The sequence below is a fragment of the Burkholderia sp. Bp9012 genome, from assembly GCF_003853825.1.
Lineage (GTDB): Bacteria > Pseudomonadota > Gammaproteobacteria > Burkholderiales > Burkholderiaceae > Burkholderia > Burkholderia diffusa.
Window position 1 is genome coordinate 1 of sequence record NZ_QTQA01000023.1, and the last position, 57671, is coordinate 57671.

The following is a 57671-nucleotide window of genomic DNA, read 5'->3' on the forward strand; positions in this document are numbered from 1 at the left end:
CGCCGCGCGGATGCAATCCGCGCGGCGCTCCCGTATTCCATTTTCGCCATCGCGAACCATTTTATTATCCCGATTCGTCTTCAATATACGTTCCGTACGCTCGATCAATTCCGCAATACTGCCAAACGTTTGCGAATCCGAGTAAATTGCCGACTCGTATGACGGAAATACGCCGTTACACATCACATCAAAAGTTTCGATTTTCATGTAACGACATTCTCGCCAAAAACGTCATACCAGCCCTTTCGATTTACCTGACCGTACGTTCCATGATTCATCGTGATGCCTCGATGGCAGAGGCAAGTCTTCCTTTTATCAGTCGTTATTTTTCGGCACAAACTTCGATACCACTTACGTCTTAAATTTGCGAAATGGTCATTGCGACCGGTGAGCAAATTTCATGTCCGGCAATATCGACTTTGTTCAGTCTCAATTCATTTTGTCGAATTATAACAAATCCTATTTAAATAGGACATTTAAAGCATGTCCCATTCGGGCCACACGCGGTTGTTTGTTCAAAATCCATCGTGTATCAATACCATGTCGCGAAAAGAACGTCGCCAATTTCAAATCGGAATAAATGCGTTGTCAGCGATTTCGGATGGAGGTTGCAATGTCTTCCTCGTTTGAACAGCATGCTCGCCCGCTCTTCGGCATCGCCGTATCCGCACTCTGCATCAATGCCGTGGCACAGACCCAGGCCCCGGCACCCGCGTCCGACCCCGGCTCCGGCCGATACGTGATTTCGTATATCTGCGGCGACGCGCGAATCGACGGTACGGCGCCGCTTCCCCCCGACGGCCGTCCTTACAACCTCGGTGTTTCGTTCGTATCGGGCGCCAGCGGGCAACCGCTGTCGAACGTGCAGGTGCGGCTGCGACGGCATGGACGCGTGCTCGTCGAATTCAAGGCAACGGGGCCACGCTGCCTGTTCAGCGTGCCCGATGCCAGTTATCGGGTCGAAGGGACTTATCAGGGCGCCACCCAGTTCGCGGTCGTCGAAACGGGCGCACTCACCACGCAGTTGCGGTGGTGAACGTCAGTCGAATCCGCGTGGCGCTGGCACGTGCTCGCTTCGTGCATTGCAATCCGTCGAATCGAGGAGGATTGAATGACTCGTGCAGAACGACCGGACGGCTCGCCCAACCGTCAGCCGAAACCTGCCTGGGGCCCCGGAAAGAATGCGGCGCTCAGCATCATTGCGTTTGCCGCGATCTTCGGTGGCTTTGCGTACGTCCAGCGCGACGCGGGAGTCGGCCATGCAACCATGACGCACGACATCGCCGGCATGATCGGCACCGCCGTCGGAAAGTATCGCGAGGCCATCGCGACCGCCACGGCCAACGCCTCCGACACGGCGTCGACCACCGCGCAGGCCGAGCCGGTTACACCTGCCGTGCCGGGTACGCGGTATGCGTCGGCAACGCCTGCCGTGTCGGCCGCGGCAGCACCGGCCGTGCCGCCACGAACGATCGCCCGCGCCGCCGCGAAACACCCGCACCCCGCGCACGTGCCGTCCACGACGCTCGCGGCCAGCGGCCGCGCGGCCCGCCCCGGCGACACGCACCGGACGTCGCGTTCGCAGACGCTGGCGCGCACTGAAAAACACACCGACCGCACGCCGCGACGGCAGCCGCAATCGTATATCGCCGATTCGGCGCACATGGAGGCCACCAGCATCACGCACGACGAACTGGAAGGCGCACGCGCACTGGCTCGGGCGCGCTGGTGCGCACGGGTCGACGAATGGAATTGCGTGGAGCAGAACGCGAGCCGCGCGCTCGCCATCGACCCGACGAACAGCGAATCGCGCGCGCTGCTCGGACAAGCGATCCGCAATCGCCTGTAAACCGGGCGTCGCCGGGCGTGCAACCGATGTGATCGTTTCAGAGTGAGGAGACATCGTGGCCAACAATCGTAGACAACAATGCACCATCGCCGCTCCGACCAACCGGCGGATCCTCCTGCACGCGCCGTTGCTGTTGCTGCTCGTTGCGTCCGGCTCCTGCCTTGCCGCCGAAGGCGACGCGGAACCGGGCGGCGCGAGCGAAATCGCCGGCGCCCGCGGCGCGCCGGATGCGCTGTCGCCCGACATGCAACCGACGGCGGCGTCGCTGCAGGTCGCCCAGGGTCGGAGCGCCCTGCCCCCGCAAGCGCCGACGCCCATCGCGCAGGCATCGGATGCGTCGATGCAGATCGCGCAGGCGTCGGATGCGCAACCGCAGACGATGCCGACCACGGTCGTCGTGGACCCGGACGTCGCGCAGCCGAGCGAACCGGCGCCGGGCGCGCAGCCGTCGAGCGTGCCGATCCAGATCGCCCAGGCGACCGATACCACGCCGTCGAGCAGGCCGCCACCGGCCGAACCGATGCCGAGTGCCCCGATGCAGTCGACCCAGGCATCCGACACCACGCCGTCAAACACGCCGGCACCCGTCGCGCATGCATCGGACGCGCCGATCGGGATCGCTCAGGCCGCGAACCCGCAGCCGCCCGAAACACCCGTGCAAACTACGGCGGCAACGTCCGGCACTCCTGCGTCCAGTTCATCCGTCCCGGTCGCGCACTCGCCGGAGCCGCCGCAACCTGCGCAGGCCGCAACCACCGCGCCGCCGAATGCGCCGACGCAAACCGCGCAGGCCTCCGGCACCCCGATGCCGGGCTCGCCTGCGCCCGTTACCCAGACACCGGGCTCGCCGCCCCCGTCGTCCCAGGCGCCGAATTCACAGACGCCCGGCGTCCAGCTGCCCGGCGAACCGACGCAACGATCGCAAGGCCCCGACGTCGAAACGCCGAATGCGCAGGCGCCGAACCTGCGTACCGCCGACGTCGCGACCGTGCGCAACGACGTGTTCGGCCTCGCGGCGGGCGGCGGCGCGATCAAGGCGCTCGAAGAAGCGAAGGCACGGCCCGATGCGTTCTCCGCCGTCGACGTCGCACAACTGGAAGAACTGGCGATTCGCCAGCAGGTGCGCGGCGGACGTGACAAATCCCGCTCGATGACGAGTTCCGACCGCTTCGACGGCCTCGACAGCGCGCTGCGCGCGGCGGACGACCTCGACAAGCGGATGCCGGCCACGCCCGATTATTCGCCGGTCAGGACGGCGCTCGCGGGCGACCGCACCGTCGCCCTTGCAGCGCGCGGCGACATGAAGACGGCCGTCGCGACGTTCGAGACGATTCCGCCCGACGCGGAGATCTCGATCGACGCGCTGGCGGCCGTCGGCGACGCCTACCTCTACCTGAGCGAACCGGCCAAGGCGAACGCCGTGTACCAGCGCGCGCTGAAGCAGGCAACCGCGGCGCCGACCGACCGCGCGACCCGCGGCTTCCAGTACGGCGCACGCACGCGTCCGATCGAACTGCGCGAAGGGCTGTTCTGGTCGTACGTCGACCAGGGACGCGCGGCGGACGCGCAGCAGGTGCTCGACGACATCGGCAAGTCGCTGCCGCCGGCCAAGGAGGTGCGCAACTACGGTCCGGAAGAAAGCGACTTTCTGCGCTACTACCGGCTGCGCGCGCAATACCTGATTTACACGGGCCGCGTCGACGAAGGGATCGCCGCGCTCGAGCAGCTCGAGCAGCAGGTGCCGTTCAACGCGGAGGTCCGTGCCGCGCATGCCGACGCGGTGTCGGGCCAGGCGCATCCGCGCCAGGCGATCGCGATGTATCGCGCTTCACTGACCGACCACCCGGACAGCGTCGAAATGCTGGCGGGCCTCGGCCGCGCGGCGCTCACGGCGGACGACTACGCGACCGCGAAGTACGTCGACCAGACGCTGGACGACGTATTTCCGGACAGCGGCGCCGTGCGCGGTTTCAAGCGCGACTACAAGGCATACCGCAGCCCCGTGTTCACGACCGACCTGAGTTACGAGCACGGCAACAGCGCGCTGGCCGACAACAGCTTCACGTCGGACAGCTATGTGTACTCGCAACCGTTCGGCGACAACTGGCGCGTCTTCTCGCACACGTTCTTCGGCTACGCGCAGACCGACTCCGGCAACGTCAGCCGCACGCGCACGGGTGTCGGCGGCGACTACCGGCACGGGCCGCTCACCGTGCAGGGCGAAGTCACGCGCTCGTTCGGCTCGGACGGCCGAACCGGCGGCCGCGGGTCGATCGCGTACGCGCTGAACGACTACTGGACGGTCAGCGCCGGGCTCGACACCAACGACAACTCGCTGCCGTGGAAGGCGTATGCCGCGCACATCTGGGGCCGCTCCGCGAACGTCTCGGTCGTGTACAGGCAGAACGACCGTCGCGAGGTCAAGCTCAGCTACGGCGTGAGCCGCTACAGCGATTCGAACCTGCACCAGGAGATCTCGGCGACCGCCACGCAGCGCGTGTATACCACCGCCAACCAGCTCGTCAACGTATCGCTGGACCTCGGCACCGACAGCAACACGCGCCACGACGCGCCCTACTTCAGCCCGGGCCGCGACTATGCGGCCGCGGCGACCGTCATGCACCAGCTGATGCTGTGGAAGAAGGGCGACATGGCGCTGCAGCAGCGCGTATCGGTGTCGGGCGGCGTGTACAACGAGCGCGGCTTCGGCACCAGCCCGCTGTGGAGCGCGCGCCTCGAGCACGCGTGGACGTTCAAGCACGACATCACGCTGAGCTATGGCGTCGAGGTCAGCAGCCACGCATACGACGGCCAGCGCGAGCGCTCCGAAACCGGCTTCATGTCGGTCAACCTGCCGTTCTAGCAAGGAGATCGCGAATGCAAACCAGACGGACCTTCATGTGCGGATGCCTCGGCACGTTCGCCGCCTGTTCGCTGTTCCCGGGCGTGTCGAACGCCCGGATGATCGACCTGCTGCCGCCGTCCGACCCGGCCGACGGCAAGACGTTTCGCGTGATCTGCATGCATGACGTGCGCGACAACCTGATGGCGTCGTTTTCCTCCGCGTCGGCGATGGTCGACCCGTTCGCGGTCGACACCGGCACGCTGACCGCGATCTTTTCATGGCTGCAGACCAACAACTACCACACCATCACGGTCAGGCAGATCGAGGAATCGCGGCACGGCGGCAAGCCGCTGCCGCCGCGCGCGGTGCTCCTCACGTTCGACGACGGCTACCGCAGCCACTACACGAAAGTGCTGCCGCTGCTCGAACGCTTCAAGTATCCGGCCGTGATGGGCATCGTCACGGCGTGGATCGATGCGCCGCTGGATGCACCGATCCGCATCAGCGACAAGATCCAGGTGCCGCGCGACTACTTCATGTCGTGGGACGAGGTGCAGAAGGTCGGCCAGTCGCACCTCGTCGAGCTCGGCTGCCACACCCACAACCTCCATCACGGCGCGGTCGCGAATCCGCAAGGCAACGAGTTGCCGGCGACCACGTCCCACCTCTACCTGCAGAACGAGAAGCGCTATGAAACCGACGCCGAATTCGAAGCACGCGTGCACGACGACCTGCAGACATGCGTGCGGCAGATCCGCGAACGCACCGGCATCGTTGCACGCTCGATGGTGTGGCCATACGGCGCGGAAAACCAGCCCGTGCGCAAGATATCGACGTCGCTCGGCATGGACATCCAGTTCAGCCTCGATGCCGGCCCGAATACGCCGGACGTGCCACTGGACCGGCTGAGGCGGATCCTGATGATGTACGACGTCGACATCGGCGGGTTCGAGCGCTCGATGCGCGAGCCGGCGTCCAACCGCGGCGACGTCGACGTGCCCGAGCGCATCGTGCAGGTCGATCTCGACCAGGTCTACGATCCCGATCCCGCGCGGCAGGAGGCGAATCTCGGCAAGCTGGTCGAGCGCATCTACCGGATGCAGCCGAAATCGGTGTACCTGCAGGCCTGTGCCGACCCGAAAGGCACGGGCGTGGCCGAAGCGGTGTATTTCCCGAATCGGCACCTGCCGATGCGCGCCGACCTGTTCTCGCGCGCCGCGTGGCAGCTGAACACGCGCTCCAACGTTCAGGTGTACGCGTGGATGCCGGTGCTCGCGTTCCGGCCGCCGCCGGGCAAGCATCAGGGGCTCGAGGCCGTCAGCGCATACGGCGGCGCGCCGGCCCGCGAGAACGGCACGCGCGTGTTCCGGCTGAGCCCGTTCGATCCGGAGGCGCGGCTGATGATCCAGCAGATCTACGAGGATCTCAGCAAGCACGCGTCGTTCAGCGGCATCCTGTTCAGCGACGACGCCGTGCTCGACGACTACGAGGATGCGGGCCGGCATGCGCTGCAGACCTATTCGCAATGGGGGCTGCCGGCCGACGTCGGCAAGATCCGCGAGAACCCCGACCTGATGAAACGCTGGACGCGCCAGAAGTCGCGTTATCTGATCGACCTGACACACCAGCTCGAACAGATCGTGCTGGCGCACCAGAACGTGGGCGACGTGCTGAGCGCGCGCAACATCTTCGCGATGCCGGTGCTCAAGCCCGAGTCGGAAGCGTGGTACGCGCAGAACTACGACGATTTCCTCGCCAACTACGACTACGTCGCGCTGATGGCGATGCCGTACATGGAGCAGGCGAAGGATCCCGAGGGCTGGCTGGACCAGCTCGTGCGTGCCGTCCGTGCGAAGCAGCGCGGCCTGCAGCGCACCGTGTTCGAGCTGCAGTCGTACGACTGGCACGCGCACAAGGACGTGCCGGCCCGCACGCTGCTCGCACAGATGCGGCGGCTGCGCAGCGAGGGCGCGGTGAATTTCGGCTACTACCCGGACAACTTCCTGAACGGCCAGCCGGAGCTCGACGCGATGCGCGACGTGATGTCGCTGAAGTCGCGCCTCGATCCGACCTCGATCAACGCGTTGATGCAGATGCAGCATGCGCAGGGAACCAAAACGCCATGACCACCCACAACATCATTCAGCGCCTGCAGGATTTCGTCTTCTACTACCCGTTCTTCATGTCGTACCTGTGGATGATCGGCGGCGTCGTTCACTACTTCCTGCTCGAGGAAGGCCGCGAGCTGTCGACGCGCACGATCGCGGCGAGCGGCATCCCGAAGATCTCGATCGTCGTGCCGTGCTTCAACGAGGCGGCGAACGCGCGCAGCGTGATCCGCCACCTGAACGCGATGGACTACCCGAACTACGACATCATCGCAGTCAACGACGGCAGCAAGGACCGCACGGGCGAGATCCTCAACGAGCTGGCCGTCGAGATCCCGCGGCTGCTCGTGATCCATCACGCGTGCAACGAAGGCAAGGCTGTCGGGCTCACCACCGCGGCGGCGGTATCGAATGCGGAATACCTGCTCTGCATCGACGGCGACGCGCTGCTCGCGCATGACGCGATCGGCTGGATGCTCGAGCATTTCCTGACGGATCCGGGCGTCGGCGCGGTCACCGGCAACCCGCGCATCCGCACGCGCACGTCGCTGCTGGGGCGCATGCAGGTCGGCGAATTCTCGTCGATCGTCGGGCTGATCAAGCGCACGCAGCAGGTGTACGGCCGCATCTTCACGGTGTCGGGCGTGATCACGATGTTCCGCAAGACCGCGCTCGCCGATGTCGGCTACTGGAGCTCGGACATGCTGACCGAGGACATCGACATCAGCTGGAAACTGCAGTGCCGCGACTGGCGCGTCGTGTACGAGCCGCACGCGCTCAGCTGGATCCTGATGCCCGAGACGCTGAAGGGGCTCTACCGGCAGCGGCTGCGCTGGGCGAAGGGCGGCATCCAGGTGCTGCTCAAGTACGCAGGCACGCTCGCGCGGCCGACGCAGATGATGATGTGGCCGCTGTTCGTCGAGTATCTGATCGGCATCGCGTGGGCCTATTCGATGTCGTTCATCCTGCTGCTCGCGCTGGTCGACGTCGTCTACCCGCTTCCGAAGGACTGGCATGTGTCGGTGGTGCCGCACTGGCACGGGATGCTGCTGGTCGCGACCTGCATCCTGCAGCTGATCATCGGCAGCATGATCGATCGTCGCTACGACGAAAAACTCCTGATGTATTTCCTTGACACCGTCTGGTACCCCGTCGCGTTCTGGCTGATCAGCATGGTCACCACCGTCGTCGCCCTGCCCGCCGTCGTATTGCGGGGCCGCGGCAAGCGCGCCGTTTGGGTCAGTCCCGACCGAGGCATTCAACATGAAGAACGCACCGATTATTGACCTTTCCCTGCGCGCCCCGAGCGAACTGATCGCCGAACACGGCGGCGTCGTCGGGCCCGTGCTCGTCGCGTGGTTCCGCCTCGTGCGGCCCGCGCTGGTCGGGGGGGGTGTGGGCGTCGATCTGCATCTACACGTACCGCTACCTGCTGCCGTTCAACCAGGCCGAGATGCCGATCGAGCAGATCGTGTTCTACGTGACGAGCATCGCGCTGATCGCCGGCACGATCGTCACGTGGCTGATCGCGGGACGCGTCGTGCATCCGCTCGCGTACCGGTTGCGCGCATCGAAGATGCTGCGGCGCTCGGCCAGCGTGAAGATGCGCTCGGTGCCGCCGACCGCGCTCGCGGGCGCCCGCCGGCGCGGCGCGCGGCGCACGACACGCATTCTCGTCGCGTCGCACGACGCGAACGGCTCGATCTCCGGCATCGAATGGGTAGCCCACGCGGGGCCGCAGCCCCGCGAATAAGTCAGCGGAGACGCGCCGGACGCGATGCATGCCGCACGACGCGACACCGCTCCCGAATTCGCGCCGTCGCGTGTCCCGCGTCGGCCGGCAACTTCCTTTAGACGAGGTGAATCATGTGCGGAATCGTCGGAGCAAGCGGCCTGCACAATCAGGTGCCGCAACTGGTCAATGCACTGAGCCGACTCGAGTATCGCGGCTACGATTCGTGCGGCATCGCCGTGCAGGACGAAGGCCGCCTGCGCAGCGAACGCACGCTGCGGCGCGTGGCGGACCTGCAGGACCGCGTGCTGACGCTGGGCCTCGAAGCGCAGACGTGCATCGCGCACACGCGCTGGGCGACGCACGGCGCGCCGTCGGAAATGAACGCGCATCCGATCATGTCGGGCGACACGATCGCGGTCGTACACAACGGGATCATCGAAAACCACGATGCGTTGCGCGCCGAACTGAAGGAGCGCGGCTACACGTTTCGCGGCGAGACCGACACCGAGGTGATCGCGCACCTGATCCACAGCCTCTATCGCGACGACCTGTTCGATTCGGTCAGGCATGCCGTCAAGCGGCTGCACGGCGCGTATGCGATCGCGGTGCTGAGCGCGCGCGAGCCCCAGCGCCTCGTCGCCGCGCGCGCCGGCTCGCCGCTCGTGATCGGCATCGGCGCCGAACAGAACTACCTCGCGTCGGACTGCGCGGCGCTCGGCGACCTGACCGACCGCTTCGTCTACCTGGAAGACGGCGACGTCGCGCTGATCACGCCGGACCGCATCGACGTGGTCGACGCGATCGGGAGCGCGGTACAGCGTCCGCTGTGCCTGGTCAAGGCGCGCGATAACGACGCCGCGCTCGGCCCGTATCAGCACTTCATGCAGAAGGAGATCTTCGAACAGCCGAAGGCGATCGCCGCCACGATCGATGGCATCGACGCGATCTCGCCCGCGCTGTTCGGCGGCAGCGACAGCGCGCGTGCGCTGCTGTCGAAGACCCGGAGCGTGCTGCTACTCGGCTGCGGCACCAGCTACTACGCGGGCCTGACGGCGAAATACTGGCTCGAGGGCATCGCGGGCATTCCGGCGCAGGTCGAGATCGCGAGCGAATACCGCTACCGCGACACCGTGCCCGATCCGCGCACGCTGGTCGTCGGTATTTCGCAGTCCGGCGAAACCGCCGACACCATCGGCGCGATCGAGCGCGCGCGCGCGATGGGCCAGGATCTGTCGATGGCGATCTGCAACGTGGCGACCAGCTCGATCGCGCGCGGCGCGCCACTCAGCTTCCTGACACGCGCCGGCATCGAGCTCGGCGTCGCATCGACCAAGGCGTTCACGACGCAGCTCGTCGCGCTGTTCGTGCTGACGCTGACGCTCGCGCAGCAACGCGGCCGGCTCGATGCGGCGCATGTCGCGATGCACCTGAAGAAACTGCACGAACTGCCAGCGCGCATCGGTCACGCACTCGCCTTGGAAACGCAGATCATGGGCTGGGCCGCGAAGTTCGCGCGCACCGAGAACGCGCTGTTCCTCGGGCGCGGCATTCACTATCCGATCGCGCTGGAAGGTGCACTGAAGCTCAAGGAAGTGTCGTACATCCATGCGGAAGGCTATCCGGCCGGCGAACTGAAGCATGGCCCACTCGCACTCGTCACGAGCGCGATGCCGGTCGTCACGATCGCGCCGGACGACCGCCTTTTCCAGAAACTGAAGTCCAACATGGCCGAGGTGCGCGCACGCGGCGGACGGCTGTACGTGCTCGCGGGCCATCATCTCGAGATCGACGCCGACCGCGACACGCACCTGATCCGCGTGCGCGAATCGGGCGACGCGCTGTCGCCGATCGTCAACGTGATCCCGTTGCAGCTGCTCGCGTATCACGTCGGGTGCGCGCGCGGCGCCGACGTCGACAAGCCGCGCAACCTCGCGAAATCGGTCACCGTCGAATGATGCAACGGCCGGTCACGACGCAGGTCGCCACCGTGCGCTCGCATGCGGGCGGGCGCGCCGCCGCGTGGCGTGTCGCGACCGTACTCTGCGGTGCGTGTTGTGTCGTCGCAGCACCGACATGCGCGTATGCCGGCACGCCGGCCGTGCACACCGTCACCGTGCAGGCGCCCGCATCGCCGCAGGACAGCGGCGACCCGCGGCGCTTCATGCACGGAATCGGCGTGGCCGACGCAGGCGACGGCCGGCGCTGGGTGTTCTTCAGCAGCTCCGGCATCGTGCCGCGCGGCGCGCTGCGCAACGGCAACTGGCCGCACGACGTGTACGTCGGCGAATGGCTGCCGGGCAAGCCGCGTCTGCTGCGCGTCCATCCATTCATCAGCCGTCCGGAAGCGCAGGAGCCCGTGTCGATCGCGCAGAATCCGCGCGGCGACATCTTCGTCACGTTCGAGGACGGCTGGAATGCGCCGCAGGAGGTCAGCCAGCGCTATGGCGTCTATCGGCGCGACCTCAAGCCGATCAAGCCCTACCCGAACGACGTCGAGGCGGGCGGTCACTCCGGGCATGTCGCCTCGGTGGGCGAACGCTTCGTCGTGTTCTATTCCGCCGACTGGATCGATGGCGGCGGCGTCGACAACCTCGGCACCGGCAACGGCGTCTACGTGAAAACCTACGATGCCGACGGACGCGTGCTGAATCACGTGCCGGTCGCGCCGCACCATCGAGAATGGTGGCCCGTGGTCGCCGGCTCGCCGCACCGCGCGCTGCTCGTCTGGCAGAAATACATCGAGGGCAGCACGGATGCGACGCTCGAATACGCGATGTTCGATCCGGTCACGGCGAAGCTCGACAAGCTCGGGCCGCTGAGCGACGCGATCCAGTACTACGTGTATTCGTCCACCTACGTGCCGGCGATCGACCGCTTCGTCGTCGTCACGACGACGGCGGACAATCGCGGCGTCGCGACGCTGATCGACCCGGACGGCCGCCGCCTCGCGACGCTCGACTGCCTGCCGGCGTCGGTGCGGGAATCCGGGATCGGCGTCGACGGCACGCATGCGTACGTGCCGACCCGCGACGGACGGCTGCTGACGCTGACGCTTTCGCCAACCGGCATGTCGGTGAGCGGCGCGCAGCGCTCGCCGATTCCGTGGGGCTCGACCGGCATCGCCGGGTTCACGGCACGCGGCGGGACGATGCATTTCGTGTCGCTGACGCCGTCCGGGACGCGCGAGGCCGATTTCGACACGGCACGGGAAACGCCTTTGCCGAAGGCCGACGCGCAGTGTTCGACGCATTGACGGCGACGCGAACGGCTCCCGACCGACACGGACGCCCCGTGGGATTGAGCCGCCGGCCGAGTCGCGCAACGCGATCCCGCACGCGTCGGGCAACTCGATAGCCCCGCACGCTGCCACCGGCCGGCGCGATCCCTGCCACTGCGCCGATCCCGCGTCGAAGTCGCCAGCGTCGCGCGTACCGGATAGACTGTCGCTCGATTCCATCCATCGGCCGCGTGCTCGCCCCTGCCGCCGCCGGTACGCCCCAACGGAGAACGAATGCTGAAGCGCCGGTGGTTTTCGCTGTTGCTGATGACGGTGTGCCTGATCGCGACGCGCGCGTCCGCGCAGGACGCGCTCGAACTCGAGACCGACGGCACGCCTCGAGTGTTGACGCGCCAGGCGCTGCTCGCGCGCGTCGACGCAACGGACATCCACGTGCCGCACGACATTGCGTACGGCCGGCCGATGACGTTCCGCGCGGTGCCGTTCGCCGCCCTGCTCGGCGACACGCCGCTTCCCGCAAACGGCGTGCTCGAAACGCGCGCAGCCGACGGTTTCGCCGCGCAGCTACCGCTGGATCTCGCGCGCCGCCGTGCGCCGGCCGGCGCCGTCGCGTGGCTCGCGATCGAGGATCCGGCGCATCCGTGGCCGAAGCTGCCCGGCAAGCAGGTCAGCGCCGGGCCGTTCTACCTGGTTTGGCTCGGGCCGGACGCATCGTCGGTGCGCGGCGAGCAGTGGCCATATCAGATCGTGCGCATCACGATCGAATCGTCGCCGCTCGCGCGCTGGCCGTCGCTCGCCGTCGATCCGGCGCTGCCGGCGAACGATCCGGCCCGTGCGGGCCAGCGCCTGTTCGTCACGCAATGCCTCGCGTGCCATCGCCTCGACGGCGCGGGCAGCAGCCATGCCGGCCCCGACCTGAACGCGCCGATGAATCCGGTCGACTACTTCCAGCCCGCCGCGCTGCGCCGCTACATCCGCAACCCGGCATCGGTGCGCGACTGGCCGGGCCGCGTGATGCCGGCGTTCCCGCCCGATCAGCTGAGCGACCGGGAGCTCGACCAGATCGTCGCGTATCTCGCGTATATGGCGCGGCGCAAGGCGGGCAAGTAAGCCGCGCCCGTCACGCGCGCATCACGCGCCCGGTTCCTGCGCGCTCCGCAACACCGCGCGCAGCAGCACGTCGGCGCCCGCCGCCGACCATTCCGGCGTGATCGCCTCGGCCTCGTTATGGCTCAGGCCGTCGACGCACGGCACGAAGATCATGCCGGTCGGCGCGACGCGTGCGATGTAGCACGCGTCGTGACCCGCGCCGGACACGATGTCCATGTGCGGCAGCCCGAGCGCCTGGGCCGCATCGCGCACCGCGTCGATGCAGCGCGGCGCGAACGGCACCGGCGGGTACGTGAAGATCTGCTCGATCCGCGCACCGAGGCCGGCTTCGGCCGCGACGCGCGCCAGTTCCGCACGCAGCGCCATATCGAGCTCGTCGAGCACCATATCGTCAGGATGACGAAACTCGACCGTAAAGAAGCAGCCGCCCGGCACCGTGTTGCGCGAATTCGGCCGCGCCTCGATCATCCCGACCGTCGCGCGCGCGTGCGGCGCATGGCGACGACCGAGCGCATCGACGAATTCGATCATCCGCGCGGCACCCACCAGCGTGTCGCGCCGGAATTCCATCGGCGTCGTGCCCGCGTGCGCGTCGATGCCCGTCAGCGTCACCTCGTACCAGCGCTGCCCCTGCCCGGCCGTCACGACGCCGATCGTCTTGCCGGCCCGTTCGAGAATCGCGCCCTGTTCGATATGCAGCTCGTACGCCGCATGCACCGGATAGCCGCCGACGGGCTCGGCACCCGCGTAGCCGATTCGCGCGAGTTCCTCGCCGATCGTCCTGCCTGCGCCGTCGGTGCGCGACAGCCCGTATTCGAGCGGATAGACGCCCGCGAACACGCCGGCCGATATCATCGCCGGCGCAAAACGCGAACCTTCCTCGTTGGTCCAGATCACGACGTCGATCGGGCGCTCGGTCTCGATGCCCGCATCGTTCAGCGCGCGCACGACCTCGAGGCCGCCGAGCACGCCGTAGATGCCGTCGTAGCGGCCGCCGGTCGGCTGCGAATCGGCGTGCGATCCGGTCATGACCGGCGCGGCGTCGGGATTGCGGCCCGCGCGGCGCGCGAACACGTTGCCCATCCGGTCCACGCGCACCGTGCAGCCGGCGTCTTGCGCCCACTGCACGAACAGGTCGCGCGACTCGCGATCGAGGTCGGTCAGCGCGAGACGGCAGACGCCGCCCTTCGGCGTCGCGCCGATCTGCGCCATCCGTTCGAGCGACGCCCACAGCCGCGCGCCGTCGACGCGCGGCGCGTCCGCGAGATCGTCACGCATTGCCGGCCTCCGGGGCATCGTCGCGCGGCGCCGCCTGCAGTGCATAACGGAAATCGCAGCGCTTGCCGCCCTGCATGATCGTGCTCGTGCGCGTGAGTGCGATGTCCGGCGCATAGCCCTGGATGAAATAGCTGTCGCGCGCGCAGCTCAGCAGGTGACCGATCTCGCCGAGCCCCATCGCGTGGTACATCTCCGCGTAGCTGCAGCGATGCACGTCGTAGTCGTAGTGCGCATCGTCCGCGCGATGCACCTCGACCTCGAGCGCGTCGTCCTTCTCCCACAGCACCTGCAGCGCGACGAACGATCGCACACTCGTGCCGTCGGGCTCCTGCGCGGCGAACGTGCGGCCCGCGTCGACGGCCGCGCCGCGCACGGCTTCCGCGATCACGGCCTGCGCGCGCTCGGTGCCGAATTCGCGCTTCATGATCTCGTAGATCGGCTTGATGATTTCCGCTTCGATGCGGCGCCGCGCGAGGATGCCGAGCCGCGTGTCCTCGGGTGCCGCCGTGGATGCATGTGTCGTGTTGGTCATGGGATTCGTCTCCGTCGTCATTTCGTTGCGGGGTGCGCGCCGCCGAGCACGTCGACGACGGTCCACTTGCCGCCGCGCACCTGGTAGATCGTGAATGCAGGGTCCTTCAGATTGCCTTCGGCGTCGAACGCGACCCGGCCGGTCACGCCGGGCCGGTCGATCGCGTGCACGGCCGCGACCAGCTTCGCCGTCTGCGTCGTGCCGGCCTTCTGCGCGGCCGCGATCAGCGTGGCAGCCGCGTCGTACGCGAACGGGGCGTGCAGCTCGATCGGCGCGTGAAAGCGTGCGCGGTACTGCGTGTCGAACGCCTTGCCGCCCGGCATCCGGTCGAGCGGCAAGCCCGGTTCGAGTGCCGTCACGCCGTCACCGTCCTTGCCCGCGAGCGACAGGAAGGTCTGGCTCACGAAGCCGCCCGCGCCGAGCAGCGGCGCGTTCACGCCGAGCTGGCGCATCCGGCGCGCGATCGGCGCGGCCTGCGCGTCGAGCCCGCCGAAGAACACGAGATCCGCGCGCTTGCCCTTGATCGCGGTCAACACGCCGCTGAAGTCGGTCGTCTTGTCGTTCACGTACTGGCGATCGACGATCGTGACGCCGTTCGCCTGCACGCCCTTGATGAACTGATCGGCGAGCCCCGCGCCGAACGACGTGCGATCGTCGATCACCGCGATGCGCTTCGCCTTCAGCGTCTTCACCGCATAGGCGCCGGTGAAGTTGCCGCCCGCATCGTCGTGACCCATGATCCGGAAGGCCGTCGCGTAGCCCTGCTGCGTGTACGGGTGGCCGGTGGACGCCGGCGCGATCTGCGGAATGCCCGCATCGCGGTAGATGCGCGACGCCGGCACGCTGCAGCCCGTGTTCCAGTGACCGACGACGCCGATCACGTGCTGGTCGACGAGCTGCTGCGCGACCGCGACGGCCGTGCGCGGATCGGATTGATCGTCCGCCGCGACGAGCTTGTAGACGACCGGCTTGCCGCCGATGCTCGGATGCTTCGCGTTCGCGTCGTCGATCGCAAGCTGCGCGCCGTTCTGCAAGTCCTTGCCGATCCGCGCGGACGGGCCGGTGAGCGGCGCGGCGAGACCGATCAGGATCGTCTGCGGCGCGGACTGCGCGTAGGCGGGAGCGGCGGCGATCAGCGCGGCCGCGGAGAATGCGAGGCCGGCGGGGAGAAATGCGATTTTCATGTGTGGGGATCGGTGATTTGGCTCAAAACATGAAAAATATTAAATATTCATCATCAGCACCCCAAATACTCAATTGTTGGATGCTTATGCCATTCCCGACACAATAACGTAATCCCCTGTAAATACGGGATATTTTCGTGTTGTGGTTCACCCTGATTTTTCGATAAAATTCGACACATGAAAAATATCGAACAATTGCCTCACGATCCACCGCTACGCGCCGTCCGCGCGTTCGAGGCATTCGCGCGTCTCGGCTCGGTCACCGCGGCGGCGCACGAGCTCGACATCACGCCGTCCGCGGTGAGCCACCAGCTGCAGCTGCTCGAAGCGTTCATCCAGACGCCGCTGACGGTGCGCGAAGGCAGGCTGCTCGCGCTCACCGATGAGGGGCGCGACTACTACCGCTCGATCAGCGCCGCGTTCTCGGTGCTGCGCAGCGCGACGCGCTTCGTGCGCGACCGGTCGTCGCTGCGGCAGATCACGATCAGCCTGATTCCGCTGCTCGGTATCGGCTGGTTCATTCCGCGGCTGCACGCGTTCCTCGCCGACAACACCGATGTCGACGTGACCGTGCTGTATGCGCATCACCGTAACTATCGAAGCGACGCGTCCGACCTGTCGATCCGCTTCGGCACCGGCGACTGGCCCGGCTACCGCTGCGAGCGGCTGCTGCCGGGCGCGATGGTGCCAATGTGCAGCCCGTCGTTCCTGAAGCGCCACGGGCCGTTCCGCACACCGGCCGATCTCGCGCGGGCGCCGCTCGTGCACGACGAGGATCGCAGCGCCTGGGTCAACTGGCTGCAGGGCGCCGGCGTGCGGCACGTGTCGCACGCGGTGGGACCGATGTTCGAGGACGGCCAACTGACGCTGAGCGCGGCGCGCGCGGATCTCGGCGCGGCGCTGCTGCGCGCGCCGCTGGTCCAGCGCGAACTGGCGAACGGCGAACTCGTGAAGCTGTTCGACCACGCGCTCGACGACGGCCGCGACTACTACCTGTGCACGCGCGAGGATGCGGACATGCCGGACGGCGCGAGACGGCTGGCCGAATGGCTCAGGCGGATGGCTGCATAAGCGCGCGGGCCGCTCGCAGGCGGGCCTTCGCACGATTCACAAGGCGCGCCGCATCCGCTTGTCCGATGCGATCGTCCGGGCATCCACGCAAGTGAACCGCCTGCTGCGCGTATCGCGCGACATGTGGGCCATCCCCGTCATCGAACCCGACGTGCGCGCACCCTGACGGATCTGGCGGGCGCGGTGCGTCGCGCGTACCGCCGCCCGCCGTTGCGTCACACCGCCCGCCCCCATCCGCGCTCGACCGCATGGGCGACCGTCGCGCGCGCCAGCTCCTGCGTGCTGTCGACCAGCGCGAACGGTGCATCTGGCAACGCGCGCGCCGCGATCGGAATTTCCGTGCAGCCCATCACCGCCACGCCCACGTCCCGTCTTGCCAGTGCCTCGAGCGCGCGCGACAGGCATCGCACCGACGCAGCGATCTTCCCCGCCTTGACCGCCGCGATGCACGCGGCGATATCGCGCTGCGCGGCCACGCCCGGCATCACCGGCTCGAACCCGCGCGCACGCAGCGCCGTCTGGTAGAAGCCCGACACCAGCGTGCCGCCCGTGGCGAGCACAGCGACGCGCCGCACGCCTGCCGGCAACGCGGCCACCGACGCATCGACGATATGCAGAATCGGCGCCGCGCTGTGTTCGCGCAGCGGCGCATACCAGTGATGCGCCGAATTGCACGGAATCGCGATCACGTCGACGCCGCAGCGGTTCAGCAGCGCGATGCCGTCGAGCAGCGCCGGCAGCGGATCGGTCCCGCCGTCGATGATCGCGCGCGAGCGATCGGGCGTTCGCGTCAGGTTCGCGACGATCATCGGCAGGTGCTCCTGGTCGCAGCGCGCGCGTGTCAGGCAAATCACGCGATGCATGAAGTCGACCGTGGCCAGCGGCCCCATTCCGCCCAGTACGCCGACGAGTGCCATGACGCCTCCTTCACGCGCGCGGCGGCCGCGCGCAGATCGCGGATACGACGGCCGAGTTGCCGATCACCAGCAACAGCGTCCGAAATATTTCGCAGAACGGATCGATCGCCGCGAACAACACCAACGCGGCCTCGAACGGCAGGTGCAGCGCCGCGCACACCATGCCGGCGAGCGACACCGTCACGACGCCCGACGTGCCCGTCGACGCGAATCCGGCGAGCACCGACGCGACCAGCACGACGCAAAGCTCGCCGGGGCCGAGCGACCGTTCGTAGAGTTGTGCGACGAACATCGTCGCGCTCGCGTAATAAACCATCGGCCCGACGCGCAGCAGCGACACGGCAAGTGGAACGACCAACTCGACGCGCGCGCGGGCAAAGCCGAATCCGTCGGCCAGGCATTCGATCATGCTCGGCATGCACGCCACGCTGCTGCGCGTGGCGAGCGCCATCGCGAACGGCGTGCGCAACCCGGCGAGTGTCTCGGCCAGCGTCGCGCCCGAGCGCTTCCAGATCACGACGATCGAGGCCGCGATCAGCACGAGCGCGACGACGGCGAACGCGGCGACGAAGCGGACCATCGCCTCGAGCGGCCCGAATCCCGACGTGCCGATCTGTGCGGCGCCGCCGCAGAACAGCACGATCGGCGTCGGATACGCGAGCCAGTGCATGATCTTCTGGCACGTGAAATAGACGGTCTCCAGCGTCTGGCTCAGCGCCGCCGAGATGCTCGCCGGCACGCGTCCCGAAGCGAAGCCGAAGAACAGCGAGAACACCAGCGCCTTCAGTGTGTCGCCGCTCGCGAGCGCCGCGAAGAAGTTGCCGGGCACCAGCGCGATCAGCATGTCGGCAAGGCCCGACGACTTCTCCGCGGGATCGGTGCCGTACAGCGTCATCACGGTGTCGCTCGCCGCACCGTCGCTGCCGACCAGCGCGCCGAACGCCTTCAGCGTCGCGTTCGACAGATGCTCGCCCGGCCGCATCGCGACCAGAACGACCGCGCCGACCGCCACGACGAACACCGACGCGCAGCCGAAGATCGCGATCACGCGCATCACGAGATCCGACGCACTGCCATCGCGCAGCAGTCGCTGCAAGCTGAAGATCACGGCGGCCGTCATGAATGGCAGCGCCGTCATCTTCAGCAGGCCGACGTACACCTGGCCCACGTAGTCGAACTTCGGCGCGGCGGCCGGCCACAGCACGCCCGCCATGATCCCGAGCGCGAGGCTGCCGAACACCGTCAGCGGATGGATCGCGAGCGCATGCAGCCGCGCGATGCGGGGCATGATCCTGATGTTCTCGTCCATGTTCATGTCAGCGGCCCATCGCGTCGAGCAAGGATTTCACGTCGAGCCGCCTGCTGCGCTCGGCCAGGAACTGATTGACGAACGCGAGCAGCGTCGGCGTGGACACCGGCACGCCGACGGCAAGCGCGTCGGTGAGGTCGTCGAAGGTCGCGACGCGCAAGCGGATCGGCGCGGTCGGGTCTTCCTGCATCACGAGCTTGATCGCGAGTTCGTCGCGATACACGGCCGTGACCGCGCCGGCGTTCAGTGCGTCGAGCGTCGCCGGCCAGCTCGGGTAGGTACGCACCCGCGCAGCCGGGAAGTCGGTGCGCACGTATTCCGCGTAGGCCGACCCGGCGACGACGCCGATCGTGCCGCGGTAATCGCGCACGACTTCCGGCAGCGGGCGCCCTTTCGCGAGTTCCGCGAAGCTGACGCGATTGATCAGCAGCGCGCGCCGCAGGCTGATGTACGGCGTGCTGAAGCGGACCACCTGCGCACGCGGCAACGTGCGCGACAGCTTGCTGATCGCGACGTCGGCCTGCCCGGTCGCGATCAGCTGAACGACGTCGTCGAAGGTGCGCGCATCGCGGTCGAACTGCACGGACACGCCGAGCTTTTTCGCGAGTTCGTCGGCGAGATCGATGTCGACGCCCGCCAATGCGCCGTTGCGCGACATGAAGAACGGCGGCTGATCGACGCCTAGCACCGCGACGACGAGCGTGCCGCGCGTGACGATGCGGGCGAACTCGGGCGCGAGCAGCCGGCCGTCGGGCATCTGCACGAGCCCGGTCGACGTGGTGGCCGGCGTCGCCGTCGCGGCCGGCGTGGAGGCATCGAGGGCGAGCGCCGGCGCGGCGCACGACACGGTCACGAGTGCGCAGGCCGCACCGCGCAAGAGCCGATGCAGGCAGCGCCCCTCGGGAACGATCTCGCGGAACCATGCAGGCAGTGCACGGATCGCGCGTCCGGAAAAGAGATTCATGGCGGCAGTGGGACGGAGAGTGTCTGACGACCGCGCAACCGTTCGTGCCGAACGGGCGCCGGGCCCTTGCGCGGGGTGCGTCGCCGTCGCCCGGCGCCGCGCCCTCCCGCACGCCCAATGTGTCAGAAGCGCCGGCTGGCCGAAATCCGCCGGAAGGCCCGGCCCGGATGGCACGGGCCGACCGGACGGCCCGCCGCGACGGGGCCGGAAGCAGATAGAAATTCCCGATGCCGCGGATTAATACAAGCAATTTCACAAGCCAGGGGTGAACCCGGATACTGGCAACACTTCATCAACACCCAAGCAAAGGAACTCGCAAGATGCCGATCATCAACACCCAAATCAAACCGTTCAAGGCAACCGCATACCACAACGGCGATTTCGTGCCCGTGTCCGAAGAGAACTTCAAGGGCAAGTGGTCCGTCGTCGTGTTCTACCCGGCCGACTTCACGTTCGTCTGCCCGACCGAGCTGGGCGACCTCGCCGACCGCTACGCGGAATTCCAGAAGCTGGGTGTCGAAATCTACGGCGTGTCGACCGATACGCACTTCACGCACAAGGCATGGCATGACACGTCGGAGACGATCGGCAAGATCAAGTACCCGATGATCGGCGACCCGACGCTCACGCTGTCGCGCAACTTCGACGTGCTGATCGAGGAAGAAGGGATGGCGCTGCGCGGCACGTTCGTGATCAACCCGGAAGGCGAGATCAAGCTGTGCGAAATCCACGACAACGGCATCGGCCGCGACGCAGGCGAACTGCTGCGCAAGGTGCAGGCCGCGCAATACATCGCGGCACACCCGGGTGAAGTGTGCCCGGCCAAGTGGACGCCGGGTGCGGAGACGCTGACCCCGTCGCTCGACCTGATCGGCAAGATCTGACGATCGCGCCGCGCGCCTCGCACGAGGCGCGCGCGTCACGCGAATGCGGGCCGTTTCGTGCGGCCCGCGCCCTCCTCCGGCACGACGTGCCCGACCAGAATCATCAATACGGAATCCGAAACGCCATGCTCGACGCCAGTCTCAAGAACCAACTGAAGGCGTACCTCGAAAAGATCACGCGCCCGATCGAACTCGTCGCGTCGCTGGATGACAGCGCGAAATCGCAGGAACTGCTTGCGCTGCTGAACGAGATTGCGTCGCTGACGTCGCGCGTGACCGTAACCGAACGCCGCGACGATGCCGAGCGCAAGCCGTCGTTCTCGATCGGCGAACCCGGCAAGCCGGCCGGCATCCGCTTCGCCGGCATCCCGATGGGCCATGAATTCACGTCGCTCGTGCTCGCGCTGCTGCAGACGGGCGGCCATCAGCTCAAGCTCGACGACGACGTGATCGAACAGATCCGCGCGCTCGACGGCGACTACGCGTTCGAGACGTATTTCTCGCTGTCGTGCCAGAACTGCCCGGAAGTCGTGCAGGCGCTGAACGTGATGTCGCTGATCAACCCGCGCATTCGCCACGTCGCGATCGACGGCGCATTGTTCCAGAACGAGGTCGAAGCGCGCCAGATCATGGCCGTGCCGACGATGTTCCTGAATGGCGAATCGTTCGGCCAGGGCCGCAGCAGCGTGAAGGAAATCCTCGCGAAGCTCGATACGGGCGCGAGCGCCCGCGCCGCGAAGTCGCTCGAGAACAAGCCGGTGTTCGACACGCTGATCGTCGGTGGCGGCCCGGCCGGTGCGGCCGCCGCGATCTACTCGGCGCGCAAGGGCATCGCGACGGGCGTCGTCGCCGAGCGCTTCGGCGGCCAGGTGCTCGACACGATGGCGATCGAGAACTTCGTGTCGGTGCAGGAAACAGAGGGACCGAAGTTCGCCACGGCGCTCGAACAGCACGTGAAGCAGTACGACGTCGACATCATGGACGTGCAACGCGCCGACGCGCTGATCCCGGGCGACGTGCACCAGATCCGCCTCGCGAACGGCGCGGTGCTGAAGGCGAAGACGATCATTCTCGCGACCGGCGCGCGCTGGCGCGAAATCAACGTGCCGGGCGAGCGCGAATACCGCAACCGTGGCGTCGCATACTGCCCCCACTGCGACGGCCCGTTGTTCAAGGGCAAGCGCGTCGCGGTGGTCGGCGGCGGCAACTCGGGCGTCGAGGCCGCGATCGATCTGGCCGGCATCGTGAAGGAAGTCACGCTGATCGAATACGGCGCGCAACTGCGCGCGGACGAAGTGCTGCAGCGCAAGCTGCGCAGCCTGCCGAACGTGACGATCGTCACGCAGGCACAGACGACCGAGCTGACCGGCGACGGCAGCAAGCTGAACGGGCTCGTCTACAAGGATCTGCGTTCGGGTGAAACGAAGCGCGTCGATCTCGAAGGCGTGTTCGTGCAGATCGGCCTCGTGCCCAACACCGAATGGCTGAAAGGCACGATCGAACTGTCGAAGCATGGCGAGATCGTCGTCGATGCGCGCGGTGCGACGTCGGTGCCGGGCGTGTTTGCCGCCGGCGACGTGACGACGGTGCCGTTCAAGCAGATCGTGATCGCGGTGGGCGAAGGCGCGAAGGCATCGCTCGGCGCGTTCGATCACCTGATCCGGCAAGACGCGACGCCGGCTACCGCCGACGCGCCGCAGGCCGAAGAGGCGATCGCCGCGTAACGCGCGACGCACCGCACAGGTTCGTCTCTCTTGGCCCCGCATGCCCTGGTCGGCGTGCGGGGCCCTTTTTCATCCGGCGTCGAGCGGCGCTGCGCGAGCGCGGCCGCTCCGTTCTCACTGAGCCCCGCCGGGCCCGGCACTCGCCGGTGTAGTCGACTTCAAGCTGCTCGACTGCCTGACCAGTTGATCGGTCATCGCGGCGGCAACCGGATTCGCGCCCGTCGACGCGTGCTGTCGATCGGCGCTCGGCGTCGCCACGTATTGCGGCGGCGGCAACGACGGATCGAGCTTTGCCGATTCCCGCACGAGTGCGGCGGTTTCAGGCGTTTCGGATTTCATCGCGGGTGTCGCGGCCGCGTGCCGCTCGAGCCCGTCGCGCTTGCGCGCCGCGCGCTGCGTCGGCTGCTCCGCCTGCTGACTCGGCCGAGCCGCCTGCGTCGCCTGGACCGGCGGTGTCGATTGCACGGGTTGCGCCGCTTGTACCGGTGCCTTCGCCGGCTGAGCGGGCTGGGCTTTCGGCGGGGTCGCATCCTCCGGCTCGACGGTCACGACGTGGACGGTCGGCGGCGGCGCACTCGTCTTCGCCGGTGGCGCCGGCGCGGCGACGACCGGCGCGACGGCAGCGGATGCCGGCGCCGCGCTCGTGCGCGCAGAGGCCGCGGATGGCGGCCGTACGGCCGCTGGTTGCGGGACGGCCTCGTCCATATGCGCGGAAGGGACGGCGACCGCCGCAGGCGGCGCGATCGCGCCTTGCGCGGTGTGGCCGTCGTTCGCCGCCGTGACGGCGGCGGCAGGGGTCGCGGAGTCGCCGATGCCGGCCTCCGCGATCGCGCGGTGGTCCGCACGCAGGAGCATCACGTAGCCTGTGCCAGCCGCGGCAACCAGCAGGCCGCCGGCGATCATCAATGTCTTACGGGTACTAGTCATGCTTGCTCACCGATCTTATCGACGTGAACAAGCCATCATACGCGTGCGATCGCGGCTGATCCCGCACGAATACAATTGGTTTCATTGATGTCGACCCCAGAGCGGTGAGGCCTCGCAACACCGCGCTGCCCTATCGTCAGACGGTTCGACATCGCGAATCGCACACACGGGCACTTGAATGCACGATTGAGCCCGCCCGTGCGGTCGCCCGCGTCGTTGATGCGTTGCGCGCGGCGATTTTTCATCGGACGGCACGGGGGAAACTTCCTGCGCTGAAGTGCAGGCGGTGCGACGTGCGTCGGCAAGACGTCGCGAGGATGCCGCTCAGCCTGTGCCAACACGCCAAAAATCCCGTACAGACCGGCTTTTCGACGCAATCGGAACGCGCGCGCGGCAGGCCGCCGACGCACGCGCAAGCGGCGATTATTCCGGAAACGGTAGATCAGTTTGGCCGTCCGCGCGCATACCGAACGTGTTGAGCGTCATCGCCACGAGCGCGTAATAGCCGAGCAGCGCGACGAGGTTCACGACGGTCTCGTGGCCGAAACGCGCCTGCGCGCGCGCGAACGTCGCGTCGCTTACGCGCCGCGTGTCATACAGCTCGGTCGCGAACGCATGGATCAGCGCATCGTCGTCCGATTCGAACGCCGGCTCTACGCCACGGCGAATCGCGTCGGCCGTGGCGGCCGGCACACCGGCATCGAGCGCGATCGGATGGTGGATGTGCCACTCGGCCTGCGAGCGCCAGCGCGCGGCCGTCACGAGAATCGCGAGCTCCGACAGGCGCAACGGCAAACCCGTGCGATAGCGGCAGAACGCACCGAGCCGCTGCGCGTGCTGCGCGAGTTCGGGACTCGCGATCCAGCCGAGGAACGGCCCGTTCAGGTTGCCGCGCGGGCCGCTGAGAATGTCGGCGAGCACCGCCTTCTGCTCGTCGGTGGCCGATGCGGGATCGAAGGGAGGCAGTCTGTCGGTCATGGTGAGGATTGGGTGAGGTCGTGGTTCACGCGCCGGCCGATGCGAGCGCGGCATCGATCGCGCCGGACAGCCGTTCGACGATCGTGTCGATCTGCTGCGCGGTGCAGACGAACGGCGGTGCGATCAGGATGTGATCGCCGTGCACGCCGTCGATCGTACCGCCCATCGGATACACCATCAGGCCGCGCTGCATCGCCTCGCGCTTGACCGCCGCATGCAGCTTCAGCGCGGGATCGAACGTCGCCTTGCTGTCGCGATCGCGCACGAGCTCGACGCCGACGAACAGCCCGCGGCCGCGCACGTCGCCGACATGCGGATGCGCACCGTAATGCTCGCGCAGCGACGCACGCAGTTGCTCGCCGCGCACCTTCACGTTGTCGAGCAGCTTCTCCTCGGCGATCACGCGCTGCACCTCGAGCGCGGCCGCGCAGGCCGTTGCATGACCGAGATACGTGTGGCCGTGCTGGAAGAAACCCGATCCGTCGACGATCGTCCGGTAGATACGATCGCTCACCAGCGTCGCGCCGATCGGCTGGTACCCTGCGCCGAGCCCTTTCGCGATCGTCAGCAGGTCGGGCGCGACGCCATCTTCGTCGCACGCGAACAGGTATCCGGTGCGCCCCATCCCCGACATGATTTCGTCGAGGATCAACAGCACGCCGTACTTGTCGCACACCGCGCGAATCTTCTTCAGGTAGGTACGCACCGGCGGCACCGCGCCGGCCGTCGCGCCGACCACCGTTTCCGCGACGAATGCCGCGACGTTTTCCGCACCGAGTTCGACGATCTTCTGCTCCAGCTCGTCAGCCAGGCGCTGCGCATAGGCTTCGTCGGTTTCGCCCGCCTGCTGGTCGCGATACGCGTAGCACGGGCTCACGTGATGGGCTTCGATCAGCAGCGGCAGGAACGGCTCGCGCCGCCATGCGTTGCCGCCGATCGCGAGCGCGCCGAGCGTGTTGCCGTGATAGCTCTGGCGACGCGCGATGAAATGGCGACGCTGCGGCTCGCCCTTCTCGACGAAATACTGGCGCGCCAGCTTCAATGCGGCTTCGATCGCCTCGGATCCGCCCGACACGAAATACACGTGTTCGAGACCGGCCGGCGCGGCCTCGACGAGCCGGTCGGCCAACTCTTCCGCCACGTCGGTCGTGAAGAACGACGTATGCGCGTACGGCAGTTGCTGCACCTGCCGCTTGATCGCATCGATCACGCGCTGGTTGCTGTGGCCGAGACACGATACGGCCGCGCCGCCGCACGCGTCGATGTAGCGTTTGCCGGTCGAATCGATGATCTCGATGCCGTCGCCTGCGACGGCGACGGGCAAGGTGGCGCGTGGAGCGCGATGAAAAACGGTCGTCATGCGTTGCCTCATGAATCAGGACGCGCTGCGCGCGAGCGCGGGCGGCACGATGCGCGTCGCGAAGCGCTGCGTGCCGTGCTGGTGAATGGCGAAGTCGATCGCGGTGTCGCGAATCGCGAACACGGCGGTCGCCAGCGTGTTTTCATCGTCGGGGTCGGCCGGATCGTCGCGATAGATCGGTAGCCCTTCCGGTGCGCGGTCGCCGAGCACGCGCAGCAGCGCGGCTTCGTCGATCGCGTCGATGCCCGGCGTCAGCGCATCGACCCGCCGCTGACGATCACCGGACGATTGCGTGACGATCTGCGCTTCGTCCTCGCACCCCGGATGCACGAGATGATTCGCGTGACCAGCAAGACGCGCGACTTCGACGACCGAACAGCGCGCGACGCTCGCCTCGATGCTCAGGAGCCGCGTATCGCCAGTTGCGCCGAGCGTGTGGTGAAAGCCGCTTGCGCGCGCATGCGTGCGCAGCACGTCGGCGGCCGCATCGAGCGACGTCGCGTCGAGCACGGCGCGCGCGAGGATCATCCGCGGCACGCCGGGCGCCGGCGTGCGGATCCGCAGGTTGTTGATCGCCTGCGCGATGCCGGCGCGGTTCGCGGCGAACGTATGCCCGGGCAGCGAGCCCGGGTAATAGAAACTGATGAAGCCCGGCTTGCCCTGCGGCTGCACGTCGACCAGCAGACAGCGCTCGCGCAGGTATGGATCGCCGTCCTCGTTGTGCGCGATCCAGCGCGTGCCGTGCGCGTCGCGTCCGGCGAGCGTCGTGCAGCCGTCCGGCGCGTGATGGATCAGTTCGCCGCGGCAGTTCCACAGAAAGATGTCCTCGGCCGGCCAGCCGACGCCTGCCGCGATCCCGTCCAGCTCCGCGACGAGTTCCGGGTACGCGGCCAGCGCGGCCTGCCGCAGCGCGGCCACGAACGGATGGCTGCGCCAGCGGCGCACGGCCTGCCATGCGCTGCTCTGCTGCATGTACGCATCGAACACGGGGCGGGCAAGCTCGCCGAGGCGCACGCCGATGTCGAACGGCGCGCCGGCGATGACGGGAGACAGGGAAAGCGGCATGTCGGATGGTTCGGTTTCGTTCAGGACACGTGTTTCAGGAATTCCTTCAGGCGCGGCGTCGGCGGCCGGTCGATCAGGTCGACCGGATGGCCGTCCTCGGCGATGCCGCCCTGATCCATGAACAGCAACCGCGTGCCGACTCGCTTCGCGAAGCCGATCTCGTGCGTGACGACGATCATCGTCATCCCTTCGGTCGCGAGATCCTGCATCACTTTCAGCACTTCGTGGCGCAATTCCGGATCGAGCGCCGACGTCGGCTCGTCGAACAGCATCAGCCGCGGCCGGATCGCGAGCGCGCGTGCGATCGCGACGCGCTGCTGCTGGCCGCCCGACAGCTCCGACGGGTAATGATTCGCGCGCGATTCGAGGCCGACCTTGTCGAGCAGCGCCATCGCCTGGTCGCGCGCATCGGCACGCGATGCACCGCGCACCTGGATCGGCCCGAACATCACGTTCTCGAGCGCGGTCATCTGTGGAAACAGGTTGAACTGCTGGAACACCATGCCCGCTTCGAGCCGGATGTTGCGGATCGTCGTCGCGTTGCCGCGCACGCTCTGGCCGTCGACCAGGAGCTCGCCGCCGGTGATTTTCTCGAGCGCGTTGATACAGCGCAGCATCGTCGACTTGCCCGAGCCCGACGGACCGATCACGACGACCACCTCGCCCGCATCGATCTTCAGGTCGATATGCTTCAGCACCGGCACATGGCCGAAGCTCTTCGACACGTTCTGGAATTCGATCATGCTCATAAGATCCGCATCCTCTTTTCGACGAGCCGAAGCGTCAGCGTCATCGCGCCGGTCAGCAGCAGGTAGATGACAGCCACCGCGGTCCAGATCTCGACCGCCTGGAAATTGCCGGCAATGATTTCCTGCCCCTTGCGCGTCAATTCGCCGACGCCGATGACGATGAACAGCGACGTGTCCTTGAGGCTCACGATGCACTGGTTGCCGAGCGGCGGAATCAGGCGCCGGAACGCAAGCGGCCCGACCACCTTCAGCAGCACGCGCGGCATCGACAGGCCCATCGCGAGCCCCGCTTCCGTCAGCCCCTTCGGGATCGACAGCAGCGCGCCGCGCACCACTTCCGCGAGATACGCGCCCGAATTCACCGTGATCGCGATGATCGCGGCCGTCAGGCCGTCGATCCGGATATGCGCGAGCAGCGGCAACGCGAAGTACAGGAACATCACCTGCACGACGATCGGCGTGCCGCGGATCAGTTCAATATAAACCTGTGCGAGCACGTTCATCGCCTTCGGTCCGTATGCGCGGAACATGCCCGCGATCATCCCGACGACGAATCCGCCCACCAGCCCGAAAAATGCGATGAACACCGTCAACCGGACCCCGTCCATCAGGTCCGGCAACGCCGCCCAGATCGCAGACCAATCGAAATTCACGTGTCGCTCCCCGTCCGATTCAAGACCGGCGCGGCCACCCGGCCGCGCCATGCTGTGCCGTCACGCTCACATCTTCGGCGGCTCGGCGCCGAACCACTTCTTGTAGATCTGCGCGTAGCGGCCGTCGGCCCGGATCTTCACGAGCGACGCGTTGACCTTCGGCACGAGCGCGCTACCCTTCGGGAAACCGATCCCGTACTTGTCGCCGCTGACCGGCTGGCCCGCGACCTTCACCTTGCCCTTGCCCTCGTTGTTCACGAAGAACAGCACGTTCGGCGTGTCGTGCATCGCCGCGTCGACGCGGCCGGCCTCGAGCGCGAGGTACGCCTGGTCGATGTTCGGGAACTGGCGGATCTCCTTCGGCTTCAGGTGCGCCTTGATCCAGTCGATCGTCGCGGTGCCCGTCTTCGCGGCGATCACCTTGCCGTTCAGGTCGTCGATCGACTTGATCGTCGTGTTGTCGGTCTGCACCATCGCTGCCAGGCCGCTGTCGTAGTACGGCGCGGAGAAGTCGATCGCCTTCTTCCGCTCTTCCTTGATGGTCATCCCCGACAGCGCGACGTCGATGTTCTGGGTCTGCAGCGCCGGGATCAGGCCGGCGAAATCCATCGGCTGGATCGTGTATTTCCAGCCTTGGTCCTTTGCGATCTCCGCCCACAAGTCGAGATCGAAGCCGACGTACTTGTCGCCCTGCTTGAACTCGAACGGCATGAACGACGTATCGGTCCCGACGACGAGCGTCTTGGTATCCGCGTGCGCGATGCTGGCGCCGAGCGCGGCAACCACCGCGACGGCTTTCAGGAAGGAACGGCGACTCATGACTTTTCTCCGCATGGTTGAGCGATGTGACCGGCCGGCTGGCCGGGGAACGACGACATCAAGCCGCACCGCAACATGCGATGTTGAATTAAACCGTAGTGCAACAAGTGTTGTCAACACGGATACTACGACAACAAAAAAATACTCAACAGAAAAATGCATTGAGAGAAACCCGAGCCGGACGGACGGGATCGATCGGAGGAAAGGCGTGCGCGGACGGGCGTGCGGCAGCTGCGGCGGGAATGTGCTGCGGGATTGCGCCGCGCGGCGAGGGGGCAATGGCGTGGAAGCGGGGAACGTGTGGGGCGGCCGTCACCGCGGCGCGTGGACGTGTCGCCGTGCCGGCTCGCGCGCGACGACAACGATGGTGTGCGCCGCCGCATGATCGGACGGGCGCACGCCCGGTCATTCGGCGCGACCGGAAGGCCCCATGCGCACCGACACCGCGGCGATCGTGATGCCGGCCACCGCCGGCGAGGCTCAACGAACGGCGTGCACCGCGAGCGACACCGGCTCCTTCTCGAGCGCGCGCAGGCGCCGCGACGGCCAACCCGCCGCTCCAGCTCGAGAAGATCGTTGCGCCCGCATCCAACTACAGTCACGCGCGCGGCGCGGGCGGTGCGTAGCGAGCCCGCGCGCCAGGCCCGCGCGGGCGCCCCCGTTCATCCTCTCGTCACGGCGCGGCAAAGAACAGCGCGACGACGCAGGCCATCCCCGCGAACCACACGAGCGAGCGCAGCGACGCCCAGTTCAGCAGGTACATCAGCGCATAGACGACGCGAATCGCGACGAACCCCATCGCGAGCTGGTCGACGTGATGCGCATTCGCGCCGTTGTGCCATGCGACGACCAATGCGGCCGTAAACAGCGCCAGCGCTTCCCAGGCATTCTGGTGCGCGGCCTGCGCCCGCGCGCGCCAGCCTTCGAGCCTCGCCAGGTACTCGCGCGGCGCGTGGTTGTCGTAGCCTTTGCGGGCCTTGGCCAGGAACGTCATCGGGAACGGCAACAGCGCCACGATGAACAGGCAAATCTGGGACGTCGTCATCAAAGTCTCCTCCTTTATGATTACATTGATCAATGACAGGGTCGCGCAGAGCTTAGCATTGCGTCGAGCTGTTCGCGCACCGGTTTTCTAGACGGGAGTCTCGGCAAGGCAGCCTGCCGAACGCTGTGGCGGCAAGGATCCGGCGCAACAATTTCCACCAAATCGCCGATAAAAACGTTAATTAAAACTGGTCGAACACCAATAAGATAGCGCTCAACACTGGCTCGGCGTGTTGCCGCGCCAGCCTGCTTACCCGCGCCGCGCCGCCGCGCGCGCCGAACGACTTTCGACCCGAGCCCGCCCATGCCCCGTCCCATCGTCGCCCATATCCGTCCCGACGCCGTCCGCCACAACCTCGACTTCATCCGCCGCACCGCCGCGCAATCGCGCGTGTGGGCCGTGGTCAAGGCCAACGCATACGGTCACGGGATCGAGCGGATCTATCCGGGCCTCGCGGCTGCCGACGGCATCGCGCTGCTCGATCTCGACGAAGCCGTGCGCGTGCGGGAGCTCGGCTGGGACAAGCCAGTGCTGCTGCTCGAAGGGATCTTCGAGCCGGCCGACGTCGAACTGGCCGATCGCCACCGGCTGACGGTGGCCGTGCACTGCGACGCGCAGCTCGACCTGCTGATTGCCGCGAAGCCGCGGCAGCCAATCGACATCCAGCTGAAGATGAACTCCGGGATGAACCGCCTCGGCTACCGGCCCGACGCATTCCGCGCCGCGTGGGAACGCGCGGCGGCCGCGCCGTCGATCGGCAAGATCACGCTGATGATGCATTTCGCGAACGCCGACGAAGGCGAAGTCGACTGGCAGCTCGAGCAGTTCGATGCGGCCACGGCAGGGATTCCGGGCGAGCGCTCGACATCGAATTCGGCGGCCGTGCTGTGGCATCCGCGTGCGCATCGCGACTGGGTGCGGCCCGGCACGATCCTGTACGGCGCGTCGCCGACCGGCGCGGCGCGGCACATCGCCGACACGCCGCTGATGGCCGCGATGACGCTGACGAGCAAGATCATCGGTGTGCAGACGATCGCGCCGGAGGAAACGGTCGGTTACGGCCGTCGCTTCAAGGCAGACCAGCCGATACGGATCGGCGTCGTCGCATGCGGCTACGCGGACGGCTATCCGCGCCACGCGCCGACCGGCACACCGATCGCGGTGGACGGCGTGATGACGCGCGTCGTCGGCCGCGTGTCGATGGACATGCTGACCGTCGACCTGACGCCGTGCCCGAACGCGGGCATCGGCTCGAGCGTCGAGCTGTGGGGCGATCAGGTGAAGGTCGACGACGTCGCGGAAGCCAGCGGCACGATCGGCTACGAGCTGATGTGCGCACTCGCGCTCCGTGTGCCGGTCGTGACCGTGCCGCCCGGCGCGTCGGCGGTGCAGCCGGTGCTACACACGGGCAGCTACGGGCGTTGATCGACGCCGATGCCGCGGCGCACTAGCGCGCCGCCGCGCATGCCGCTTCACTTGCGGGCCGCCTCGGGCGGCCCGTTTGCGTTCCGGCGGACCGGAAACCCGAGCCGGAAAAAACGCGTTGGCTACGGCTCTTGCGCGCCGCTCGACATGCACATCCGGGGCGTGCGCCTACGAACGCCACACCGGCTCGCGCTTCTCCAGGAACGCGTCGATCCCCTCGCCGGCATCCTCTTCCATCATGTTGCGCGCCATCACGTCGCCCGCAAACGCGTACGCGTCGTCGAGCGGCAGTTCGCGCTGCCGGTAGAACATCTGCTTGCCGTAACGCACGGCCGCCGGGCTCTTCTTGACGATCTCCGCGACCTTGCGCGCGACGGCCGCGTCGAGCGCGTCCTCGGGCACGGCCTCGTTGACGAGCCCCCAGGCAGCAGCCGTCGCCGCATCGACGAAACGCCCGGTGACGAGCATGTCGAACGCGCGCTTCGCCGACACGTTGCGGCTCAATGCGACGGCAGGCGTCGAACAGAACAGCCCCACGTTGATTCCGGATACCGCGAAGCGCGCGGTGTCGGCTGCGACGGCGAGATCGCACGCGGCGACGAGCTGGCAGCCGGCAGCCGTCGCGATGCCGTGCACGCGTGCGATCACCGGCACCGGCAGTGCGCGCATCGCGAGCATCACGCGGCTGCATTGCGCGAACAGCGCGCGGTAGTAATCGAGTTCGGGCCTGGCGCGCATCTGCCGCAGGTCGTGGCCCGCGCAGAACGCCTTGCCCGCCGCGGCGAGCACGACGCAACGCACGTGAGGATCGGCAGCCAGCGAATCGAACGCGTCCTGCAGGCTCGCCAGCATCGCCTCCGACAACGCGTTGAACTGTTGCGGCCGGTTCAGCCGCAGCGTGACGACGCCGTCGCGCACGTCGCGCAACAGGATCGGCTCGGGTGTTTCGTGACGGGATTCCATGATGCTCCGCTCGACGGGGTTCGATCGAGCGCGAACCGGTAGCACGGGCGGCACACGCCCGGATTCGCGATCGACATGATGACGAATCGTCCTCCACATTGCGCGCGGCGTCCAGCGGAGCCGACCGGCCGGCCGGCGAAGCCGGCTTGCACGCCGCCTCACCGCGAAGCGAAGGCCGCGCCGGCTGCGCGTTGATTGCCGTTCGACGGCGACGCATCGCCCGCGTGCGCGCTCAGCCCGCGAGCTTCTTCAGCGCGTCGAGCACCGCGTCGCCCTTGAACGGCTTCACGATCCAGCCCTTCACGCCGGCGGCTTTGCCCCGCTCCTTCATCGCCGGACTGCTTTCGGTCGTCAGCATCACGATGTTGACCGACGCGTTCGCCAGTTCGCCGCGGATCTTCTCGACCATCGTCAGGCCGTCCATGTTCGGCATGTTCACGTCGCTGATCACGAGGCGCACGCCGGGCGTCGCCTTGAGCTTCGCAAGCCCGTCCTTGCCGTCCACCGCCGTCGCGACGTCGAGCCCGTGATTGCGCAGGAAACCCGCGACTTCGTCGCGCACCGTGCCCGAATCGTCGACCACCAGAATCTTTGCCATTATCTTTCCCTTTCGTTGTTGCCGACTTCAACAGTCGATATTCAAAACAGTTCGAGTTCGCCCGATTCGACCATCGGCCCGACGTCCTGCACCAATTCGCGGAAATCCTCCGGCGACCAGCTCAGGCTGAACACGAAGCGCTGGTCGAGCCGCACCGACCGCCCCGAGGCGGGATCGGTCATCCGGTACTTGAAGCAGAGTTGCGGACAGTCGCCGCCGAACGAAATGAACTTCTGCTTGTGATTGACGACGAGCGGCACCTGCACCGGATGGCGCGCAAGCGCCTCCGCGTCGCCGAGATAGCGGTTCTTGAACGCGCCCCACACGAGATTGGTCAACTCGCCGAGCACGCTGTTCACGTCGCGGAAATCGGGTGCCCGGCCGTCGTCGCGAGTGCCGCCGATCATGTCGAGCAGCGGCTGCTCGCTCGTCTGCAGCAGCATGTAGCCGCGGCACCACGCGCTTTCCAGCGCGATCAGGCTGAACACCTCGCCGAAGATGATCTGGTCGCGCACGATGCACGGCCGGTCGCACTCGATCGTCATGCCCGGGAACAGGCTGTCGAGCCGCGCCTCCGTGATCTCCGCGATGCCGCGCACGAGCGCATTCGGGTAGTCGCGTCCGAACAGGTATTCGTCGATCGCGCGCTTGAGCGGTGTCAGGTCGTCGGCGACGTAGGCCGCGCACGCAACGCGCGCGAGCGCATCGGGCAGCCCGTCGCGCGACGCGTCCGCTGCATCCGACATGCGGCGCAGGATGATCGGCAGCTCGGGCCGCAGCGCATCGATCTGCGTCGCGATGATCGCGCTCTCGGCCGGCGAGCCGCCGTAGTCCTCGGCGAGCAGGATCGCGCCGAGATCGATGTTCGAGCGCAGCACCTTGAGCAGCCGGTTGCGCCGCACGGTCAGGCCGACCAGGTTGTGCTCGTCGCAGAAGCGCTTGATCGTCGCCGCATGCGCGCGGCTGTCGTCGAGCACGAGCACCTTGCTGACGGGTTGGTCTACGGTCATCTCGCGAAATCCTCTGAATCGGTCAAAACAATTCGAGCTCGCCGCCCGTGTCCACGCTTGCCGTTTCCGGCACGTGGAAATCGACCGGCGCGTTCGCGCACACGCACAGCGTCGCGCCGATCCTCACGTCGCCGTCGAGCGTCACGTCGTATGCGGCCACGTGATCGGGGTTCAGCGCCGGCAGGTAATCGACGCTCGCGCCGCTCAGCAGGTAAGGCGTCGACATCCCGAGATCGGGGAACGGTGCGGTCAGCGCCTGGTTGATCGCGCCGCAGCACAGGTTCGCGACTTCCATGAACGCTTCGGGCAGCGGCCGCTGCGTGCTCGCGCCCGACGCTGCCGCGGCGAAATGGCGGCGCGTCGGATCGTCGTCGCGAAAGCGCAGCGCGAGCAGCAGCCGGAAGTGCAGCGCCGAGATCGTCAGTACGACGACGTGTTCGGCGAGCTTCGGCGTCGCCCGCGACCTCGCGCGTGACGGATCGTGCGACGCGTCGTGCGCATCGCCGGCGGCCGGCCGGATCTCGCACGCACCGCCGGACGCGAGCCGCGTGCGCGCCGCGTCGAAGAAGATCCGCTCGAAGCCGGCCCGGGCCTGCGCACTGATCACGCCGTCGCTCCTTCCAGCCGCGCGTGCAACTGCCCGGCCAGCGTCTCGAGCGTCGCGAGCGCGGCCGTGATCATCTTGCCGCCGGCCTGGATGTCCTGGAACGTCGCGGCCGTGACGAGATCGTTGCGATTCAGGCTGTCGCGATAGCTGTTCGACAGTTGCTGCGAACGCGCGGCGAGCCCGCGCACCTCGCTCGCCACGATCGAAAAGCCGCGCCCTGCCGCGCCAGCGCGCGCGGCCTCGATCGACGCGTTCAGCGACACGATCGACACGTGCGCGACGATCGACGACAGCTCCTGGTTCTTCGCCCGCATGTCCTGGTTCTGCGTGGTCAGCGAGATCATCTGCTCGTGCCAGCGCTCGAACGTGCCGGCCAGCCCGCGCAGTCGCGCGGCTTCGTCGGCGAGCTTCGTCGCATGCTGCGACAGCGCGGCGCGCTCGGCCGCGAGCGCCTGCAGCGCGTCGCGCTGCTCGCCGGCGCCGGCCGCCTCGCGCACCAGCGTTTGCTCGAGCTCCGCCTCGCGGCGTGCCCATGCGTCGGCCGCCTCGGCATGCGCCGCAAGTGCTTCAACGGCACGCGCGTCGGCTGCGCCGAGCGCATCGCGCAATGCGTCCGCTTCGCGCGTCATCGCCGCAACGAGCCGCGCGCGCGCAATGCGGCCCACGATCGCGGCGATCGCCGCGGCGGCCAGGCCGCCCGCCAGCGCGGCGCCGACCGGAATCATCCACGCTTGCACGATCACTCCGTTGCGTCGACGTTCGCGATGCCGGCGCGGGCCGGCTGCCCCACGTCCTGCACCGCACCACCGTCCGCCGCAAAACGCGCCGGCAGCGACACGATCGTCTCGAACGCGCGATACGGCGAGCCCGTGCGATCGTCGGTGAAGCGCAGCGCAATGTCGCCGCCGTCGCGCTTCAGGAAGTTGCGCACCGCGTCCATCCCGACGCCGCGCCCCGACACTTCGGTCACCGCACGCGCGGTCGAGAACCCCGGACGGAAGATCAGCTCCGCCACCGCCTCATCGGTCAGCGCGGCTTCGGCGCCGGCGTCGATCCAGCCGCGCTCGCGCGCGATCCCGCGAATCCGGTCGAGCGCGAGGCCGCGGCCGTCGTCGCCGAGCACGAAACGCAACGTGTCATTCTCGACATCGACCGCGATGTCGATCTTGCCGGCCGGCGCCTTGCCGGCGGCGCGCCGCTCTTCCGACGTTTCGATCCCGTGGTCGATCGCGTTGCGCAGCAGATGCATGAACACGTTCTTCAGCGTCGCGCCGATCTCACTGCGCACGCGGTGGCCGTTGCTGTCGATATGCACGACGGGCGCCGGCTTGCCGAGTTCGGCCGCGAGCGACGGCAGCGATTCGATCACGCCGCCCAGCGCATCGCCGATGCCCTGCGTGCCGAACTGGCTCAGCAGGCGGCGCACCGAATCGCGCGCCGCGCGCCAGTCGCTTGCGTTCGCCGGATCGGCGCCGTCGAGCATGCGCAGGCTCTCGCTGATGTGCGCGCGCTCGACCATCAGGTAGTCGGCACCGCCGTGCTGCGCCGCTTCGCCCTGGCGGCCGAGCGTGACCGCGTTGATCGTCGCGTAGTGCTCGACCGCCTCGCGCACGCGGGCCAGATCGTCCATCAGCGCATCGCGGTTCCACTCGGGGCCGCCGTCCGCGTGGCGCAGCGATTCGTACGCCTGCTCCGCCTCATGCACGATGTTGGTCAGGTGCTGCAGGCTGTACGTGCGCGCATTGCCCTTGATCGTGTGCATGTTGCGGAACAGCGCGGCGACGATCGAGTGATCCGCGCGTTCGTGCTGGCGGATCATCCGCTCGTTCTCGCTGAGGAAACCCTTCGCGCTGTGCACGAAGTCGTGGAACTTGTCCTGGCTGATCGACAGGATCTCACCGATCATCTCGAGCCGGCGCTGCTGCTCGCCGGCCTGCGCGGTCAGCTCGCGGATCTCGGTCACGTCGCGCACGCACAGCATCAGCCGCACGACCGTGTCGGTCTCGTCGGTGATCGCCGACCAGCTCAGGTCGAGCCATTTCTCGCGGCCGTCCGGCATCCGCTTCGCGACTTCGTTGACGAGCAGGTGCTCGTTGAACGCGAAGTTCATGCTGTCCTCGCCGAGGCACGCATGCACGGCCGCGTCGACCTGCGAACGCGCGTCCGAGCCGATGCTCGAATCGTCGAACACGAGCGCCATCAGGTCGCGGCCGGCGATGTCGCTCGTCTCGAAGATGGTCTCGAGGTAAGCCGAATACTCCGCATGCACGACGCCGCCTTCGACGACGGTCAGGATCCCTTGCTGCATGTTCTGCAGCATCGCCTGGATGTCGGCCGTCTTCTGCTTCAGTTGCGCGGCGTTCTCCTGGATCTTCTCGATCATCCCGTTGAACGCGACGATCGAATGACCAATCTCGTCCATCCGGCCCACCGGCACGCGGCGCGTGAAGTCCTGGCTCGTCGCGATCTCGCTCATCGCCGTCTGCATCCCGATCAGCGGGCGCGTGATCTGGCGATACAGCACGAAGCCGAGCGCGGTCAGCAGCACGACCACCGTGCCCGCGACGCCCGCGATCGCGGTCGCCGTCGTCGACAGCATGCCGTTCAGCGCGCGGATCGCGTCGTCCTTCTGGCGGTTCTTCTCGACGCGAAGCGTGTCGACGATGCTTTCGAGCTCGTCGCGATACTGCGCGACGTTCGCGAACAGGTACGCCTGCGCCATCTCGGGCTTGCCGTCGGCTTTCATCTTCACGGTGTCGCCGATCGCCGCGAAGTAGTTCGCCGCGCTGTCCTTGGCCTGCTCGACGAGCCCTTGCTGCGCCTGCCCGACCGCCGATTGCGCCTGCGCGTCGAGCGCCGCGCGCAGCGCGGCCTGCTTCGCCTTCAGCTCGTCGCCCGCCTGCGCGGCGGTGTTCGCGTCGGGCGCATACACCAGCGTCATCGTCGCGATCTGGATGTTCTTCACGTCGGCGACGAGATCCGCCGACGCGAGCGCGCTCGGCACGATTCCCTGGGTCACCTGACGCACCTCGGACGCGCTCTTGCGTGTCTGGTACACGGCGTACACGCCGATCGCGGACAGCGCGAAAAACGTCAGGACGACTAGCAGCGTAATGCGATGACGAATGGTCATGAGTACAGCTCCCCGCAGCGATCCGGCTTCGATCGCCCTTTTGTCTATTGAAAGAATGTGAGCGCCGAATTATCGGGGATGGTGTATGACCGTCCGATGACTGAAAATCAATCGGTCGTTGAGGAAATCGCAATGGTCAATTGCGACGAGAAAATCCTAAAGTTTTTCTCTAATCGGCCGTTAACCTCTGGCCTTGACGGCCCGACGGGCCTGCCTGGCGGCCTCGATAAATCGAATCCGGATATTCATTCTTTTATTTGCGATCCGTAATTCAATCCGGTTGAATACCGGTAAAACGTTTGCGCATTATCTGCGAATCGAATCGGTTATGCACCTTCTACAGCGCGACCGGATTCGCGCGCCGCGTCGACATGGGTGAATGGCAGCCGATTCATTCCAGCCAGGAAACAATCAATCGCCATCCGGCGATTCACCTCTCCGGCCGCGCGTTCTAGACTATCGGATCACTTCCCCACCGGACCCTTGCAATGACCGACGTCCTGCCGCTGACCACCGACTCCGAATCCGGCCTCCAGTATCTGCTGCGCCCGGCCGCCGGCCGCCCGGCGGGCCGCCTGTTGCTGCTGCATGGCGTCGGCGGGAACGAAACCAACCTGCTGAACCTGTCCGGCACGATCGACCCGCGCATCGAAATCGCGTTCGTGCGTGGCCCGCTGACGTTCGGCCCCGGCCAGCACGCGTGGTTTCCTGTGCGCTTCGGCCCGAACGGCCCGGAAATCGATGCGGCCCGCGCGGATGCGAGCCGTGTCCAGCTGATCGCGCTGCTGCGCGCGTTGCGCGCCCGGAGCACCGACAACGAACACGCCGCACTGCCCACCGTGATCGCCGGCTTCAGCCAGGGCGGCATCATGAGCGCGAGCGTCGCGCTCACGTCGCCGGCCGACGTTGCGGCGTTCGCGGTGCTGTGCGGCCGCATCCTGCCGGAGATCGATCCGCTGATCGCATCGCGCGATGCGTTGAGCGCGCTCCACGCGCTGGTGATGCACGGCCGCTTCGACGACAAGCTGCCGGTCGCGTGGGCCGAAACCGCCGACGCGAAGCTGACGGCGCTCGGCGTCGCGCACGACACGCGCCTCTACGACGCCGGCCACGAACTCACGGCGGAGATGGCCGGCGACTTCGGCCGCTGGGTCGGCGCACGCACCGGATTGAACTGAGCGCACGGGCGGTCGACCCGCCCGTGCGTATCGTCAGACGTTGCTCGCCGGATCAACGCCGAGCGGCGCGCCGGCGGCATTGGCAGCCGCCGCTTCCCGCGCGGCCCCGCGCTTCGCCAGCTTCCAGCCGACCACGAGCGCGAGCACGACGAGCGGGATCATCCCGACGGTCCACGTGCCGCCCGGGTAATCGAACGCCATCAGCACCAGCACGCTGACCAGGAACCCGAGCGTGAGCCACGACGTGAACGGCGCGCCGGGCATCCGGAACGACACGGGGCTCAGCTCGCCGCGATTGACCGCGCGGCGGAACAGGATCTGGCACATCACGATGAAGCCCCAGGTCGTGATGATCCCGAGCGACGCCATGTTCAGCACTATCTCGAACGCCTGCGCCGGCACGATGTAGTTCAGCGGCACGCCGATCGCGTTGACCGCGACCGTGACGAGGATCCCGCCGTACGGCACGCCGCGCGCGTTCATCCGCGACACGAAGCGCGGCGCCGAGCCGCCCATTGCCAGCGAACGCAGCACGCGCCCGGTCGAATAGAGGCCGGAGTTCAGGCTCGACAGCGCGGCGGTCAACACCACGACGTTCATCACCGTGCCGACGTAAGGCACGCCGAGCTTGCTGAAGAACGTGACGAACGGGCTTTCGTGCGCGCTGTAGGCGGTCCACGGCAGCAGCATCGTCAGCAGCACGACCGAGCCGACGTAGAACAGCGCGATGCGCCACATCACGCTGTTGATCGCCTTCGGCAGCACCTTGCGCGCATCGGCGGTCTCGCCCGCCGCGACGCCGACGAGCTCGATGCTCGCATACGCGAACACGACGCCCTGCACGATCAGCACGGCCGGCAAGATGCCATGCGGAAAGATCCCGCCGTGGTCCGCGATCAGGTGCAGGCCCGGCATCTGCCCGGCGACCGGATGACCGCTCGCGAGAAACACGGCGCCGATCGCGAGGAACAGCGCGAGCGTCCCGACCTTGACGATCGAGAACCAGAACTCCATCTCGCCGAACACCTTCACGCCGATCATGTTCATCACCGACACGATCCCCAGCGCGCCGAGCGCGAACACCCATTGCGGCACGTCGGTGAACACGGCCCAGTACTTCATGTAGATCGCGACCGCGGTGATGTCGACGATGCCGGTGGTCGCCCAGTTCAGGTAGTACATCCAGCCCGCGACGAACGACGCGCGCTCGCCCATGAACTCCCGCGCGTACGACACGAACGAGCCGCTGGTCGGCCGGTGCATCACGAGCTCGCCGAGCGCGCGCATGATCAGGAACGCGAACACGCCGCACACGAGATACACGACCGCGAGCGCGGGCCCCGCGCTCTGCAGGCGGCCGCCCGCGCCGAGAAAGAGGCCGGTGCCGATCGCACCGCCCATCGCGATCATCTGCACGTGTCGCGGCTTCAACTTCTGCTCGTAGCCGGACTCGTGGGACGCGAACATCGCATCGCGGTCGGCATGACGGGGATCGGCGCCGCCGGCCGGGTCGACCGGGCGCTCGCTGGCTTGCTTCATGGTATGTCTCCGTTTCTTGATGTGTGTTGACGTGTCGCGCCCGTCGGCAGGACGCTGCGGGAACGGCCGCGCGCGGCCCGCCGGCGGCTTGCGCCGGCGCCGCACGGCCGGAATCAGTACGTGCGCGGGCGGATCAGCGCTTCGGGCTGCAACGCTTCGTCCAGTTGTGCGGCGGTCATCAGCTGGTGATCCAGCACGACCTCGCGGATCGACTTGCCGCTCTCGTGTGCTTCGGCGGCCACGGCAGTCGCGCGCTTGTAGCCGATGTACGGGTTCAGCGCGGTCGCGAGCGCGACCGAGCGCTCCATCGTTTCGCGCAGCCGTTCGGGGTTCGCGGTGATGCCGCTCACGCAGCGGTCCGCGAGCGTCGTGCACGCGGCCGTCAGGTGGCTGAAGCTGCTGAACAGTGCGCTCGCGATCACCGGCTCGAACGCGTTGAGCTGGAGCTGTCCGGCCTCGGCCGCGAAAGTCACCGTCAGGTCGTTGCCAAACACCTCGAACGCGACCTGGTTCACGACCTCCGGAATCACCGGGTTCACCTTGCCCGGCATGATCGACGAGCCGGCCTGCACCGGCGGCAGGTTGATTTCGCCGAACCCCGCGCGCGGGCCGCTCGACAGCAGCCGCAGGTCGTTGCAGATCTTCGACAGCTTGACCGCGATCCGCTTCAGCACGCCGGAGATCTGCACGAACGCGCCGCAGTCCTGCGTCGCCTCGATCAGGTTCGGGGCGGTGCTCAGGTCCAGGCCGGTGATGCGCCGCAACGCGGCCAGCGCCTTCTCCGCATACTGCGGATGCGCGGTGATACCGGTGCCGATTGCAGTCGCGCCGAGATTGATCTCGCGCATCAGCCAGCCGGCTTCCTGCAGGCGCGCGATGTCTTCCGTCACCATCACCGCGTAGGTCGAGAATTCCTGGCCGAGCGTCATCGGCACGGCATCCTGCAATTGCGTGCGGCCGAGCTTCAGGAGGCCCGAGAACGCGTCGGCCTTCTCCGCGAACGCGTCGCGCAGGTGCGCCATCGCGTCGAGCAGATGCTCGACCGCGAAGCAGGTCGCGATCCGGATCGCGGTCGGATAGACGTCGTTCGTGCTCTGAGCGAGATTGACGTGCTCGTTGGGATGCAGGTATTCGTACTGCCCGCGTGCATGCCCCATGATTTCGAGCGCGCGGTTGCAGATCACCTCGTTGGCGTTCATGTTGGTCGACGTGCCGGCCCCACCCTGGATGATGTCGACCACGAACTGATCGTGCAGCCGGCCTTCGCGGATCTCGACACAGGCGGCGGCGATCGCGTCACGATACGCGTCCGGCAGCAGCCCGAGCTCGCAGTTCGCATCGGCAGCGGCTTGCTTCACCGCCGCGAGCGCCATGACGAGGTACGGCAGCGACGCGATCGTGCGCCCCGAAATATTGAAGTTCTCCTTCGCGCGCAGCGTATGGACGCCGTAGTACGCCGAATCCGGAATGCTTCGTTTCCCTAAAAGATCTGCTTCGACGCGGAAGCCGTTTTCCGTCATGGTGCCCCTCCTGAATTGTCTCTGCCGTCGCAGGAAACCGGCTGCGTTCACCGCTTCCCCGTGCGACGGGATCGCATTCTATGCCTTTGCATAAAGAACCTCGCTTCTGTATTATCGAAAGCGGTTTTGCGTGTGACGCAACAGCGAGAGACGAATGAAAACAATGACGAGAGACACCGGCATCGATCACCTCGGCGCGATGCGCGCGTTCGTGCGGGTCGTCGAAATGGGAAGCTTTTCCGCGGTCGCGAAGGAGATGCACGTGTCGACGTCGACGGTCGCGCGCAAGATCACGGCGATCGAGGACGCCCTCGGCGTCGCGCTATTGCATCGCTCGACGCACAGCGTGACGCTGACCGAGGCCGGCCACATCTACCTGGAACGCGCGGTCACGCTGATCGCCGATCTCGACGACACGTTGCGCGTCGTCGCGGAGCTCAATTCACAGCCGAGCGGCCCGCTGAAGCTCACCGCACCGGTCGCGTTCGGTCGCCGTCATCTCGCGCCGCTGATCGCACCGTTTCTCGCGCGCTACCCGACGATCCAGCTCGACGTGCGGCTCACCGACAACCACAACGACCTCGTCGCCGGCGGCTTCGACCTCGACATTCACGAAGGCGAGAACTACCTGGACAACCTGGTCGTGCACCGGCTGTCGCGCAACGACAGCATCCTGTGCGCGACGCCCGGCTACCTCGATCGCAGCGGGCGCCCCGCGACGCCGGACGACCTGCAGCATCACAACTGCCTGCGCTACGTGCACCCCGAGGGCGATCCGCGCTGGGAGCTCGTGCGCGGCGATGCACGGCACAGCGTGCTGCCGGCCGGCAACCTCGTCACCGATCATTCGGAACTGCTGCTGGACGCGACCTGCGCGGGCCTCGGCATCGCCGAATTCGAGATCTGGCTGGTGCGCGACCTGCTCGCGAGCGGCCGGCTCGAAGCCGTGCTGCCGCGCTACCGGCTGCAGAACAAGCTCACGGGCGACTACATCTACATCGCGTATCTGGCGAACCGGCGCAGCTCGGCAAAGCTGCGCGTGCTGAGGGACTTCCTCGCGGAGCATCTCGCGCACATCGGCGAGCTGTCGGCGGTCGAGCTGACGAAGATTCGCGACGCGGGCGCGTAGCGGCTGCCGTCGCGCTGGCCGGCAAGCCTGCACCGATGCCGCATGCACGTCAGGCACGCGGCATCGGCACGACCGCCCCCGTCAGGCCGGCTGCAGTTCGAACGGGAATGTCGCGTGGCCGATCTCGACGCCCTGCGTGTTCAGCATCCGCGGCCGGTGGAAGGCGGCGAGCCGCGCGCGCTGCGCGTCCGTGCCGATCCGCAGCCGTTCGAGCAGTTCGCTGACCATCATGTACAGCACGTCGATGTTGCCGTCCTCGATCTTCACCGAGATGCCGAGCGCGCCGTCGGCGCCGAGTTCCCGCGTGCGCGCCGATGCGCGTACGCCGATCCCGTAGCACGCATCCGCGCCGAGCTTGCCGACGACCTGCCCTTCGAAGGCCTCCATCAGCACCGTGCAGTAGCGCCCTTCTCCGGCGACCAGCTCGGGATGGGCCGTCATCGCATGATGAATGCGCGCCAGCGCGCGCACGCGATCGGTCATCGCCGCGCCGCCGGCTTCAACCTTATCCGCACCGTCCGCCAGCGATGCATAAAGACGCGCGAGGCGGTCGAGCGGGAATGCCGGCGTCGGCAGGTTGCAGCCGTCGATCGCCCAGTCGACCTCGTCGTCAGGCAGGCCGCACGCATCGGCGACCACCTGCTTTACACGCATCTGCATCGGATGCGCCGGCAGATGGTAGTCGGCAATCGCGGCGCCGATCGCCCGCGCGCCGGCCAGCATCCCGACGTGCTTGCCCGAGCAGTTGCTGCACACGCCGGTCGGCGTGTAGTCGCGCTTGATCCATGACCGGTACACCGCGTCCGACAACGGCGCATGGCCGCCGCACCGCAAATCCGACTCCTGCGCGTCGACCTTCGCCAGCATCGCCCGCGTGCGCGCGATGTGCCGCTCCTCGCTGCTGTGCGATGCGCACATCAGCGCGATGTCCGCTTCGTCGAAGCCGAACCGCTCGGGCGCGCCCGTCTCGATCACGGACAGCGCCTGGGCCGGCTTCGCTGCCGAGCGCGCGAGCGTCATCCGGAACGGATCGCCGAGCCGGAACAGCAGCCTGCCGCCTGCATCCACCACCGCCACATCGGCGACGTGCGTGTTCTCGATCGCATTGCCGCGGTACGTCACGACCGCTGCGCGTTGAGTGTCCATCTGTCCTGTCTCCTTCGTCGGGGCCTGATTGCCGGGGCCCGTGCAACCGGTACGGCAGTGTATCGATTCCGCCGCCGGGTCGAGACGGACGCCCCGTGGAAAGCGGTATTGCGCAGCACGCAAAGCCATCGCGCCCGCCACGCAAGCCAGACCGGTTCAGTACAACGACCATTCGATTGTTTACATATCTCGTAATAATTCGTAGAATTGCGATCGCTAACGCGAATCATTTTCATTTACATTGACGTTTTCCGATGTCCCGGGCCTGCCCGCCGGCATCGCGACGACGCATCCGATCACCGATACTTCCGCTGCCTCTCGCCATGCCTGCCCAGTTCAAGACGAGGCCCCGTGCCCTCGTGTCAGCACTGACCTGCTCCGTTTTCCTGACGCCGCTGCTCGCTTCCGCCGAAACGGCTCCCGCACCCGCCTCCCCTGCCGCCCAGCCGGCCGCCGCCGATACGTCGGCGACGCTGCCGACGATCGCGGTCCAGTCGTCCGCGCTGTCGGACTTGCAGGTGAAGCGCTCGCCGTCGTACAAGTTCACCGCGCCGCTGCTCGACACGCCGCGCTCGGTCACGGTGATCCCCGAACAGCTGATCAAGGAAAAGAACGTCACGTCGTTCGCGGATGCGCTGCGTTCGGTGCCGGGCATCACGTTCCTCGGCGGCGACGCCGCCGCGAACCCGTCGGCCGATCGCCCGGTGATCCGCGGCTTCGAATCGCGCAACTCGATCTTCGTCGACGGGATGCGCGACTCGGGGCTGCAGAACCGCGAGACCTTCGCGGTCGAGCAGATCAGCGTGATCAAGGGCCCCGATTCGGTCTATGCGGGCCGCGGCTCGGTCGGCGGCAGCATCGACATCGTCACGAAGACGCCGAAGAACGACGACTTCATCAACAGCAGCATCGGCTTCGGCACCGACGGCTACAAGCGCGCGACGGTCGACGCGAACCGCAAGATCAACGACACGACGGCCGTGCGCCTGAACGTGATGGGTCACGACGCGAACCAGGCCGGCCGCAACGACGTGTACAACAAGCGCTGGGGTGTCGCGCCGTCGATCGTGTTCGGGCTGAACACGCCGACCACGGTCACGGTCAGCTACTACCACATGAACTCGTACGACATGCCGGATTTCAGCGTGCCGTTCCGTTCGACGGGCGGCACGCCGGTGCCGACCGATCGCGGGCAGTTCTTCGGGCTGAACACGCGCGACTACCGCTACGGGCAGACCGACACCGCCGAAGTGCGCGTCGAGCACAAGATCAACGACGACTGGAAGCTGAAGAACACGACGATGTTCGGGCGCTCGACGCTCGACTACGTCGCGACGAATCCGCAGATCCTCGCGTCGAACCCGAACATGCTCGCGCTGCAGGCGAAGAGCGGCAAGTACGCGCTCAACGGCTTCTCGAACCAGACCGAAGTGACCGGCAGCGCCAGCCTGTTCGGCATGAAGCACACGATGACGGCCGGCATCGAGTTCAGCCACGAACAGGCGCGCTACGAGGGCTACCTCGTGTCGGATTCGGCCGGCCACAACATCCGCTCGGGCGGCCCCTGCTCGGTGGCCGGCAACTGCACGCCGCTCGCAGGCGGCTGGAACCCGAACATGCCGTGGACCGGCAGCATCGTCCTGAACGGCGACAAGAGCTTCCCCGGCCCGACGACGAACACGCGCACCGACACGGTATCCGCGTACATCTTCGATACCGTGAAGCTGTCCGAGCGCTGGCAGTTCAACACCGGGCTGCGCTTCGACCGCTACGACACGACCGGCAAGCAGGCCGGCGTGGCCGACCTGTCGAACACGTCGAACCTGTTCAGCTACCAGTTCGGCCTCGTGTTCAAGCCGGTGACCAACGTGAGCCTGTATGCGTCGTACGGCACGTCGTCGAACCCGCCGGGGTCGAACGGCGGCCTCGGCGGCGGCACCGACCAGATCACCGCGACGAACCAGGACCTCGCACCCGAGCGCTCGCGCAACATCGAGATCGGCGCGAAGTGGGACGTGCTGCAGGACCAGCTGTCGCTGACGTCGGCCCTGTTCCAGACCGAGAAGACCAACGCGCGCGTCAGCGACGGCCTTGGTCACACGGTCAACGCGGGCAAGCAACGCGTGCGCGGTTTCGAATTCGGCTTCGCGGGCAACCTGACACGGAAGTGGCACGTGTTCGGCGGCTACTCGTACCTGAACGCGATCACGACCGACGCGGGCCCCGGCAGCCCGGGCGCATCGGGCCTGCCGATGGTGATGGTGCCGAAGCACAACTTCACGCTATGGACGAGCTACGACGTGATGCCGAAGCTCACGCTCGGCGCCGGTGCGACGGTGATGAGCCAGACCTACGCGTCGGTATCCGCGACGACGAAGAAATGGACGCCCGGCTACGCGCGCTTCGACGCGGCCGCGACGTGGCGCGTGAACAAGACGATGGACGTGCAGCTCAACGTGCAGAACCTGTTCGACAAGAAGTATTACGCGAGCGCCTATCCGATCTACGCGACGTGGGCGCCGGGCCGTTCGGCGATGGTCACGCTCAACTTCTATCAGTAACGCCATTGACGGCGGGAGGGCGTGGTACGCCCCTCCCCGCCTCGCTCACCACGGCAGCGAATACGTCTTGACGTTCGTGAAGCTCTTCATCGCCTCCTGCACGCCTTCCTTGTAGCCAAGCCCCGAATCCTTCACGCCGCCGAACGGAGTCAGTTCGAGCCGGTAGCCCGGCACCTCCCGCACGTTCACGCTGCCCACTTCCAGCTCGGTGATGAAACGCGTGATGTTGTCGAAGCGGTTCGTGCAGACCGACGACGACAGCGCATAGTCGGTGCTGTTCGACATCCGGATTGCTTCGTCGATGTCACGGAAGCGCATGATCGGCGACACCGGGCCGAACGTCTCGTACTTCACGAGCGGCATGTCGGGTGTCACGCGATCGATCACCGTCGGCGAATACAGCGCACCGTCGCGCACGTTGCCGACCAGCAGCCGCGCACCGCGCGCGATCGCGTCGTTCACCTGCTGCTCGCAGAACTTTGCCGCTGCCTCGTCGATCACCGTGCCCATGTCCACCGACTGATCGGACGGATTGCCGTACGACCACGCGCGCGTCCTGCGCGCCCTCGCGGTGGTCGAAGCGCTCGCGTCGGCCGGCCAGCCGTACACGCTGTCGCAGCTCGCCGCGCGGCTGCGCATTCCAAAGGCGACGCTGCTGCGCCTGATCGAGTCGCTCGAAACGCGCGGCTACGTGATCCACATGCCCGACTCGCGCGGTCACGCGGTCACGCGGTCACGCGGTCACGCGGTCACGCGGTCACGCGGTCACGCGGTCACGCGGTCACGCAAGGTGATAACGCAGCCAGAAGGTTTCACGGCATGCGTTGTCGAACGTCATCCGCGTCGGGCCGATCGGTTGCGCATCGGGATGGCGGAGCACGTCGTAGTCGATCCAGCATTCGGCGCACAGCAGATCGGACGGCGCGCGGTCCTGCTCGACCGAGCGGCGCACGATCGCGCCGTTGTCGAAGCGGTATTCGGTTTCGTCGCGCGTGACCTCGACATCGTCGTCGGTCCAGCGCTCGTGCGACGTTGCATGCGACACGATCGACACCGGGCCCGCGAGCCCGTGGATCGCGGCGATATAGGAAATGAGCTTGTCCATGGCGAGGCGGCAACGAAACGGATGGCCGCATCGCGCAACGCATGCCGCGCGATACGGCCCGAGCGGCGAGTATAGCCGCGCGCCGAAGACCTTGCCGCCGGCGGGGTTTCGCGCGCTACGCCTCCAGCGCGAGCACCGCGAACGTCGCGAGCCAGTGCTCGCCCATGTAGTCGCCGGCCACGTGCGCGAGCGCGCTCGCGAGATGCCGGTCGGCCGCATCGAGCAGCTTCGCGCGTCGCGCATCGCCTTCCGGCAGCGCGCCGGCGAGCGAACGCTGGCACCACGCGCGGCTCAGGTTCAGCCCGTCGAGGTGCGCGATCTTGCCGTCGCTGCGATCGCTGACCGTTGCCGGCTCGAACAGCGTCGCCGGCTCGCCGCGCGCAAGATCGGGCAGGAAACGCGCGAACCAGCCGTCGAATTCGGCGGCCGGCAACACGCGCCGCATCAGCTCGGCTTCCATCAGCGCCGGCGACAGGAATTCGTCGCCCGACGGCTCCCACGCCTGGCAGGCGACGTCGTTCAGGTGCCAGCGCTTCGCGGTATCGACGATCAGCGCCGCAAGCCCGTCGCGCTGCGTGTCGCGCGCGAAGTCGAGTGCGAGCGCCAGCGCGAACGCGGTGTTGAAGTGCGTGCCGACGCGCAGCGGATAGGTCGCTTTCGGCAGGAAGGTTTCGAAGCGCGCCACGAACAGGTCGGTGAGCGGCGCCATCGTCTTTGCCCAGCGCGCGGCCTGCGGCAGCGCGCCCTTCAGCGCGAGCCGCTCGAGCTGCGCGGCGAGCGCGAGCAGCCACGCCCAGCCGTACGGCCGCTCGAAGCCGGCGTTGTGCGGCAGCGCGAGATACGCGCGCTCGCCGGCGACGTTCGCATCGGTGAAGTGCGCATCGACGATCGCGATGATTCGCTCGGCCTCGGGCAAGGCCCGATAGCGTTCGAGCACGCGCAGCACGAGCCAGTAGCCGTGCACGCACGAGTGCCAGTCGTAGCTGCCGTAGAAGATCGGGTGCAGCGCGCGCGGCGCCTGCACGTCGTGCGGCCCTTCGAGCGAATGCGTGAGCTTGTTCGGGTATTCGCGGGTCAGGTGCGCGAGTGCGAGCGACGCGAATGTCGAGGCGAGTTCGGGTGTGAGTCGGTCGGTCATGAGCATCTCGTCCATCGGGTCAGAAGCGGAGTCACCAGCGGAGTCACAAGCGGACTCAGAAGCGGAAAGCGAACGCGTACATCAGCAGCGTGTTCACGGCCAGCAGCAGCACGGCCGTCGGCCATTGCGCCTTGATCACGCCGTTCTTGTCCTTCAGCTCGAGCAGCGCCGCCGGCACGATGTTGAAGTTCGCGGCCATCGGCGTCATCAGCGTCCCGCAGAAGCCGCTCAGCATCCCGATCGCGCCGACGATCGCCGGGTTGCCGTGAAACTGGTGGACGATCAGCGGCAGGCCGATGCCGGCCGTCATCACCGGGAACGCAGCGAAGCCGTTGCCCATGATCATCGTGAACAGCGCCATGCCGACCGTGTAGGCCGCGACCACCGCGAACGGCGAATCGATCGGCACCCACTCCTTCACGAGCCCCGACACCACGCCGCCGACGCCCGCGACCGCGAACAGCGCGCCGAGCGCCGCGAGCATCTGCGGCAGGATCGCGGCCCAGCCGACCGCGTCCATCGTGTGGCGAGCCTCCTTCACCGCATGCACCGGCGAATCGCGCAGCATCGCGAGCGCGACGGCGAACGCGACGAGCGTGCCGAGCACGAGCGAGATCAGCGTCACGCTCTTCTGGTCGACGAACGGCACGTGCTTCAGCGCGAAGGTGCCGATCAGCGTGACGACCGGAATCAGCAGCGCGGGCAGGAACAGCTTGTTGCCGAAACGCTGTGCGAGCGTCTCGCGTCGCAGGGCCGCGGCCTCCCCGGCTTCGTCGGACTTGCCGCGCCCGAGCTTGCCCGAGCCGGCAATGACCGCGAGCGCGATCGCGAGGCAGCCCATCACGAAATGCGGCAGCAGCGCACCGAACAGGAACGTGAGCGCGTAGATCGCCCAGAACGCGAAATTGACGACGCGGCGCGGGTTCGTGCGATCGGTCAGGTTGAAGCATGCAAATGCGGCGAACATCAGCCCCGCGAGCGTGTACAGCGATTCGAGGCCGATCATCGCGCGCCCTCCTGCGCCAGCAGGCCGCAGCCGCGCGCCAGCCGGCGGTCGAGCAGCGCGAGGCGCGCGCAGTGGATCAGCAGCGCGGCGATCGCGGTCGGAATCGCCCACACCGACAGGTGCAGCGGCTCGATGGAGATCCCGTTCTGCTCGAGAAAGCCCTTGATCAGCAGGATCGACTGGATCGCGATGAAGATGTCCTCGCCGAAGAACACGGCGACGTTGTCGGCGGCCGACGCGTGTGCGCGGATCTGCTGGCGCACCGACTCCGGCAGCTCGCCGCGCCGGTTGACGGCGGCGGCCTCGGCCATCGGCGCGATCAGCGGCCGCACCATCTGCGCATGGCCGCCGAGCGACGTGAGGCCGAGTGCGGCCGTCGCCTGGCGCAGCACGAAGTACAGCATCAGCACGCGGCCCGTGGTGGCCGCCTGCACGCGCGAGATCATCCGCTTCGCCTGCTCCTTGAGCCCGTTGCGCTCGAGCAGCGCGATCACCGGCAGCGTGAGCCAGATCAGCCCCATGTAGCGGTTGTCGGTGAACGCCTTGCCGAACGCGCTGACGATGTCGACGAGATTCAGCCCGCCCGCCAGCCCTGTCGCAAGCCCCGCGATCGTGACCACCAGCAGCGCGTTGAAGCGCAGCGCGAAACCGATCACGACGATCGGCACCCCAATCAGCACCAGCATTGCCCCTCCTTGTGATGGATGCGCGGCGCCGTGAAGGCGCGCCGCCCGCCCGGTTTCGACCGGCTTCAGGCGGAAAAATCTAACACGAGACTTTATCGATAAAAAGTCGACAATTTGAGGCTTCGGGTAAACGTTGAAATCAACGCCACGTTGCGTCGCCCGTGTGTCCGGGGTGTTTCGGCGGGACGATTCGCGGCGGGTGGCGGGTGGCGGGTGGCGGGTGGCGGGCGGCGGCAACGCGCGCGCGGCACGCACGATTCCGGCCGGCGTGCCGGGGATGGCCCGCGCCCCGCCGCGCATGGCGGAGCGTCGGTGCGCCGACTACACTGGAAGGCATCGCAACGTTCGGGAGAGCCGCCATGATTGACGTATTCCAGACCATCGGCAGCCGCGCGTTCTCCGCTCATCTGGCGAAGGACGGGATGGTGACGCTGATGGAACAACGCCATGAAGTCGATCGCGTGACGCTCGCGACCGCCTATGCCGCGCTCGTCGAGGAATCGGAGCAGGAAGCCGACCTGCTCGACGCAACGGTCGAAGGGATGATGCGCGCGCTGATCCAGGGGTACGCCCGCAGCCATTGAATGACTGAACGCGCACCGGGCGCGGTGCGCCGGCCTGCTCGCGGCCGGCTCGCCGGTGCCTGCGCGTGCGCCCGTGCCGGGCGCCGCCCTTCCCGCCGTCACGAACGCGTCGGCGACGAATTGCCGCGCCGTCGCATCATCCGGCACATCGCCGTCCGGCCTCCCGGGCGGCAAGAAATGCCACCTGGCCATCGAGGAAAGGGTCGGAACCGACGCAATGCGCAATTTTTTCGATTGCCGCCGCTCGCGCCGCATGACAGCATTCGGGGCGTCGCCAGTCCAAAAGAATTCCGTGCCGTCCGCCCGCCGATGCCGTTCGGCGGCGCCGACCGGCGCTGCCTTTCATGAACCCGGCCCACATCCAACACTACGAACCGACCGGAGTATCCCGCTTGTGAACATCGGCATCGTCAACGACCTCCCGCTTGCCGTCGAGGCGATGCGCCGTGCGCTCGCGCGCCGGCCCGAGCATCGCGTGCTGTGGGTCGCGACCGACGGCGCGCAGGCCGTCGAACTGTGCGCCGCGCAACCGCCGGACGTCGTGCTGATGGACCTGATCATGCCGAAGTTCGACGGCGTCGAGGCGACGCGGCGGATCATGCGTTCCAGCCGCCCGTGCGCGATCCTGATCGTGACGAGCTGCATCGGCGCGAACGCGTGGCGCGTGTTCGAAGCGATGGGCGCCGGCGCGCTCGATGCGGTCGACACGCCGCGCCTCGGCGAAGCCACGGGCGGCGACACCGCGCAGCTGCTGCTCGCGAAGATCGACCAGATCGGCCGGCTGCTCGAGGCGCCCGGCGGTGTCCGCGCGGCCGGCACGGCCTCGCGCGCGAGCGGCGGCCCGCTGATCGCGATCGGCGCATCCGCCGGCGGCCCCGGCGCGCTCGCGTCGATCCTCGGCAGCCTGCCGGCCGACTTCAGCGCGCCGATCGTGATCGTCCAGCACGTCGACCGCGCGTTCGCCGAAGGAATGGCGCAATGGCTCGACGGCCAGACGCCGCTGACCGTGCGCGTCGCGCACGAAGGCGACCGCCCTCAGCCGGGCGTCGCGCTGCTCGCGGCGACCGACGATCACCTGCGCATCACGCGCACCGGCACGCTCGAATACACGCGCGAACCGGCCGCCACGCCGTACCGGCCGTCGGTCGACGTGTTCTTCAACAGCCTGACCGAGCGCTGGCCGGGCCGCGTGATCGGCGTGCTGCTCACCGGCATGGGACGCGACGGCGCGATCGGCCTGAAGGCACTGCGAATGAAGGGCTGTCACACGATCGCGCAGGACGAGGCGACCAGCGCCGTCTACGGCATGCCGAAGGCGGCCGCGACGCTCGGCGCCGCGCGCGCGATCCTGCCGCTCGAGCGCATCGCGGGCGAGCTGGTGGCACTCGCGCGGATCTGATCCCGATGAAACCCCGTCACACCCATCGCTGCCCTGGCGCAACCCTGCATCAATCATGACTAGCGACTTCACCCGCGCGCCCGGCGGCCTGCATGCGGCGTTCGACGCCGCGCACGCGACACCCGCGCCGCATGCCGACGCCCCCGCGATGGTCCTGCTGGTCGACGACCAGACGATCGTCGCGGAAGCCGTCCGGCGCGCGCTCGTCGACGAGGACGGCATCGACTTCCACTACTGCCCGCGCTCGGACGACGCACTGGCGACCGCAATCGAGACGCGGCCGACCGTGATCCTGCAGGATCTCGTGATGCCCGGCACCGACGGGCTGAGCCTCGTGAAGGCGTACCGCGCGAATCCGGCGACGCGCGACGTGCCGATCATCGTGCTGTCGACGCAGGAAGAGCCGGTGATCAAGAGCGCCGCGTTCGCGGCCGGCGCGAACGACTACCTCGTGAAACTGCCGGACCGCATCGAGCTGATCGCGCGGATCCGCTATCACTCGCGCTCGTACATGAACCTGCTTCAGCGAGACGAGGCCTATCGCGCGCTGCGGCAATCGCAGCAGCAACTGCTGGAGGCCAATCTCGAGCTGCGGCGCCTCACGCATTCGGACGGCCTCACCGGGCTGTCGAACCGCCGCTATCTCGACGAATATCTGGCCGCCGAATGGCGGCGCGGCACGCGCGAGCGCAGCGAGCTGTCGCTGCTGATGATCGACGTCGACAACTTCAAGCTGTACAACGACACGTACGGCCACGTGTCGGGCGACGGCGTGCTCAAACAGGTCGCGGCCACCATCGAACGCTGTCTCGGGCAGTCCGGCGATCTCGCCGCGCGTTTCGGCGGCGAGGAGTTCGCGGTCGTGATGCCGGCCACGTCGCCGGGCGCCGCGCGGCTGCTCGGCGAGAAGATCCGCCTCGCGGTCGAGTCGCTGCGGCTCGAGCACGCGCATTCGTCGACGGGTCGCCACGTGACGATCAGCATCGGCGGCGCGAGCATCGTGCCGGTCGCCAGCCTGCCGACGACGTCGCTGATCGAGGCGGCCGATCGCGCGCTGTACCGCGCGAAGCACGACGGCAAGAATCGCGTCGAGGTCGATGCGCCGCCCGCACCGCCGGCTCCCGCTGCCCCACCGGACGGCGGCGGTTTCGCGTGAACCCCTAGACGGCGACGAGCCGGCGTGCGTAGTCGGCCGGATCGAGCGGCCTGCCGAACAGGTAACCCTGCTGCATGTCGCAGCCGATCTGCTGCAGGAACCACGACTGCGCCTCGGTCTCGACGCCTTCGGCCGTGACCTTCATCCCGAGCGAATGCGCCATCGCGACGACGGCCTGCGTGATCGCGACGGAGTCGCGATGATCGGGCACGCCCGACACGAACGAACGGTCGACCTTCAGGTTGTGCAGCGGAAAACGCTTCAGGTACGCAAGCGACGAATAACCGGTGCCGAAGTCGTCGACCGAGATCCGCACGTTCATGTCCGTGAGCGCCTCGAGCATCGGCAGCACCGTGTCCGTGTCGTTCATCAGCAGTCCTTCGGTAATCTCCAGTTCGAGCGCGCCCGGATCGAGCCGCGTCTGTTCGAGGCAGCGGTCGACCGACTCGACGAGCCCATCGTGGAACTGCCGCGGCGACAGGTTGACCGCCAGCATCAGGTCGGGTGCGATCGTGCGGCGCCATTCGGCGGCCTGCCGGCAGGCCGTTTCGAGCACCCACTGGCCGATCGCGACGATGAGCCCGCTATCTTCCGCGACCGGGATGAATTCCGCAGGCGACATCGGCCCGAGCTCCGGGCTCGTCCAGCGCAGCAGCGCTTCGGCACCGACCGTGCGGCCGCTGCGCGCGTCGACGACCGGCTGGTAGACCAGCCGCAGCGCATCCGAGGCGATCGCGCGCCGCAGCGACTGCTCGATCGCGAAGCGGCGCTGCAGGCGCAGGTTCAACTGCGCGGTGAAGAACGTGAAGTGGTTGCGGCCGCGCTGCTTCGCGTCGTACATCGCGGAATCGGCGTTGCGCATCAGCGTGGCCGCATCGTCGCCGTCGCGCGGCGCGACGCTGATCCCGATCGACACGCCGAGCCAATACTCGTTGTTCGCGATCTCGAACGGCTTCGCGATCGTGTCGATCACCTCGCGCGCGAGCACCGCGAGCGCGTCGGGATCGTCGCAATCGTCGACGAGGATCACGAACTCGTCGCCGCCGACGCGCGTGAGCGAATGGCGCCCGCCCCCGCAGGCCGCGAGGCGCGCCGCGACGCTGCGCAGCAGCGTGTCGCCGGCGTCGTGCCCGGCCGTGTCGTTGACCTTCTTGAAGCCGACGAGATCGATGAACAGGATCGCGACACGCGCGGACCCGGCCGCCGCATCGCGCGCGCCGAACAGCTCGCGCATCCGGTCGGAGAGCCAGCGCCGGTTGTAAAGGCCCGTCAGCGCGTCGCGCGTCGCCAGGTAGCGCAGTTGCTGCTGCGCTTCGCGCACGGGGCCGATGTCGTGAAACGACACGAGCACCGATTCGGGCTGCGTCTCGCCCGGCTTCACGATCGGCACCGCGTTGCCGCGCACCCAGATGACGTCGCCGTCGGCGAGCCCGAAGCCGACCGTGTAGTCGAGCTGCGGCATGGCCGTGGTGAACGCGCGCCGGCTCGGCCAGTCGTCGGGCGCGACCGGCGTGCCGTCCTCGTACAGCTTGTACAGGATCACCGTCGACAGGCGGCGGCCGACGAGGTCGCCCTTCACGCGCATCATCCGGTTCGCGCTCGGATTGCTCGCGACCACCACGCCGTCGGGCGACACGACGAGAATCCCTTCGTTCAGGCTGTTGACGACCAGGCGGTGATGTTCCTCGCTGCGCACGAGCTGCCGCGCGATCGAGTCCTGATGCACCGCGAGGCCGACGCTGTTGCCGATATCGCGCAACAGGTCGGTTTCCGCGTCGGTGGGCCGCCGCGGCGTGCGGTGATAGACGGCGAACGCGCCGAGCACGGTGCCCGAGTCGTCCAGAAACGGCACCGACCAGCACGCACGCAGGCCGAGCGGCAACGCGAGCGAACGATAGTCGGCCCACAGCGGATCGGTTTCGATGTCTTCGACGGCGATCATCCGCCGCTCGTACATCGCCGTGCCGCACGAGCCCGCGGCGGGCCCGATCGATGCGCCGTCGATCGCCGCGCTGTACTGCGCGGGAAGCGACGGCGCGGCGCCGACGTGCACGTGCACGCCGTCCGTGTCGAGCAGCAGGATCGTGCACGAGGCGCCGTCGCCGAGCAGTGCCTCGGCGCGCCGGCATACTTCGACGAGCAGTTCCGGCAGCGGTGTGTTGCGCGTGATCAGCCTCAGCACGCTCTGCTCGGATGCGAGCACTTCCGCCGCGAGGCCGAGGCTGTAGCGAGAACTTTGCGGTTCGGTATTCAAGCTGAATCCTGCCGTCAGTTCAACCGGGTCTGATGCGCCCGATTCGTGAGCGATGCTTCGTGCCGTTTTCCGCGCCGGGCTTAGCGACCCCGGTGCGTCCCCATTCCGGCGCGCCCCTGATGCGCACCAAAATACATTTAACACCAATCCGTGCAGCCCTGCGCGTCCCTGCGCATCAGGGCTAACGCGCGGTCGCGGCTGGCCTGCCGCCGGAACCCGATTCGTCCGATGATTGCGCCGCCGTCAGTCCTTGCGGATATGTTCGGCGAGGAAGTCGATCAGCAACCGCACGCGCGGCAAGAGCCCGCGCCGGGACGGAAACACCGCGTGAATCACGCCGCCCTTCGGCGCCCACCCCGGCAGCACGTCGATCAGCGTGCCGTCGCGCAGGGCGTCCTCGACGACCATGCACGGCAGCTGCACGATGCCGACGCCGTGCATCGCCGCGTCGCGCAACGCGTGCATGTCGTCGGAGATGTAGCGCGGGTGATGGCGCAGTTGCGCCTGCTCGCCGTTCGGCCCGATCAGTTGCCACACATGATGCCGCGGCGGCCCCCAATCGAGGCTCGGTTCGCCGGCCAGCTCGGCCGGTTCGGACGGCACGGCGCGCCCGTTCAGCCACTGCGGCGCGGCCACCAGCCGCTGCGGGCTGTCGCCGAGGATCCGCATCACGAGGTCGCTGTCCTCCAGCGGCGGGAAACGCACGCGCAGCGCCAGGTCGAAGCGTTCGCTCAACAGGTCGACGCGGCGGTTCGTCGCTTCGAGATGCACGTGCACCGCCGGATGGATCGCCATGAAGCGCGCGATGAGCTCGCTCACGCGATATTCGAGCAGCGCGGTCGGGCAGCTCACCCGGACGATCCCGCGCGGCTCCGCGTGCCGGCGCTCGATCACCTCGCGCGCCGCGTCGGCTTCAACCAGCACCGCGAGGCAGCGCTCGTAGAATTCGCGGCCGGTTTCCGTGACCGTGAAATGACGTGTCGTCCGCTGCAGCAGCCGCACGTCGTATTGCGCTTCCAGCGCGGCGATGCGCCGGCTCAGCGTCGACTTCGGGACATTCAGCACACGCCCCGCCTGCGTGAATCCGCCGTGCTCGACCACCTTCACGAAATAGTAGAGGTCGTTCAGGTCATCCATGATTGTTCCACTCATAGAACACTGACGGCATTTTAAGGGGCTGGAAACCCGTT

The 57671-nt window shown here is 67.4% G+C and carries 49 protein-coding genes and 3 pseudogenes; 21 read left to right on the forward strand and 31 right to left on the reverse strand.

Features of this window, described 5'->3' with window-relative positions; translation table 11 throughout:
- On the reverse strand, positions 1-207 hold a 207-nt coding region (locus tag DIE11_RS36740), incomplete at its 3' end, for a hypothetical protein (protein WP_221622468.1).
- A gap of 406 nt (positions 208-613) precedes the next feature.
- Here DIE11_RS36740 and DIE11_RS26945 point away from each other — a divergent pair.
- From DIE11_RS26945 to DIE11_RS26985, 9 genes and pseudogenes are all read left to right on the forward strand, one after another.
- Positions 614-1036, forward strand: a complete 423-nt coding sequence (locus DIE11_RS26945; RefSeq protein ID WP_124628277.1) for a hypothetical protein — start codon at positions 614-616, stop codon at positions 1034-1036.
- 75 nt (positions 1037-1111) lie between these two features.
- Entirely contained in the window at positions 1112-1849 is a 738-nt protein-coding gene (locus DIE11_RS26950; RefSeq protein WP_124628279.1) for a hypothetical protein, read from the forward strand.
- A 55-nt stretch (positions 1850-1904) separates the two neighbouring features.
- Positions 1905-4712 carry a poly-beta-1,6 N-acetyl-D-glucosamine export porin PgaA gene (gene pgaA, locus DIE11_RS26955; protein ID WP_124628280.1) on the forward strand — a complete coding sequence of 936 codons (2808 nt, stop codon included), beginning with the start codon at positions 1905-1907 and terminating at the stop codon, positions 4710-4712.
- Positions 4713-4726: 14 nt separating this feature from the next.
- Complete coding sequence (gene pgaB, locus DIE11_RS26960) at positions 4727-6820, forward strand: poly-beta-1,6-N-acetyl-D-glucosamine N-deacetylase PgaB (protein ID WP_124628282.1); 2094 nt, start codon at positions 4727-4729, stop codon at positions 6818-6820.
- Positions 6817-8088 carry a poly-beta-1,6-N-acetyl-D-glucosamine synthase gene (gene pgaC, locus DIE11_RS26965; RefSeq protein WP_124628284.1) on the forward strand — a complete coding sequence of 424 codons (1272 nt, stop codon included), beginning with the start codon at positions 6817-6819 and terminating at the stop codon, positions 8086-8088. The genes pgaB and pgaC overlap by 4 nt, the downstream gene beginning before the upstream one ends.
- Positions 8066-8555, forward strand: a pseudogene (locus tag DIE11_RS26970) (Biofilm PGA synthesis auxiliary protein PgaD). Before pgaC ends, DIE11_RS26970 begins: the two are co-directional and overlap by 23 nt.
- A gap of 113 nt (positions 8556-8668) precedes the next feature.
- Positions 8669-10492, forward strand: a complete 1824-nt coding sequence (glmS, locus tag DIE11_RS26975; protein ID WP_059607800.1) for a glutamine--fructose-6-phosphate transaminase (isomerizing) — start codon at positions 8669-8671, stop codon at positions 10490-10492.
- A complete protein-coding gene (locus tag DIE11_RS26980; RefSeq protein WP_124628438.1) occupies positions 10492-11790 on the forward strand; it encodes a hypothetical protein in 1299 nt (432 codons plus the stop codon). Before glmS ends, DIE11_RS26980 begins: the two co-directional genes overlap by 1 nt.
- A 258-nt stretch (positions 11791-12048) precedes the next feature.
- Positions 12049-12885 carry a cytochrome c gene (locus DIE11_RS26985; protein WP_059607799.1) on the forward strand — a complete coding sequence of 279 codons (837 nt, stop codon included), beginning with the start codon at positions 12049-12051 and terminating at the stop codon, positions 12883-12885.
- A 21-nt stretch (positions 12886-12906) separates the two neighbouring features.
- Here the strand turns inward: DIE11_RS26985 and DIE11_RS26990 are convergent, their stop codons facing one another.
- The 3 genes from DIE11_RS26990 to DIE11_RS27000 are packed head-to-tail and all read right to left on the reverse strand — an operon-like array spanning position 12907 to position 15879.
- On the reverse strand, positions 12907-14163 hold the full coding sequence (locus DIE11_RS26990) for a Zn-dependent hydrolase (protein ID WP_124628286.1): 1257 nt from the start codon (positions 14161-14163) through the stop codon (positions 12907-12909).
- Positions 14156-14695 carry an L-2-amino-thiazoline-4-carboxylic acid hydrolase gene (locus tag DIE11_RS26995; RefSeq protein WP_124628288.1) on the reverse strand — a complete coding sequence of 180 codons (540 nt, stop codon included), beginning with the start codon at positions 14693-14695 and terminating at the stop codon, positions 14156-14158. The genes DIE11_RS26990 and DIE11_RS26995 overlap by 8 nt, the downstream gene beginning before the upstream one ends.
- A gap of 17 nt (positions 14696-14712) precedes the next feature.
- Positions 14713-15879, reverse strand: coding sequence for a branched-chain amino acid ABC transporter substrate-binding protein (locus DIE11_RS27000; protein WP_124628290.1), 1167 nt, complete (start codon positions 15877-15879; stop codon positions 14713-14715).
- A 177-nt stretch (positions 15880-16056) separates the two neighbouring features.
- On the opposite strand from DIE11_RS27000, the gene DIE11_RS27005 reads away from it, so the two are divergent.
- A complete protein-coding gene (locus tag DIE11_RS27005; RefSeq protein ID WP_124628292.1) occupies positions 16057-16950 on the forward strand; it encodes a LysR substrate-binding domain-containing protein in 894 nt (297 codons plus the stop codon).
- A gap of 215 nt (positions 16951-17165) precedes the next feature.
- Here DIE11_RS27005 and DIE11_RS27015 read toward each other — a convergent pair whose 3' ends face one another.
- Genes DIE11_RS27015 through DIE11_RS27025 form a run of 3 tightly spaced genes read right to left on the reverse strand, consistent with a single transcriptional unit; the run spans position 17166 to position 20140 of the window.
- A complete protein-coding gene (locus DIE11_RS27015) occupies positions 17166-17867 on the reverse strand; it encodes an aspartate/glutamate racemase family protein (RefSeq protein WP_124628294.1) in 702 nt (233 codons plus the stop codon).
- Positions 17868-17877: 10 nt separating this feature from the next.
- Positions 17878-19182 (reverse strand): dicarboxylate/amino acid:cation symporter, encoded by a 1305-nt coding sequence (locus DIE11_RS27020; protein WP_124628296.1) that lies wholly within the window; start codon positions 19180-19182, stop codon positions 17878-17880.
- Between the two features lies 1 nt (position 19183).
- Entirely contained in the window at positions 19184-20140 is a 957-nt protein-coding gene (locus tag DIE11_RS27025) for an ABC transporter substrate-binding protein (protein ID WP_124628298.1), read from the reverse strand.
- Between the two features lie 320 nt (positions 20141-20460).
- Here DIE11_RS27025 and ahpC point away from each other — a divergent pair, with 320 nt between their 5' ends.
- Together ahpC and ahpF are read left to right on the forward strand one after the other, a co-directional pair.
- Positions 20461-21024, forward strand: coding sequence for an alkyl hydroperoxide reductase subunit C (gene ahpC / locus DIE11_RS27030; RefSeq protein WP_059607791.1), 564 nt, complete (start codon positions 20461-20463; stop codon positions 21022-21024).
- Between the two features lie 125 nt (positions 21025-21149).
- Positions 21150-22748 carry an alkyl hydroperoxide reductase subunit F gene (gene ahpF / locus DIE11_RS27035; RefSeq protein ID WP_124628300.1) on the forward strand — a complete coding sequence of 533 codons (1599 nt, stop codon included), beginning with the start codon at positions 21150-21152 and terminating at the stop codon, positions 22746-22748.
- Positions 22749-22862: 114 nt separating this feature from the next.
- Here the strand turns inward: ahpF and DIE11_RS27040 are convergent, their stop codons facing one another.
- The 8 genes from DIE11_RS27040 to DIE11_RS27075 all read right to left on the reverse strand — a co-directional run bounded on the left by DIE11_RS27040 (position 22863) and on the right by DIE11_RS27075 (position 30344).
- Positions 22863-23675, reverse strand: a complete 813-nt coding sequence (locus DIE11_RS27040; protein WP_124628302.1) for an extensin — start codon at positions 23673-23675, stop codon at positions 22863-22865.
- A gap of 423 nt (positions 23676-24098) precedes the next feature.
- Positions 24099-24653, reverse strand: coding sequence for a carboxymuconolactone decarboxylase family protein (locus DIE11_RS27045; protein WP_059679148.1), 555 nt, complete (start codon positions 24651-24653; stop codon positions 24099-24101).
- A gap of 25 nt (positions 24654-24678) precedes the next feature.
- Positions 24679-26013: an aspartate aminotransferase family protein gene (locus DIE11_RS27050; protein WP_124628304.1), complete on the reverse strand. Its 1335-nt coding sequence runs from the start codon at positions 26011-26013 to the stop codon at positions 24679-24681.
- 15 nt (positions 26014-26028) lie between these two features.
- A complete protein-coding gene (locus tag DIE11_RS27055) occupies positions 26029-27078 on the reverse strand; it encodes a C45 family peptidase (RefSeq protein WP_124628306.1) in 1050 nt (349 codons plus the stop codon).
- Positions 27079-27098: 20 nt separating this feature from the next.
- Complete coding sequence (glnQ, locus tag DIE11_RS27060; protein WP_059237091.1) at positions 27099-27827, reverse strand: glutamine ABC transporter ATP-binding protein GlnQ; 729 nt, start codon at positions 27825-27827, stop codon at positions 27099-27101.
- Positions 27824-28531, reverse strand: coding sequence for a glutamine ABC transporter permease GlnP (gene glnP, locus DIE11_RS27065; protein WP_174919890.1), 708 nt, complete (start codon positions 28529-28531; stop codon positions 27824-27826). Before glnP ends, glnQ begins: the two co-directional genes overlap by 4 nt.
- A gap of 15 nt (positions 28532-28546) precedes the next feature.
- Positions 28547-29299, reverse strand: a complete 753-nt coding sequence (glnH, locus tag DIE11_RS27070; RefSeq protein WP_059507215.1) for a glutamine ABC transporter substrate-binding protein GlnH — start codon at positions 29297-29299, stop codon at positions 28547-28549.
- Between the two features lie 673 nt (positions 29300-29972).
- On the reverse strand, positions 29973-30344 hold the full coding sequence (locus DIE11_RS27075; protein WP_059607783.1) for an MAPEG family protein: 372 nt from the start codon (positions 30342-30344) through the stop codon (positions 29973-29975).
- Positions 30345-30647: 303 nt separating this feature from the next.
- Between DIE11_RS27075 and alr the strand changes: the two genes are divergently transcribed.
- Positions 30648-31769, forward strand: coding sequence for an alanine racemase (gene alr, locus DIE11_RS27085; protein ID WP_124628310.1), 1122 nt, complete (start codon positions 30648-30650; stop codon positions 31767-31769).
- A 168-nt stretch (positions 31770-31937) separates the two neighbouring features.
- On the opposite strand, the gene DIE11_RS27090 is transcribed toward alr, so the two are convergent.
- The 6 genes from DIE11_RS27090 to DIE11_RS27115 form a co-directional block, all read right to left on the reverse strand.
- A complete protein-coding gene (locus tag DIE11_RS27090; protein WP_059607781.1) occupies positions 31938-32732 on the reverse strand; it encodes an enoyl-CoA hydratase in 795 nt (264 codons plus the stop codon).
- A 232-nt stretch (positions 32733-32964) separates the two neighbouring features.
- On the reverse strand, positions 32965-33330 hold the full coding sequence (locus tag DIE11_RS27095; protein WP_006759394.1) for a response regulator: 366 nt from the start codon (positions 33328-33330) through the stop codon (positions 32965-32967).
- Between the two features lie 41 nt (positions 33331-33371).
- Entirely contained in the window at positions 33372-34340 is a 969-nt protein-coding gene (locus DIE11_RS27100) for a chemotaxis protein CheX (protein WP_124628312.1), read from the reverse strand.
- A 22-nt stretch (positions 34341-34362) separates the two neighbouring features.
- On the reverse strand, positions 34363-34947 hold the full coding sequence (locus tag DIE11_RS27105) for a hypothetical protein (protein ID WP_124628314.1): 585 nt from the start codon (positions 34945-34947) through the stop codon (positions 34363-34365).
- Positions 34944-35684, reverse strand: a complete 741-nt coding sequence (locus tag DIE11_RS37435; RefSeq protein WP_124628316.1) for a methyl-accepting chemotaxis protein — start codon at positions 35682-35684, stop codon at positions 34944-34946. Before DIE11_RS37435 ends, DIE11_RS27105 begins: the two co-directional genes overlap by 4 nt.
- Positions 35685-35686: 2 nt before the next feature.
- Positions 35687-38080: an MCP four helix bundle domain-containing protein gene (locus DIE11_RS27115; protein WP_124628317.1), complete on the reverse strand. Its 2394-nt coding sequence runs from the start codon at positions 38078-38080 to the stop codon at positions 35687-35689.
- A 57-nt stretch (positions 38081-38137) separates the two neighbouring features.
- Between DIE11_RS27115 and DIE11_RS27120 the strand changes: the two genes are divergently transcribed.
- Positions 38138-38350 (forward strand): hypothetical protein, encoded by a 213-nt coding sequence (locus DIE11_RS27120; protein ID WP_124628319.1) that lies wholly within the window; start codon positions 38138-38140, stop codon positions 38348-38350.
- Between the two features lie 218 nt (positions 38351-38568).
- Positions 38569-39258 carry an alpha/beta hydrolase gene (locus DIE11_RS27125; protein ID WP_124628321.1) on the forward strand — a complete coding sequence of 230 codons (690 nt, stop codon included), beginning with the start codon at positions 38569-38571 and terminating at the stop codon, positions 39256-39258.
- A 33-nt stretch (positions 39259-39291) separates the two neighbouring features.
- Here DIE11_RS27125 and DIE11_RS27130 read toward each other — a convergent pair whose 3' ends face one another.
- Together DIE11_RS27130 and aspA are read right to left on the reverse strand one after the other, a co-directional pair.
- Positions 39292-40797 (reverse strand): amino acid permease, encoded by a 1506-nt coding sequence (locus tag DIE11_RS27130; RefSeq protein ID WP_124628323.1) that lies wholly within the window; start codon positions 40795-40797, stop codon positions 39292-39294.
- 113 nt (positions 40798-40910) lie between these two features.
- A complete protein-coding gene (gene aspA / locus DIE11_RS27135; protein ID WP_124628325.1) occupies positions 40911-42317 on the reverse strand; it encodes an aspartate ammonia-lyase in 1407 nt (468 codons plus the stop codon).
- 154 nt (positions 42318-42471) lie between these two features.
- Between aspA and DIE11_RS27140 the strand changes: the two genes are divergently transcribed.
- Positions 42472-43446, forward strand: coding sequence for a LysR family transcriptional regulator (locus DIE11_RS27140; protein ID WP_059607773.1), 975 nt, complete (start codon positions 42472-42474; stop codon positions 43444-43446).
- A gap of 81 nt (positions 43447-43527) precedes the next feature.
- On the opposite strand, the gene DIE11_RS27145 is transcribed toward DIE11_RS27140, so the two are convergent.
- Positions 43528-44592, reverse strand: a complete 1065-nt coding sequence (locus DIE11_RS27145; protein WP_124628327.1) for an asparaginase — start codon at positions 44590-44592, stop codon at positions 43528-43530.
- Positions 44593-44915: 323 nt separating this feature from the next.
- Here DIE11_RS27145 and DIE11_RS27150 point away from each other — a divergent pair, with 323 nt between their 5' ends.
- Complete coding sequence (locus tag DIE11_RS27150) at positions 44916-47153, forward strand: TonB-dependent siderophore receptor (protein WP_124628329.1); 2238 nt, start codon at positions 44916-44918, stop codon at positions 47151-47153.
- A 45-nt stretch (positions 47154-47198) separates the two neighbouring features.
- Here the strand turns inward: DIE11_RS27150 and DIE11_RS27155 are convergent.
- Positions 47199-47711: pseudogene (locus tag DIE11_RS27155) on the reverse strand (aldehyde dehydrogenase family protein); the annotation flags it as partial.
- Between DIE11_RS27155 and DIE11_RS27160 the strand changes: the two are divergent.
- Positions 47686-47874: pseudogene (locus tag DIE11_RS27160) on the forward strand (helix-turn-helix domain-containing protein); the annotation flags it as partial. The pseudogenes DIE11_RS27155 and DIE11_RS27160 sit on opposite strands and share 26 nt — an antisense overlap.
- Positions 47875-47934: 60 nt before the next feature.
- Here DIE11_RS27160 and DIE11_RS27165 read toward each other — a convergent pair.
- From DIE11_RS27165 to DIE11_RS27180, 4 genes are all read right to left on the reverse strand, one after another.
- The gene (locus DIE11_RS27165; RefSeq protein WP_059598795.1) at positions 47935-48258 is read right to left on the reverse strand and encodes a hypothetical protein; all 324 of its coding nucleotides are present in this window, start codon (positions 48256-48258) and stop codon (positions 47935-47937) included.
- A gap of 115 nt (positions 48259-48373) precedes the next feature.
- Positions 48374-49396 carry a DUF2891 domain-containing protein gene (locus DIE11_RS27170; protein ID WP_124628331.1) on the reverse strand — a complete coding sequence of 341 codons (1023 nt, stop codon included), beginning with the start codon at positions 49394-49396 and terminating at the stop codon, positions 48374-48376.
- 55 nt (positions 49397-49451) lie between these two features.
- Entirely contained in the window at positions 49452-50402 is a 951-nt protein-coding gene (locus DIE11_RS27175) for a DUF979 domain-containing protein (protein ID WP_124628333.1), read from the reverse strand.
- Complete coding sequence (locus DIE11_RS27180) at positions 50399-51088, reverse strand: DUF969 domain-containing protein (protein ID WP_124628335.1); 690 nt, start codon at positions 51086-51088, stop codon at positions 50399-50401. The genes DIE11_RS27175 and DIE11_RS27180 overlap by 4 nt, the downstream gene beginning before the upstream one ends.
- A gap of 359 nt (positions 51089-51447) precedes the next feature.
- On the opposite strand from DIE11_RS27180, the gene DIE11_RS27185 reads away from it, so the two are divergent.
- The 3 genes from DIE11_RS27185 to DIE11_RS27195 all read left to right on the forward strand — a co-directional run bounded on the left by DIE11_RS27185 (position 51448) and on the right by DIE11_RS27195 (position 54227).
- On the forward strand, positions 51448-51672 hold the full coding sequence (locus tag DIE11_RS27185; RefSeq protein WP_039357299.1) for a hypothetical protein: 225 nt from the start codon (positions 51448-51450) through the stop codon (positions 51670-51672).
- Between the two features lie 394 nt (positions 51673-52066).
- Positions 52067-53071, forward strand: coding sequence for a chemotaxis response regulator protein-glutamate methylesterase (locus DIE11_RS27190; protein ID WP_124628337.1), 1005 nt, complete (start codon positions 52067-52069; stop codon positions 53069-53071).
- A 55-nt stretch (positions 53072-53126) separates the two neighbouring features.
- On the forward strand, positions 53127-54227 hold the full coding sequence (locus DIE11_RS27195) for a diguanylate cyclase (RefSeq protein ID WP_124628339.1): 1101 nt from the start codon (positions 53127-53129) through the stop codon (positions 54225-54227).
- Between the two features lie 4 nt (positions 54228-54231).
- On the opposite strand, the gene DIE11_RS27200 is transcribed toward DIE11_RS27195, so the two are convergent.
- Positions 54232-56481, reverse strand: coding sequence for a bifunctional diguanylate cyclase/phosphodiesterase (locus DIE11_RS27200; RefSeq protein ID WP_124628341.1), 2250 nt, complete (start codon positions 56479-56481; stop codon positions 54232-54234).
- A 243-nt stretch (positions 56482-56724) separates the two neighbouring features.
- The gene (locus DIE11_RS27205; protein ID WP_124628343.1) at positions 56725-57618 is read right to left on the reverse strand and encodes a LysR substrate-binding domain-containing protein; all 894 of its coding nucleotides are present in this window, start codon (positions 57616-57618) and stop codon (positions 56725-56727) included.
- Positions 57619-57671: the final 53 nt, after the last annotated feature.

Excerpts from the sequence above, each read along its gene's own strand:
- DIE11_RS27125 (WP_124628321.1), top strand. The coding sequence starts at position 38,569 with ATGACCGACGTCCTGCCGCTGACCACCGACTCCGAATCCGGCCTCCAG.
- DIE11_RS26995 (WP_124628288.1), bottom strand. The coding sequence starts at position 14,695 with ATGACCAACACGACACATGCATCCACGGCGGCACCCGAGGACACGCGG.
- DIE11_RS27090 (WP_059607781.1), bottom strand. The coding sequence starts at position 32,732 with ATGGAATCCCGTCACGAAACACCCGAGCCGATCCTGTTGCGCGACGTG.
- DIE11_RS27170 (WP_124628331.1), bottom strand. The coding sequence starts at position 49,396 with ATGACCGACCGACTCACACCCGAACTCGCCTCGACATTCGCGTCGCTC.
- DIE11_RS27150 (WP_124628329.1), top strand. The coding sequence starts at position 44,916 with ATGCCTGCCCAGTTCAAGACGAGGCCCCGTGCCCTCGTGTCAGCACTG.
- DIE11_RS27020 (WP_124628296.1), bottom strand. The coding sequence starts at position 19,182 with ATGAACATGGACGAGAACATCAGGATCATGCCCCGCATCGCGCGGCTG.
- pgaB (WP_124628282.1), top strand. The coding sequence starts at position 4,727 with ATGCAAACCAGACGGACCTTCATGTGCGGATGCCTCGGCACGTTCGCC.
- DIE11_RS26945 (WP_124628277.1), top strand. The coding sequence starts at position 614 with ATGTCTTCCTCGTTTGAACAGCATGCTCGCCCGCTCTTCGGCATCGCC.
- DIE11_RS27195 (WP_124628339.1), top strand. The coding sequence starts at position 53,127 with ATGACTAGCGACTTCACCCGCGCGCCCGGCGGCCTGCATGCGGCGTTC.
- DIE11_RS27145 (WP_124628327.1), bottom strand. The coding sequence starts at position 44,592 with ATGGACACTCAACGCGCAGCGGTCGTGACGTACCGCGGCAATGCGATC.
- glnP (WP_174919890.1), bottom strand. The coding sequence starts at position 28,531 with ATGGCGCGGCCGGGTGGCCGCGCCGGTCTTGAATCGGACGGGGAGCGA.
- DIE11_RS27015 (WP_124628294.1), bottom strand. The coding sequence starts at position 17,867 with ATGGCACTCGTCGGCGTACTGGGCGGAATGGGGCCGCTGGCCACGGTC.
- DIE11_RS27100 (WP_124628312.1), bottom strand. The coding sequence starts at position 34,340 with ATGACCGTAGACCAACCCGTCAGCAAGGTGCTCGTGCTCGACGACAGC.
- glnH (WP_059507215.1), bottom strand. The coding sequence starts at position 29,299 with ATGAGTCGCCGTTCCTTCCTGAAAGCCGTCGCGGTGGTTGCCGCGCTC.
- DIE11_RS27045 (WP_059679148.1), bottom strand. The coding sequence starts at position 24,653 with ATGACCGACAGACTGCCTCCCTTCGATCCCGCATCGGCCACCGACGAG.
- aspA (WP_124628325.1), bottom strand. The coding sequence starts at position 42,317 with ATGACGGAAAACGGCTTCCGCGTCGAAGCAGATCTTTTAGGGAAACGA.
- DIE11_RS27180 (WP_124628335.1), bottom strand. The coding sequence starts at position 51,088 with ATGCTGGTGCTGATTGGGGTGCCGATCGTCGTGATCGGTTTCGCGCTG.
- DIE11_RS26985 (WP_059607799.1), top strand. The coding sequence starts at position 12,049 with ATGCTGAAGCGCCGGTGGTTTTCGCTGTTGCTGATGACGGTGTGCCTG.
- ahpC (WP_059607791.1), top strand. The coding sequence starts at position 20,461 with ATGCCGATCATCAACACCCAAATCAAACCGTTCAAGGCAACCGCATAC.
- DIE11_RS27165 (WP_059598795.1), bottom strand. The coding sequence starts at position 48,258 with ATGGACAAGCTCATTTCCTATATCGCCGCGATCCACGGGCTCGCGGGC.
- DIE11_RS27005 (WP_124628292.1), top strand. The coding sequence starts at position 16,057 with ATGAAAAATATCGAACAATTGCCTCACGATCCACCGCTACGCGCCGTC.
- DIE11_RS27075 (WP_059607783.1), bottom strand. The coding sequence starts at position 30,344 with ATGACGACGTCCCAGATTTGCCTGTTCATCGTGGCGCTGTTGCCGTTC.
- DIE11_RS27025 (WP_124628298.1), bottom strand. The coding sequence starts at position 20,140 with ATGAATCTCTTTTCCGGACGCGCGATCCGTGCACTGCCTGCATGGTTC.
- glmS (WP_059607800.1), top strand. The coding sequence starts at position 8,669 with ATGTGCGGAATCGTCGGAGCAAGCGGCCTGCACAATCAGGTGCCGCAA.
- DIE11_RS27205 (WP_124628343.1), bottom strand. The coding sequence starts at position 57,618 with ATGGATGACCTGAACGACCTCTACTATTTCGTGAAGGTGGTCGAGCAC.
- DIE11_RS27000 (WP_124628290.1), bottom strand. The coding sequence starts at position 15,879 with ATGAAAATCGCATTTCTCCCCGCCGGCCTCGCATTCTCCGCGGCCGCG.
- DIE11_RS27175 (WP_124628333.1), bottom strand. The coding sequence starts at position 50,402 with ATGATCGGCCTCGAATCGCTGTACACGCTCGCGGGGCTGATGTTCGCC.
- DIE11_RS26990 (WP_124628286.1), bottom strand. The coding sequence starts at position 14,163 with ATGCGTGACGATCTCGCGGACGCGCCGCGCGTCGACGGCGCGCGGCTG.
- DIE11_RS27140 (WP_059607773.1), top strand. The coding sequence starts at position 42,472 with ATGAAAACAATGACGAGAGACACCGGCATCGATCACCTCGGCGCGATG.
- glnQ (WP_059237091.1), bottom strand. The coding sequence starts at position 27,827 with ATGAGCATGATCGAATTCCAGAACGTGTCGAAGAGCTTCGGCCATGTG.
- DIE11_RS27040 (WP_124628302.1), bottom strand. The coding sequence starts at position 23,675 with ATGACTAGTACCCGTAAGACATTGATGATCGCCGGCGGCCTGCTGGTT.
- DIE11_RS27130 (WP_124628323.1), bottom strand. The coding sequence starts at position 40,797 with ATGAAGCAAGCCAGCGAGCGCCCGGTCGACCCGGCCGGCGGCGCCGAT.
- DIE11_RS27095 (WP_006759394.1), bottom strand. The coding sequence starts at position 33,330 with ATGGCAAAGATTCTGGTGGTCGACGATTCGGGCACGGTGCGCGACGAA.
- alr (WP_124628310.1), top strand. The coding sequence starts at position 30,648 with ATGCCCCGTCCCATCGTCGCCCATATCCGTCCCGACGCCGTCCGCCAC.
- ahpF (WP_124628300.1), top strand. The coding sequence starts at position 21,150 with ATGCTCGACGCCAGTCTCAAGAACCAACTGAAGGCGTACCTCGAAAAG.
- DIE11_RS27055 (WP_124628306.1), bottom strand. The coding sequence starts at position 27,078 with ATGCCGCTTTCCCTGTCTCCCGTCATCGCCGGCGCGCCGTTCGACATC.
- DIE11_RS26950 (WP_124628279.1), top strand. The coding sequence starts at position 1,112 with ATGACTCGTGCAGAACGACCGGACGGCTCGCCCAACCGTCAGCCGAAA.
- DIE11_RS27115 (WP_124628317.1), bottom strand. The coding sequence starts at position 38,080 with ATGACCATTCGTCATCGCATTACGCTGCTAGTCGTCCTGACGTTTTTC.
- DIE11_RS26980 (WP_124628438.1), top strand. The coding sequence starts at position 10,492 with ATGCAACGGCCGGTCACGACGCAGGTCGCCACCGTGCGCTCGCATGCG.
- DIE11_RS27185 (WP_039357299.1), top strand. The coding sequence starts at position 51,448 with ATGATTGACGTATTCCAGACCATCGGCAGCCGCGCGTTCTCCGCTCAT.
- DIE11_RS27050 (WP_124628304.1), bottom strand. The coding sequence starts at position 26,013 with ATGACGACCGTTTTTCATCGCGCTCCACGCGCCACCTTGCCCGTCGCC.
- pgaC (WP_124628284.1), top strand. The coding sequence starts at position 6,817 with ATGACCACCCACAACATCATTCAGCGCCTGCAGGATTTCGTCTTCTAC.